This is a genomic window from Jezberella sp. (assembly GCF_964834465.1).
On sequence record NZ_CBAZRM010000009.1, the window covers coordinates 57,096 to 114,062 of the forward strand.

Genomic DNA, 56,967 nt, shown 5'->3' on the forward strand with positions numbered 1-56,967 from the left:
CTTGCCCATGATCTGCCAGACTGCACTTCGTCATAAAACGGAGGCAGTATGAAGCGATATGATGAAGTTGCGGGTGCTGGTTGGTCGGTGCTTACTGCCCGTGAGCGTGATGTGATCGCGCCTGTTGCCGAAGGCAAGTCAAACAAAGTGATTGCCATCGATCTCGGCATTTCTATGCGGACGGTCGAGGCACATCGAGCCCGTATTTTTTATAAGATGGGTGTTCGAAATGCCGTGCAGCTCGCTCGAGAGCTGTGCACAAACCCACCTGAGGGGTCCAGCCTCGGGCAGGCTGAACATCCCGAAACGCAAGTCAATGAACAATCGGGCAGGCAACCTTACTGACAAGTTGGTGCAGGCGTTTTGTCGAGTTCTTTAATCGGGTCAAGGTCGGGTTGGCGAGAAAGCGAGTAATTGAGGTTGGGTACTTGACCGTTAACCGAAACAACACGCAATAGATTTTCAGTCGGTAGCGAGAACTGCGCGCGCTCTGCACCCGATGCGCTCAGGACAGAGATCTTCGTCGTTGAGCCCAAAACGGTGCGCCAGCAACCTTGCTCAGACAACGGTTTGCCGTTTTGCTTCGTTTGCTCTAAGAATGTCGTGCGTGAGCGCCACCGTCCGTTCGGTGCCAGGCTTAACACCACCTTCTGCGCATCGCACCCCATATTGGGGTTAAAGCAAGGGATCGTGCCTGAAAAGGACTGAGGCTCAGGGACAACTTCTGATTGTGGCGATGCTGGTGAGACGACGGGTGAGTGATCGGTGCTCTGCGTCGTTGCCGTTTGTGTTGGCGGGGCATCGGTTACGGGTGTGCCTGTCGCAGCCAAAGTGGTTGCGCCGTCTCGATCCTGCTGAGGGGCTTTGTATACCTGCGGGGTAACCGTTTGCGCGCTTTGATCGGCCGTGTTCACTGAGGCTTTTTTGTCGACAGGCGCGCCACGAAAATCGATCTGTATTTGTGAAGGGGCCTGCAACGTTTGTGCGGCGTACGCATTGGTTGCGATCGCAGTGGCATCCGTGGCCGAGTTTGCTTTTGGAGGCTCATATGAACTGGCCGTCGTGATGTTAGAGCAGCCATTGAGCGCCAAGACCATCAAAGACGCCATGCCTAAACCTAGCATAGGGTTTGATTTGGCCTTAACTATTACCAAAATCGATTCTGACATGACAAAAAATCCCTGATTGAAAAAAATGATAACGGATGCAACCCCTCTATTCTACGACGCGGATGTCGATTCGATGATGCGTTTCGCCGGTATTGCGATCACGGTGAGCGCGACCAGTTGGATCGGTTGTTCGCTGAGTCAGCATCTGGTCGGGCGTTTACAACAGCGCTGGTTACAAGAAGACCGACAAGCTTGTTTGCCATCGACGACTGCGCCTCGGCCCTGGCACGCCGTTTTGCACGTGATGATTGCTTTTTTCTTGCCGGGGTTCGCCTGCTATTTGGGCATACCGTTCTTGAGTGTGCTGGTACTAGCGGTCGTCGGTGAGGTGCTTATTGTCCTGGCGCGCATCGATGCTTACACTGGCTTATTACCCGATGTGTTGACCCAGCCATTGTTGTGGGCTGGTTTGTTGTTTCATCTGACCGGTCGCGTGATCCCGCTCGAACAGGCAGTACTCGGTGCAATATCTGGATATCTGCCCTTGCGACTGCTAGCAGGGTTCTGCCAGTACCTCACAGGAAGGCCCTCGATGGGGCATGGTGACTTTAAGTTGGCTGCGGCGTTGGGGGCGTGGGTAGGGGCGTCAATGATCCCTGTGGTGTTACTGGTTGCGTCTTGCATCGCCTGCATTGCAGTCGGGCTTCGTTGGCTAAAAACCAGACAGGGGTACGCCGTTGCCATCCCCTTCGGACCTTTTCTGTCGATGGCGGGAATCCTCGGTTTATTTGCTTGCTTTTGGCCACAGAATTAGGTCAAACTCACCGAAGCGTCATTTAGCATTGAGAATTGCATGTTCAAGCTAGGGTTAACCGGTGGAATTGGGTCTGGTAAGTCAACGGTATCGAAGTTGCTCGCGCAATGGGGGGCGACGGTTATTGATACTGATCAACTCGCAAGAGCGCTAACCGCAGCGGGCGGCCAGGGCATCAAGCCCATTGAGACTGCATTTGGTCCGCACCTGATCGATACATCTGGGGCGATGGATCGTGCACGGATGCGAGAGCTGGTGTTCGCAGATAGCACAGCACGCCATAAACTCGAGCAAATCCTTCACCCACTCATTGGGGCCGCCGCAGCATTGGCCGCACGAGCGGCAACTGGCAAATATATTGTGTTTGAAATACCGTTGCTTGTCGAATCTGGCAACTGGCTCAACCGCATCGATCGAATCTGTGTGGTTGATTGTGACGTCGACTGTCAGATCAGCCGAGTACAAACCCGAAGTGGCCTAAGCCTGCCCGCTATTCAAAAAATATTGGCTGCACAGGCGAGCAGAGAGCAACGGCTTTCAGTCGCAGATGATGTGATTTTGAATGACAATTCGGTGTCAATCGACTATCTTACGAGGCAAGCAGCTGCCCTGCATGAAAGGTGGTGTCGTTTTGCTGTTACAAACTAATATTTCGGGTTTGTTAAGCAGCGCTTGGTGTACCATCGGGCGGCAAAATCCAGGTGTATCCTCTTTGAAGAGTGCAAGCGTCAGTGATTCTTTTTGAATATCCTTTTAATGAACGAGTTCGATCCTTATTGCGGCTCGAGTATCTGTTTGACCGTTTGACATTCTTTGCTCAACCAGGGGATGCGAGATTGCATCAAGTTGCCTTGTCAGCACTCTTTGATTTGCTTGATGCCACCGAACGTGCCGACATGAAAAGTAGCGTGCTACAAGATCTCGATCGCCAGCGATCAGCATTGATGGCCCTGCAAGATCATCCTGGCGTGGATACCAATGCGCTGCGACAGACATTAGCTCAGATGGAACATGTGGCGAGTAACCTTGTCATGACGGGCAAAACAGGTCAGTCGCTGAGAGAGAACGACTGGCTGGTGAGTTTACGAGGTAGATTGGCCGTGCCAGGCGGTGGAACGCAGGTGGATATGCCGTCCTTTCATGCCTGGCAATGCCGGGCAGTCAGTGAACGTGGTGTCGATCTGCAAAAGTGGATTGAACCACTGATCCCCTTAAAAGAAGGGATTTCTATGGTTCTGGGGATGTTACGAGAATCGGCACAACCCGAGCCAGTGATTGGTCCGAGTGGTGCGTTTCAGCAAATGCTTGGCGGCAAGGTCTACCAATTGCTGCGCGTCTGGGTAAACGGGGATGATCGGATCTTTCCTGAAATAAGTGCGAACAAATATATGATTTGGATCCGTTTTGCCACGCAAGATGGTGAACTTCGTCCTCAGGCGGTGACGAAAGATGTCGCATTCAAGATGGCTCTCTGCTCGCTTTAGCTGCCAAGCTTGCTTTAAAGCCACCATCAGTTGTTACAAGAAGTTACGCAGTGGAACTTCGTTTGGTGCAATGTCCTCCAAGCCACTTCACACCGACAATTTACCGAAATACACATTGAGAATCGCATGTCAGAAGGTCGCTTTTTTAAAACCAACCCGATAAGCGCTAAACGAATGATCTTGGTAGGTCTTGTGGCGGGGGTGTTGTTGTTGGCTTGGATCGTTTCGGTTCGTATCAAAGAAAATGCAGTGCCCAAAGGGCCACCACCTACCTCCCAAATCCCAGTAGCGGTCAAAGTTGAACCGGTATCAGCCAAAGACTTTGATATCTATCTGCGCGGCTTGGGGACTGTCACTGCTTACGCCACAGTGACCGTACGTAGCCGTGTTCAAGGCGAGGTCGTTCAAATACCTTTCAAAGAAGGCGATAAAGTCAAAGTGGGTGATCTGATCGCTCGGATTGATCCTCGCCCTTATCAAGTTGCTTTGGATCAAGCCAAAGGCACACTGGCTCAAGATCGATCCCAGTACGAAAACGCCAAGCTCGATTTAAAACGATACGAGACCTTGCGTGATCAAAAATCGATTGCAGGTCAGACGGTTGACACACAAATCGCTTTAGTCAAAAAATACCAGGCGTTGATGCTGACAGATCAAGCAGCTGTCGATAACGCACAACTGCAATTGGATTTCACGCGGATCGTGGCGCCTATCCCTGGTCGTCTCGGTTTACGTCAGTTTGACGTCGGCAATATTCTTGCAAGCAATGACCCACAAGGGATTGTTGTATTGACCCAAACGCAGCCGATCTATGTTGTTTTCACCTTGCCCGAAAGTTATCTTGAAGACGTGCGTGGTCCCTTGCTAGCTGGCAAGAAGTTGTTGGTCGATGCCTACAATCGTGCGGATACGAAGCGTTTGGCGCAGGGCTACCTGACGACCGTGGATAATCAAATTGATGTCACCACCGGGACTTTCAAGCTCAAAGCGCAATTTACCAACGAAGATGACAGTTTGTTCCCCAATCAGTTTGTCAATGCTCGAATTTTGGTGAAGACGTTGAAAGATGCCGCAACGGTTGCGTCAGCGTCTGTTCAGCAAAGTAGTCAAGGCCCCTTTTTGTATGTGTTGCAAGACGATGGCACGGTCGCGATTAAAAAAATCAAAATTGGCGAGGCGACCGGTGATCGCGTGGTCGTGCTGGATGGTGTGTCGGTCGGAGAAAAAGTCGTGCTCGAAGGTACTGACCGCTTGCGGGCTGGCGCCAAGGTACGTGTCATCGATGAAAACGCACCGGCGGCTAAGGGTGCTGCAAAGCCGTGAACCTCTCGCGTCCGTTCATTACTCGGCCAGTTGCCACCACGCTTGCCATGGTGGCTTTGTTGCTCTGCGGCCTGATTGCGTATCGCTGGTTGCCAGTCTCTTCTTTGCCCGAAGTTGATTATCCGACGATTCAAGTCACCACCAACTACCCTGGTGCTAGCCCGGATGTCATGGCTTCGCTGGTGACCTCACCTCTTGAGACGCAGTTTGGGCAGATGCCAGGCTTAAATCAAATGGCGTCAAGCAGTGCTGCGGGGGTGTCGGTGATTACGCTGCAGTTTGTGCTTGAGCTGCCGCTGGACGTGGCGGAGCAACAGGTTCAAGCAGCCATCAATGCCTCTTTTAGTTTGTTACCCAAAGATCTGCCTGCACCACCCATCTATAACAAAGTGAACCCCGCGGATGCGCCAGTGGTCACGCTGGCCATCACCTCACCGACAGTGCCATTGCCACAAATACGCGACCTGGTCGACACACGCATTGCGCAAAAACTATCGCAGGTGCCAGGTGTTGGTTTGGTCACGGTACTAGGAGGCCAACGTCCCGCCGTCCGAATTCAAGCAAATCCCAAATCACTGTCCGCGATGGGGTTGACCATGGCCGACTTGCGCACCGCGATTGTGGCTGCGAACGTGAATCAACCCAAAGGCACGCTGGATGGCCCGTTACGCTCAACGACCATTAATACGAATGATCAGGTGAAATCGCCAAGCGATTATCTTGATCTCATTCTCTCGTACAAAAACAATGCACCACTCAAGCTTTCGGATGTGGCGACAGTCGTCATTGGCCCCGAAGATCTGCGTCTCGCCGCCTGGAGTGGTAATCAACCTGCCGTGCTGCTGAATGTGCAACGGCAGCCAGGCGCGAATGTGATTGATGTCGTGGATCGTATCCAAGCGCTACTGCCACAGGTTCGGCTGGCGTTGCCCGCTAATTTTGATGTGACGCTTATGTCAGACCGCACTCAGACTATTCGGGAGTCGGTTCGGGACGTGAAACAAGAGATGTTGATCTCGATCGGTTTGGTCGTGCTCGTCACGTTCGTCTTTTTGCGTACATTGACGGCGACGTTCATCCCCAGTGTGGTGGTGCCACTCTCGCTGGTTGGCACCTTCGGGGTCATGTATTTGGTGGGGTTTAGCGTCAATAACTTGACGTTGATGGCGATGACGATTGCCACCGGTTTCGTCGTGGATGACGCCATTGTCATGATTGAAAACATCGCGCGTTACCTCGAAGCAGGGGAAACCAAGTTGCAAGCTGCCTTAAAAGGTGCGGCTCAAATTGGTTTCACGTTGGTGTCACTCACGGTGTCTTTGATCGCCGTGCTGATCCCGTTGCTGTTTATGTCTGAGGTCGTTGGGCGCTTGTTTCGTGAATTTGCCATCACGCTGGCGGTCGCTATCCTTCTGTCGTTAGTGATTTCGCTGACGCTTACTCCCATGCTTTGCTCTCGTCTTTTGCGGGCAGGCCACGAAGAAAAACATGGTTGGTTCGTGACGAAGGCAGGTCTGTTCATTGATCGCTTGATTGCCAATTATGATCACGCTTTGCAATTCGTCTTAAACCGACAGAGGCTGACACTCGCGGTGGCCGTGGCGACCTTTGCGGTGACCTGGGGGCTTTACCTAGTGGTGCCCAAAGGGTTCTTCCCGCAACAAGATACGGGCTTGATACAGGTCATCACGCAGGCACCTGCAAATATTTCGTTTGCCGAGATGTCCCGACGGCAACAAGTGGCGGTGAAGTTGCTCTTGCAAAATCCTGAGATCGACACGATCTCATCGTTCATTGGCGTTGACGCGAGCAATTCGACCCTCAGTGCGGGTCGGATGCAGGTGGCACTCAAACCGCATGCCCAGCGCGAGCATGATGTGATGACAATCATTCGTCAATTGCAACAGACAGTCTCAAACATTGAAGAATTGAAGTTTTATTTTCAGCCGATACAAGATTTGGCGATCGAAGACCGGGTCAGTCGAACACAATATCAGCTCACGCTTGAAAATCCCGATGCGCAATTGCTCGGTCAATGGGTGCCCATTTTGATCGATAAATTGCGTAGCATCCCGCAACTGGCAGACGTGGTGGATGACTTGCAAGATCAAGGGCTCTCGACCTACGTCGAGATTGATCGTGAGGCGGCGGCACGTCTTGGCGTGACGACGCAGCTAATTGATGATGCGCTTAACGATGCCTTTTCTCAGCGACAGGTGTCTACGGTATTTACGCAATCAAACCAATATCGCGTGGTGGTCGAAGTTGCGCCAGAGTTCAGGCGTGACGCAAACGCGCTTGACGCTATTTTTGTGCAGACGACAGCGGGTAAGCCAGTGCCGTTATCAAGTCTGGCAAAAGTGTCTGAAAGACGGACGCTGCAAGTCATCAACCGGATCGGACAATTCCCTGCAGTGACAATTTCGTTCAATCTTGCGCCGGGGGCGTCCTTATCTAGCGCCGTCGAGTTAATTAAGCGCGCTGAGAGCGAGGTGCAAATCCCTATTGGCATCCGAACCCGGTTTCAAGGTGCTGCCCAAGCATTTGAATCGTCGCTGTCCAGCACGCTGCTATTGATTCTCGCCGCCATTGTGACCATGTATATCGTGTTGGGGATCTTGTATGAAAGCTTTATCCATCCCATCACGATTCTGTCTACCTTGCCTTCAGCAGCCATCGGGGCTTTGTTGGCATTGCTATTGACGGGGCGAGATCTCGATATGATCGGGATCATTGGGATCATTTTGCTCATCGGTATTGTCAAGAAAAACGCCATCATGATGATTGATTTTGCGCTGGATGCTGAGCGTAAACAGGGTCTGTCGCCGCGCGAGGCCATTCATCAGGCAGCGCTGTTGCGGTTCAGACCCATCTTGATGACGACCTTGGCCGCCCTATTTGGCGCAGTACCCTTGATGCTCGCAACAGGTACGGGCGCTGAATTGCGTCAACCGCTCGGTCTCGTGATGGTCGGTGGGTTGATGGTAAGTCAGGTGCTGACCTTGTTTACGACACCCGTCATTTATCTTTTCTTCGACCGGTTGCGCACTCGTGCAGTTTCTCGGCCAGCTAAAGGTTAGCTGAGATGAATATTTCTGGGCTTTTCATCATGCGGCCGGTTGCAACGACGCTTGTATGGGTTGCTGTGGTGTTGTCGGGGGTTCTTGCGTATTCGTTTCTCCCCATTGCGCCTTTGCCTCAAATCGAGTTTCCCGGGGTTTCAGTGACCGCGAATTTGCCTGGGGCGAATCCCGAGGTCATGGCGTCGACGGTTGCGACACCGTTAGAGTCATCGCTGGGCACCATTGCAGGGGTGACGGAAATGACCTCACGCAATACCGTTGGCTCAACACGGATCACGATGCAATTTGATCTGGATCGCAACGTCGACGATGCCGCCAAAGATGTACAAGCTGGCATTAATGCTGCCCGTGCACTCATGCCCAGTGGTTTGCGACAAAACCCCACCTACAAAAAGGTCAACCCTGCGGCTGCGCCCATCATGATTTTGGCGTTACGTTCTAACACGCTATCGGTCGGTCAGATTTATGACTTAGCGACCACGATTGTGATGCAGAAGCTTTCACAGGTCTCTGGTGTCGGTGAGGTACAGGTGGGAGGCAGTTCAAATCCAGCAGTACGAATTAATCTCGATTCCGATGCCTTGTCACAATACGGGATTGCGCTCGATGCCGTTCGCACCGCGATCACCGGGTCAAACGTACTGGCACCTAAAGGTTTGCTAGAAAGCGACGTGTACCGCTGGCAAGTGACCGCAAACGATCAGCTGTCTAACGCTGAAAAATACCGACCATTGGTGGTGGCTTGGCGCAATGGCGCACCGGTCAGATTGGGCGACATTGCGACCGTTGAAGACTCAGTAGAAGATATCCGCAATGTCGGTTATTTCAACGAAAATCCAGCAATCTTAGTGATTGTTCGCGCGCAAGCGAAAGCCAACATTATCAAGACAGTGGATGCGATCCGCGCTGAATTGCCTGTGCTAAAGGCCATTTTGCCAGCCGACGTGACCGTCGATGTCGGCATGGATCGAACGCCCAGTATTCGTGTCTCTGTGTTTGAGTCTGAGAAAACGCTCATCATCGCCATTGTTCTGGTGATGCTGGTGGTGCTGGTATTTCTGGGTAACTGGCGTGCTGCGCTTATCCCGACATTGGCGGTGCCTGTCTCTCTATTCGGGACTTTTGGTGCCATGTATTTGATGCATTTCTCGATCAACTTGATGTCGTTGATGGGCTTGATCATCGCAACGGGTTTTGTCGTCGACGATGCCATTGTGGTCCTTGAAAACATCATTCGACATATTGAAAAGGGGGCGACACCTTTCAGAGCAGCGCTTCGGGGCACTAAGGAAGTCGGGTTCACCGTTGTCTCAATGAGCATTTCCCTGATCGCTGTTTTTATTCCCATTTTATTAATGAGTGGCTTGCCGGGCCGCCTGTTTCGTGAATTTGCGTTCACCTTGGCGATTGCGATATTGATTTCTATGTTTGTCTCACTGACGTTGACGCCCATGATGGCAGCGCTTTTGCTCAGACCGTCAAGTCACCGCCAATCAGCGACTGGTGGCACGTGGTTGACTCGCTGGAACATGCGCTTTGATCGAGGGTTGGCTCACGTGGTTGCTTTTTATAGCCGCTCGTTGAACTGGGCATTGCGTCATGGCCGACTCACCATGTTGATCTTGGTGGGTACTGTTTTGTTGAATGGCTATCTTTACAAAATCGTGCCTAAAGGTCTGTTTCCGCTGCAGGATACGGGTCTGATGATTGGGTTCTTTTCTACCGATGCAGGGACATCATTTCAAGCGATGACCCCCAAACTTGATAAGTTTCGCAAAACGGTCTTGGCTGACCCCGCCGTTGAGACGGTTACCGCCTTTGCGGGCGGTTCTGGTGGCGGTAATACCAGCTTTCTTGCCGTGCAATTAAAGCCTTTTGCCGAGCGCAAAATTGGTGTGCAGGAAGTGGTCAACAGGCTACGGCCAAAGCTAAACGGTACCCCGGGCGCTCGTCTCTTTTTGGTCGCTGCTCAGGACGTGAGGGCGGGGGGGCGCACGACCAGCTCGAATTACCAATATACCTTGATGGCCTCAGAGCTGGCAGATCTCAAGGAGTGGATGCCGAAAGTGCAACAGGCCATGGCGAAACTGCCACAGCTTGTCGATGTCGATACTGACGTTGAAGACAAAGGTCGTGAAGTCAATTTAGTGGTGAATCGCGAAGCTGCAACACGTCTGGGTGTTTCGATGGCGGCGATCACGGCACAACTGAATAATGCGTTTGCCCAGCGGCAGATCTCGGTTATCTATCGACCCCTTAATCAGTATCGTGTTGTTCTGGGGGTGTCAGCCGAACACGCGGTCGGCCCTCAATCACTGGACGATGTTTACGTGATGAATCAAGGTGGTGAACGCGTGCCGTTGAAGGCATTTGCCAGTTTTGAAGATCACAACGCACCCATCTCTGTGAATCATCAAGGCTTGTTTGCGGCAGATACGATTTCGTTCGATCTTGCACCAGACGTAACGCTTGGACAGGCAAGTGAGGCGATTGCGCAGGCGATCGCGGATATCAATCTGCCTTCCGATAAGATTCAGGCTGGGTTTCAAGGCACGGCGCAGTTATTGCAAAAATCGCTGTCGAACCAACCCTACTTGATCGTGGCAGCGATTGTGACAATGTATATCGTGCTTGGGATGTTGTACGAGAGTACCATCCATCCGCTGACGATCTTGTCTACCTTGCCCTCGGCTGGTGTCGGCGCACTGCTCGCGTTGATTATCTTGAAGACAGAGTTCAGTTTGATCTCTCTGATCGGTGTGTTTTTACTGATCGGTATCGTTAAAAAGAATGCCATCATGATGGTTGACTTTGCACTCGATGCTCAACGGCGAACTGGCTTAGCACCCAGAGACGCCATTCATCTGGCCTGCATGACTCGCTTACGTCCTATTTTGATGACGACCTCTGCGGCCATTTTTGGCGCGTTTCCCCTCGTGTTTGCCACGGGTTCGGGGGTGGAAATGCGTCAGCCCTTAGGCATTACGATTTTGGGCGGCTTGGTTTTGAGTCAATTATTGACCCTTTACACCACCCCAGTCGTGTATTTGTATCTTGACCGGTTTTCTCATTGGTTGAAATCTCGTCGCTGGCTCAGACGAATGCAGGCCAATCCATCGATGACCACAAAGCCTTCACCATGAAACGTGTTTCGCCCATGACCGACTTGCATAAGCCTTTTGTCTTTGCTTCGCTGCCGCTGTTACGCCTTGGCTTATGCGCGGCGTTGCTCTTGTCTTTGCTGGGTTGCAAGGTTGGCCCAGATTACGTGCGACCGACGCTTGATGTTGGTGAGCAATTTCGTGAGACACCCGGCTGGCAGCGGGCTGACCCAGCCATGGCGACACGATTCAAAGGCGCCTGGTGGGAGATGTTTGAAGATGCCAAGCTGAGCGAGTTAATGACGCAGCTGAATCAATCGAATTTAACGGTGGCTCAGTCGGAAGCGCAATACCGTCAAGCGGTTGCTGTGTTGCGTAGCTCGCAAGCGGCATTGATGCCCACGCTTTCAGCAACCACCTCGATGAGCGGCATAGGCGGTGCGGCAGTTAGCTCGACGGGTGCAAGTGCAGCGAATGATTACGATGTCTATAAATTGTCGGCAACCGCTAGCTGGACAATCGACATTTGGGGAAGTGTGCGTCGCAATGTCGAAGGGCAGAATGCCAACAGAAAATTGGCGGCTGCCAATTTGGCAGGGGCTCGGTTGACGGCGCAAAGCACGCTTGCTTTAACCTACATGCAATTGCGCACGCTTGATGAAACGGCGCGAGTATTAAAAAGCTCTGTTGCATCCTACGAAAACTCTTTGCGACTGACAAAGAACAAGTTTGACGCCGGGGTGGCTAACCCGGGCGATGTTGCGACCGCCACCACCCAATTAGAAAGTACAAGGGCGCAGTTGATTGATACAGAGCAGCAGCGGATGCTCTATCAAAATGCAATCGCTGTTTTGCTGGGACGCGCGCCTGCTTCTTTCTCTCTTGAACCCGAACCCTTTGTCATCAAACCGCCTGCGATACCGGTCGGATTGCCGTCGACTTTACTTGAACAACGTCCCGATATTGCCAGTGCAGAAATGCAGGTGGAGGCTGCCAATGCGCAAGTGGGTGTTGCGATTGCGGCATGGTTCCCGGCATTGACGCTTTCAGCAACAGGTGGCTACCAAACGACTAACTTTTTTCAATGGGTGACTGCGCCTGCGCAGTATTGGTCCTTGGGCCCAAGTATCGCGCAAGCCATTTTTGATGGCGGCACGCGCAACGCACTGATTGATCAAAACCAAGCCATTTATGAAGCACAAACAGCAGTCTATCGACAGACGGTTTTACAGGCCTTGCAACAGGTCGATAACGCGATGGTTCAGTTACGCGTCTATGACCGAGAATTGCAAGCCTCGGGCAGAGCTGTCGCGTCGTCGAAAGAGGCTGTCAGGCTAGCGACCAATCAATATAACCAAGGCTTGATTGATTACCTGAGCGTGGCGGTGTTGCAGACCAGTGCGTTGAATGCAGAAAGTGCCTACACGACGCTACTGGGTAATCGTCTTGCGGCAAGCGTTAACCTTGTCGTTGCCTTGGGCGGGGGTTGGTCGATGGATCATATTGAAAAATTGAACAAGCAAGGCAAGCAAGTGAGCGACGAAGTACTGGCCGCCAATCAAGCCTCAATCCAATCCGCCCCGGATGGCAGCAATGCCGTGGGCCCCTGATCGTTTTGCCTGTTGTAGCGTTTGGCGGGATTGCCCACCAAGCGCATAAACCGGCAGACCCGCTTGTTCATTGAGCGAAGTAAAGGTCTCCCAACCGATACCCGGGTGATCTGGATGAGATTTCGTGGGTAATACAGGCCCCAACAACACGAAATCTGCCCCTAACAACCGCGCGTGAGCGATCTCTTGTGCATCATGGGTAGACACCGCCAGCAGTTGAAGGTTTGTCAGTTGTGCGGGGCGTGCGGATATTAATTGAGCATCAGCCTGTCGCAGATGAACACCGTCAGCGAGTGGCCACCAAGCTTCAGGATGAATGCTGTTGACTAAGACCTTTGCCTTCGCTGCGTGACAGCGCGAAATAACGGTCTGCAGAACATCAAGTAAGTCGTCAGCGCCAGACCCACTGGGCCAGGCGGGTTCACGCCATTGCAGCATTTTCAGGCCATTCGCCAAGGCGTTGTCCAAGTGCTTTAGAAAGCGCTCAACCCCTGCCGGGGATTCGACCGACGAAATCGCGTAGATCTCGGGCAATAAGAGCCACCTCAATGGCGGGTAGGTCGCAGGTAGCAGCTGAGGCACTTCTTCGGCATGGGCAATATCGACCCACTGCAATGACTGCCCTTCTAGCCCTTGCGGTTCTCCCTCCCATCCGGTGACACGGCAAAATGAGAGTTTGACGGTTGCCGTCGGGTACACATGCTCGTACGTGACCCATGGGGTCGCGTCGGTCACGTTGATCCCCAATTCTTCCTGAAGCTCGCGTGTTAGGGCCTGCATCACGGATTCGCCAGGCTCGATTTTTCCGCCAGGAAGCTCCCACATGCCTGCCCAAGGTTTGCCCTCAGGCCGGCTACCCAGTAAGACGGTACCGTCGGATCGCAGAATGACGCCGACGGCTGCTTCGATCACTTTTTCAGGCATGTCTCGCAGCCCAATCCCGTGCGAACTGCCAGGCGACACGTCCTGACCGCGAGCCACGTTCAAGCGCCCATTGCAGTGCTTCGGTACGAGAAGATTGAACAACGGCTTCGGTACAGTTCAGTGTGCGAAGCCAGTGTTGCACAATGTCGATATAGTCATCTTGGCGGAAGGGGTAGAAAGAAATCCACAGACCAAACCTTTCGGATAAGGAAATCTTTTCTTCGACCGTTTCACCAGGATGAATTTCACCATCGCTTTGATGCTGGTAAGACAAGTTTTCGCTCATGTATTCGGGCATCAGATGTCGCCGGTTTGAAGTGGCATAGATCAAGACGTTGTTACCCGTTGAAGCTGCAGAGCCATCGAGCACAGACTTTAACGCTTTGTAACCCGCTTCGCCTTCTTCAAACGACAAATCGTCGCAAAATACGATAAACCGCTCTGGTCGATTGCCAACCATTTCAACAATATCTGGTAAATCCGCCATGTCGGCTTTGTCGACTTCGATCAATCTCAAGCCTTCTTGACCATATTTAGCCAGCATTGCTTTCACCAGTGAGCTTTTGCCGGTCCCGCGTGCCCCTGTCATCAACACATTATTGGATGGCTTGTGTTCGATGAAGTGCCTGGTGTTGCGATCGATGATTTCTTTTTGACGATCAATGTGCTGCAAATCAACGGTGTTGATCAGACTGACATGGGTAATCGCATCCAGCCAACCGTGAGAAGCCCCGCGCTTGCGCCAACGGAAGGCCGGCGCATCCCAGTTGGTCGGTGGAGGGGCCGGGGGCAAGTAGGCCTCTAGTTGTCCAAGCACACGGTTCATGCGCGCGAGTAGTTCGGATAGCTCGGGGGTAGGAGATAGATTGATTGGATTCATCAGAAAATTTGGTTAAGCATCAAGAACGGTAATCGGCGTTGATCGAGACATACTCGTGAGAGAAGTCGCAGGTGTAAACGGTGTCAGACGCGTCACCACGGCCTAGGCCAATGCGCATGACGATTTCGGCTTCTTTCATGATGCGCTGGCCGTCGGCTTCTTGGTAGCTAGGATTGCGCCCACCATTGAGCACGACGTGGACATCGCCTAGCCACAGATTGACGCCGGACACATCCAGGTCAGGGATACCGGCATAGCCAATCGCACAGACGATTCGGCCCAGGTTTGGGTCAGACGCAAAGAAAGCGGTTTTGACCAATGGTGACTGAGCCACTGCATACGCTACCAAGAGCGCCTCGTCGACATTTTTAGCTTGCTCAACCCTGACGGTCATGAATTTAGTGGCGCCCTCTGCGTCGCGCACGATCTTTTGAGCCAGATCGGCGGCAGCATTAGACAAGGCTGTTTTTAAGGCCTGATAGCCGGGATCAGTGTCGCTCGTAATCATCAGGCCACTTTTGCCCGTGGCCATGATGATGAAAGAATCGTTCGTCGACGTGTCACCATCGACGGTAATGCGATTGAATGAGACGTCAGCGACCTGCTGAGCCAGCGTCTTGAGCAAAGCGGGTGCCACGCCCGCATCCGTCCCCAGAAAACCAAGCATCGTGGCCATATTGGGACGGATCATGCCAGCCCCTTTACTGATGCCCGTGAACGTGACCGCTTTACCGTCAATGTCGACTCGCCGAGAATAAATCTTGGGCAACGTGTCGGTCGTCATGATGCTGTGTGCTGCGTTGACCCAATGAGAGGCCGATAAGTTCTCGACCGCAGCTGGCAGACCTGCGATTAAACGATCGACCGGTAATTGCTCAAGAATGACGCCTGTCGAAAAAGGCAAGATTTGATTGGTTTGAGTACCAAGAAGACCTGCTAGCGCCTCGCAAGTCTGGTCGGCCGCTTGCATGCCTTGTGCGCCGGTGCCTGCATTCGCGTTGCCCGTATTGATGACCAGCGCCCGGATGCCGTCCGTTGCGGCCAAATGACGCTCGCACACCGTGACGGGTGCGGCACGAAACCGGTTTTGTGTAAAGACACCGGCCACACTTGCGCCTTCTGACAACCGAAAAACGGTGAGATCCCGCCGATCGGCTTTTCGAATACCGGCTTCGGTAATCCCGATTTCGATACCGGCAACGGGGTAAACCTCGTGATCTGCGGGGATATGCAAGTTAACGGCCATGACTCTCACTCATCAGGTTAAGGGGGGGTAGCTTTGGATTATCGCTTTTTTAGGTGACGCTGAGCTTGCACTAATCGTCATCCGCGGTTTTTGGCTAAGCTGGCAAAAACACGATCTGCTGCCCCAACCGTGGCCTCAATCACACGGTCGTCATGCATGGCAGACACAAACCCAGCCTCATAGGCGGACGGGGCGAAGTAAACGCCCTCATCCAGCATGGCATGAAAGAACACTTTAAACATGTCTATATTGCTGGATGACACGTCGGCCAGAGTCGTGGGTATTTTGTCTGCAAAGTAAATGCCGAACATGCCACCCACGCTATCCGCACTGAAAGGAATGCCGTGCGCGTGGGCTCGCGCCGTTAATCCTTCCGTGAGCTTCTGTGTCTGACGTCCTAAGTTTTCGTAAAACCCGGGGGCCGACAGCAGCTTGAGGGTCATGACGCCAGCCGCGACTGCCACTGGATTACCCGACAGGGTACCAGCTTGATAGACAGCACCGAGCGGGGCAATATGCTTCATGATGTCTGCGCGACCGCCAAATGCCCCGATAGGCATGCCCCCGCCAATGACTTTGGCGAGTGTCGTCAAATCCGGCGTCACACCAGACAAGCCTTGAACCCCTTGAGCCCCGATACGAAAACCCGTCATCACTTCATCAAAAATCAAGACCGAACCGTGATTCGTGCATTCATCACGTAGCGTCTCGAGAAACCCGGCGATCGGCCTGATCATGTTCATGTTGCCTGCGATAGGCTCAACGATGACACAGGCGATGTCTTTTCCGTGGTGGGCAAAAGCAGCTTTGACACCATCGATATCGTTGTAATCCAACACGATCGTATGCGCGACAAATTCAGGGGGGACGCCGGCAGACGTCGGGTTGCCGAAGGTCAGGAGGCCCGACCCCGCTTTGACCAGCAGGCTATCGGCATGACCGTGGTAACACCCTTCAAACTTGATGATTTTATTTCGACCAGTGGCCCCGCGGGCCAAGCGGATGGCTGTCATGGTGGCTTCTGTGCCTGAACTGACCAAGCGCACCATCTCCATTGACGGTAAACGTTCAATCAGCATTTCGGCAATGATAATTTCACCCTCAGTGGGTGCGCCGTAAGACAAACCGCCGACTGCAGCTTCTTGCACGGCACGCACGACCTCAGGATGTGCGTGACCAAGAATGGCGGGGCCCCATGAGCCGATATAGTCGATATATTGTTTTTCCTCCACATCCCAGAAATAAGGGCCTTGAGCCCGCGCCACAAATCGTGGCGTGCCGCCGACCGAGCGAAAGGCGCGAACCGGCGAGTTGACGCCACCTGGGATGCTGCGGCTCGCGCGCTGGAAGAGTTCTGCGTTCGTTGACATGGAGATACCTGGAGGGTGTGGTTTAGTAAAAAAGATTAGTAAAAAAGTTCAGCAAAAGTTCGGGCAGTGCGGGTAATGTCGTTTGCTTGGAACAGGCCGCCCACGACAGCGAGTGAGCTTGCACCAGCGTCGATGACGTGCTTTGCGTTCTCAATAGTAATGCCACCGATGGCCGCAATACCCGGGCGTGGCGCAGAGAGATTTTTGAGCAACGCTTGCCCCTCGCCAATGACGCTAAGCGGCGCGGGAGGTGCGAGCGGCTTTGTCGTTGATACAAACATGGCACCAAACGCGATGTAGGCGGGATCGTGTTGCAGGTGCGCCTGAGCCCGTGCCAGGCTGGCATAGCAAGAGACACCAATTAACATCTCGCTACCTACCTCGGCTCGAACGACGGCCAAAGCCTCATCGTGCTCGCCAAGATGAATCCCGTCCGCAGCAATGTCTGCGGCTAGTCTCCAATCGTCGTTGATCATGAGCGGTATGCCTGCGTCGCGACAAATCGGTAGTAAGCGCAGGGCGAGTTCGCGGCGAAACGCTGGGGGCGCTGTTTTGTGTCGTAATTGCAGGGCTTTCATGCCCCCTGTAATGGCAAGTCGAACCGCCTGCTCAAGTTTGTCGGCGTCGCGCCAGTCTGGGGTAACACCATAAAGCCCTCGAGGAAATTTTAGCGACGTCGTCATCTGTTCACATCGACTGTGGGTTTCGGCGGGCAATGCGTTGCCCCATCCCGGGCTGGAATGACTGTTTGAGGGATGACTCGGCGTAAGTGCAGGCCTGACGTGCCGCCTCTTCAACGCTGTGGCCTGTTGCCAGCAGTGCGGCCAGGGCCGCCGCCACCAAGCCGCCAGAATCTCGAATCCGATCCGGCGGCGCGACCCAAGGCCAGGTGAGTGTGAGGTTGTCCGGGCCGACCAAGGTATTGACCAAATGGCCGGGGCGTTGTTGGCTGCCTGTGATCAACACCCAGTCCGCACCGATAGCCTGCAACGCCGCGGGGGCAAGATCTTGGCCAGCAGCCTCTAAGACTTCTTCAGTGATCCATTGATTAAGACGACGACCCTCAATGACCACGACGTGCGCCTGTGGAACGAGTAGCTCGATGGTGGCGCCAATGACATCTTCGACTTCTTCTTGATCTTCAATTTCTTCAGAGCTGATTTCTTGCGCCCCAAGGTGCAGAATCAGTGGCACCTGGCTGTAATCCGCTGCGATTTGCGCGACGGCGCTAACCGCTTCTATGGACGAAAGCGCACCGACCTTAATCGCTTGCACCGCCATATCCTCAAGGACACAACGGGCTTGATCGTCAATTTGATCGGGCGCGCAAGGCATCACCGACTCGCTCTCCGCAGTATCCTGGATGGTGATTGAGGTGAGCGCGGCTACCGCATGACTGCCCAACACGGCGCAGGTAATCGCGTCGGCGGGCAAGCCGTCCGAGCCAGTCGGGTCGAAAGGCCCAAAAACGAGGGTTAGGGGAAAAGAGTCAGGAGTCACGGTATAGTCTGATTTATGTAAGATTGTCCTCATTGTATGAGAACGCTTACCTAAATACGGGTCATCTGGTTTCTGGCCTTTGAAATGAAAATGAGAGAACTATGCGAACTTGGATGTGTTTGATTTGTGGTTGGATTTATGACGAGGAAGCGGGTTGCCCCGACGACGGGATTGCGCCCGGCACAAAATGGGAAGACGTTCCTCCGAATTGGGTATGTCCTGAGTGCGGCGCGCGCAAAGAGGACTTCGAATTGATGGAAATCTAACGACGAGGTTCGACAAAGATGAGTGAAGTCCTATCCCCAGAGGCGAATGCCTCCATCGACTTATCCAACCAGTTCCTGATGGCGATGCCAGGGATGGTCGGCGGGGAGCTTGCGGGCACGGTTATCTACATTTGTGAACATTCAGACAAAGGCGCGTTGGGATTGGTGATTAATCGTCCCACTGACCTTTCGTTAGCTGGGTTGTTAGAAAAAATCGATCTCGTGTTGCAAGTAGAACAAAAAGGCGTGACGCCGATTTTTTTTGGCGGTCCGGTGCACACGGATCGCGGATTTGTCCTGCACTCTCCGGTCCGAGATTACAGCTCAAGCATCAAACTTGGGTCGCTGGCGCTCACGACCTCCAGAGATGTCTTGCAGGAAGTCGCAGCGGGCACTGGCCCTGAAAAAATGCTTATCACGCTGGGCTATGCAGGGTGGGGCGCTGGACAGCTTGAAAACGAACTTGCCCAGAACGCTTGGTTGACCGTCGAAGCCGATATGGATGTGATTTTCGCAGTGGCTCCTGAAGAGCGTTACCCTGCTGCCATGAAATTGCTGGGGATCGATCCGTCGATGTTGACCGGTGTCGCTGGGCATGCCTGAAGAAACTTTGTTGGCTTTCGATTACGGGACAAAAAGACTTGGCGTGGCAATGGGCAACACGTTGTTGCGCCAAGCCCGCCCGCTTGAAATTATCAGTGCAGTGACGCGTGACGCAAGATTTGGCCGAATTGCGCAACTGCTTAAAGAATGGGAGCCAGATCGTTTGGTCGTTGGCTTAGCGCTCAACGTTGCCGGCGAAGATCAATACGCGACGCTGCAGTGTCGGCGATTTGCCAATCAACTGCATGGCCGTTTCAACCTGCCAGTCGTGCTGGTTGATGAACGAGGCAGCAGTGTGCAAGCTCAAGCGATCGTTGGAAACGCGCCGGATGATGCAGTGGCGGCCACCATTATTTTGCAACGGTATTTTGATGCGCAACCCGCAACTGAATAAGCAGGGTGGTCTTGCTCATCTGCTTTGCACAGAGGGTTTGTCGAAAGCCTTGCTCACTCAACTATTGGATCAAACGCAATCCAACCTCAACTGTGTAAAGGCAGATAGTCCTCCGTCGGCGCAGTATCACGGTGTCCGGTTGTTATCGGCTTTTTCAGATGCCGAGCTCAACGTCTGCTCAGCCATCTCAATGGCGGCGAAAAAGCTCGGGATTGAGGTGGTAGAGCCGTCAGTCAAGCTGCCAGAGGATGGTGCTGGCTGGTTGTCTTCACTGGCTGAATTGTCGGATAGTCGTTGCGACCTGTTGGCTGTTCTGCACCACGCAAGTGGGACACCCTATTTTCTGGCGGCGCAGCTTCCCTCTTCTATCCACGTGATGAATTGCGGCGATGGTTCGCATGCGGCACCCATTGAGGCACTGGTCGAACTTTTTCTGATCCGGGCACGTTGGCCCGATTTAACCGCCATCGTGGTTGAGTTTTCGGGCGATATTGGTTGCTCGGGTTTTGCCAGATCGACAATACACGCTCTGACGACCCTTGGGGTGCCGGAAGTCAGATGGTTGGGGGACGCGGCCGATTTAACGCAAGCGGTTGAGCAAATGGGTATCCGTTCAGTGAGCAAGTCGCATTTGGCTCAGTTGGCAGCCGATGTGGTGATTGATCTTGAACGTTTGCAGTCGACCCAAGAAAGTCAAATCAGCGCTGATGGCACCGACAGACAATCTGTCAGGGTCGCCGTCTGTATGGCGGTCATTAACCTTATTCTGGGTGCTGTATGAGTCTGGTTCTTCGACAAGGGCACCTCATTGACCCAGCCGTTGCCCAAGACAGCATTGTCGATATTTATATTGCCGCCGGTAGGGTGGTTGGTCTGGATCAGCCACCCAGTGGGTTTGTTGCGAACCGTGACATCGATGCAACGGGGCATTTGATAGTGCCCGCGCTTGTCGATCTCGCACCCCCCCATCTTGAAGAGCGAGCTGCGTGGGCTGGCGGGATCGCGCATGTGGACACCCCCGCTAATTTTGTAGCGTCGTCTGCACTCGGCTATCCCGCTGCGGTGGGGCCTTATGCTTTTCGTCTTGGATTGTCAGGCGCGCCACTAGCCGTAGAGACTCAGATCGTCGCTCGCACGATTGAGCAAAGTGCGGCCACCGGGCGAGCTGCCCACCTTGGTCGAGTCTCGAGTGCGGCAAGCTTATCCCTGATTCGAGCCGCGAAACAAGCCGGTTTGCTGATCACTTGTGATGTGTCAATCAATCACCTTCATCTGACAGAGATTGATATCGGTTTTTACGACACTCGATTTCGACTAGATCCGCCACTGAGAACGCAACGTGATCGCGATGCGATCAGAGAGGGGTTGCAAAATGGCACCGTTGACGCCATCTGCTCGGACCATGGTTATGTGACTGCTGAAGATAAGACCAAGCCGTTTGCGTTGGCTCGGGCTGGCGCGACTGGGGCCGAATTGCTGTTTTCAGCCGTGTTGAAATGGGCAGAGCAGGATAACGTGGATCTGTTGACTGCCGTATCCCTGATCACGACACGACCCTCTCAGATCGCTTTGGGCTATTCTGCTAGTTTAACGATAGGGTCGGTTGCTGACCTTTGTATGTTGGATCACGGCACAATGTGGATAGTGAACGAAGATAAGCTGGTCAGTGCAAGCAAGTATTCACCCTTCTCGCGGATGATGATGCCTGGCCGTGTGGCGCTGACGGTGCGGGCAGGCCACGTTGTCTGGGAGCGGCCACGGACATGATTCACACGCTTCGTTTCGCTGTCAGGGCGGTGGCCTGTTTCATCTGGGTGTTTTTAGGATTGTTGACGATTGCCTTAGTCTATTGGATCTTTGGTCTACGCTTTCGGCTCTGGTCAAAAAAATACTGGTCTCGTATTTTGTTATGGCTTTGTGGCATTAAGGTCGAGATCAGTGGGCAAGCCGTCGCCACAGGGCCTTTGCTAATTGTTGCTAATCACGTGTCCTGGTTAGATATTTTTGTCTTGAATTATGTTCGTTCGACGGCTTTCATTGCTAAAAGCGAGATTAGACGGTGGGCAATCGTTGGTTGGCTGGCGGCAGGCGCCGATACCATTTTCATTGAGCGAGGTTCACGTCATGCGCTTGCTGCCGTCGCAAAATCGGTGGCTGAACATCTAGATCGGGATCAAGCCGTCGGTCTGTTTCCTGAGGGCACCACTTCTGAGGGTTTCGGCGTTTTGCCCTTTTATGCCAATTTGTTCGAGCCTGCACGTAAAGCCCAAGTGGCTGTGCAGCCGGTGGCCGTCAAGTACTTCCATCGGCAGCAGCGAAGCGCGTATCCTGCCTATATCGGTGAAGAAAGTCTGGTGATGAATATGTGGCGAGTATTTGGCACCACAGGGATTAAGGTCGAGGTCGCGTTTTTACCAGCAATTCAGACTAATCGAGAGAACCCCGTCTCGCGTGCAGAATTATCCAAACAAGCTCGAACCGCCATCCAGCTGGCCTTAGGTGTGACAGACTGACTTGATTTTTTTTACAGCGTGCTGAGTGCCGGCTCAATCGAGGCGAGCCACAAGCATGCGTGTGTGGGTCTCTGTCAAGTTGATCAATCTGTTTTTCATCTGTAGCATTTACCACCTATGATTTAGTTAGGACTAACGCTTTCAGGCTGGGCGAGCCACCTGAAAGGCAATCACCCTCCAGGAGTAAGTATGTCGATAGAAACGGTTGTTGGCAAAGAAGCAACGATTCACTTTGATGCAAGTAAATGCATCCATTCGCGTGGCTGTGTGTTGTCGCACCCCGATGTCTTTGTGCCGAATGTGAAAGGTGAGTGGATATATCCCGATGCGCAGCCAACCGAAACGTTGATGCACATTGCCAAAGCCTGTCCTTCTGGGGCGATTCGTGTGGTTCGTAACGCAACCGTTGACCCTACGATTCAACACTCAGACGCTGCCCCCTTGGTCAATACCGTGCGCGTCAGAGAAAACGGCCCATTGGCGGTTGAGGCGCAGTTGCAGATCAATGGTCAACAGCAAGCGTCGCCCCGCGCGACGCTTTGTCGTTGTGGTGCGTCGAAAAACAAGCCTTTTTGTGACAGCAGCCACGTTGCCGCCGGGTTTATGGCTAGCGGCGAACCCGCAACACTGCCGTTTGAAGCTTTAGAGATTCGCCACGGGCAACTTGACGTGCAGCCTATCCCGAACGGGCCGTTAAAAGTCGTCGGTTCGCTAGAAGTAGTCAGTGGTACGGGTCGCACCACTAACAAAGTCAGCCAGGCGTTTTTGTGTCGTTGTGGCCAATCCAAAAACAAGCCTTACTGTGACGGTAGCCACAAGGCCGCGGGTTTTGAAGCGCCTTAAATCTTAGTTGCCGGCGGCGCCGACTTCACCTTTGCAGCCAACTTGCAATAGTTTGCGATCTTGCAGTCGGACGGCGCTTAACTGGCCACCCCAGATGCACCCGCTGTCCAGGCAAATTGCATCCGAACGTAGCATCAAGCCAAGGGTTGACCAGTGACCGAATACCACCGTGACCTCACGGGCCGCCCGGTTGGGGACATCGAACCAGGGCAATAGCCCCGCGTTGCGCGGGTGTAGAGGGGCGGATTTGTTAGGCAGCATCATCCGGCCCTTCGCTGTGCACATTCTCAAGCGCGTCAACGCGTTGACGATGACTCTAAACCGCTTGCCTCCACGATGTCCGTCGCTCCAGTGGGCGGGCTCATCACCGTACATTTTGCCGAGCATTTTTTGCCAGTTGTTGCCACGCAGTACCGTTTCAACCTCGCGAGCAAGAGACAGTGTTTTATTGACATCCCATTTGGCAAGGATGCCTGCATGGACCATTAAATGACCCAGTTCATAGTGGGCTAAAGGACGCCATCTGAGCCATTCGATGATCTCTTTGGCATCAGCTGCGTCAAGTACTTCTTGCAAGGTGTCGCCTTTGCTCAAGCGGCCAACACCTGCGGCAATCGATAACAAGTGAAGATCGTGATTGCCCAAAATGGCCACGCTGCGATCTTCCATAGACATGAGCCGTCGCAGCGTCGTCAACGACTGAGGGCCGCGGTTGACCAAATCGCCAGCAAACCAGAATCGCGCGTCTGATTCATTCGCGATTTCTGGTTGGCTCAATAGGTCATCGAGCTCAGTACAGCAACCCTGCACATCACCGATCATCCAAATGCTGGGGATGCTCATATCGCGGATTTCTTCCAGAACGCAAACGGCGTTTTCATGGCGGCAAGTGCTTGGCGGTACTCCATCGATAGAATCGTCGCCAGCGCCAGCACCATGGCCCCCGAGTTGGGCAACAATGCAGTCACAATCGGTGGCCACTTGTAAAGTAATCCAACATTCAGAGCCAGCTGATTGATCATAAAAAAGCCGGTACCACAGAGAATACCGAGAAATACTTTTGCACCAATTCCGCCTCGGCGAGTTTGCATAAAGCTAATGGGGGCTGCGATCGTCATCATGACAAGCAAGGTGAACGGATAAGACAGTTTGCGCCAGATCGCCACGACCTGACGATCAGACTGCAGTTGATTTTTATTCAAATACACGATGTAGTCGCTGAGTGCCAGCACGGACATCCTCTCGGGCGTGAGGATACGGGCGACCAGACGCTCAGCGGTCAAGCTGGTTTCAATACTACGCGTGTTGCTGTGTTCTAGATTCATCAGAGGCGTTGCGTGCACGATGGCATCTGCCAGGAAGTCGTGGGCATTAGGTGCGACTTTGTGCTCGGTCACATCGCCCATGATCAACTTACCGTTGCCGAATTGGCCTGTTTTTGCCTGAGACATGACGGTTAGCTTCTGCTCGGCGTCGAATTCATACATTTTGAGATCGACCACGTTGCCTGACGCGAGCATGCGTCCCACGTTAATCACTCGGGTACCCCCGTCTTTGGCCGGCTCTCTGAACCAATAACCGCTATTCAACATGCCACCCTCGACTCGACCACGCAATAGCATGTTGGCTTCACTGCTTTTGATTTCAGCGACTGGGGTGATGAATTCTGACAGAATCAAGGCACCGACCATGATAGGGATCGATACGAGCCAAAGCATGCCAACAAAGGACAGTGCACTGATCCCAGAGACACGCAAGATGACCAGCTCATTGCGCTGTGCCAAACCCGCGAGCGCCAGAATGGTGCCTATCAAAAGCCCGATCGGCAGCAAGTCATACAGTCGCGTCGGCATAGCTAATGCCTGCAAATAAAACAGGGACGTCACAGGCAGATTGACCCCCACTGTATCGAGCTCGTCGACGAGAGTAAAAAAAGTAAACAAACCAAGCAAAGCCAGCACGACCACAAAGGCTGATCGATAAATTTCGCGGGCAAGATATTGACGAACGGTGCGCATGGTTTAAATGAAATGGATCAAGGGGTGAGCTCAGCTCTAACCTGATTAATAACGACTGACACGTCAGGCTTTACACCATGCCAGATGCTGAAACTTTCGGCGGCTTGCCCAACCAGCATGCCTAGCCCGTCGGAGGTGAACTTGGCACCGTCGGAGGCGGCCTGATCCATAAAAGGGGTAGGTTTGCAATCATACATCATGTCGTATGCCAGACTTTCCGATGCATATAAGTGTTTTGGCAAGTCGGGTACCTGGTCGCTGAGGCTACTGGCGCTTGCATTGATCACGATGTCCCAGCCTCCCGGTCTTGCTGCCTGTGGCAATCCCCCAGCAGAGAGCATTTTGGCGTGAGCAGGCCAAGCATGAATTAACTCGGTCGCCCGTGACGCCGTCCGATTGACGACACGCAAATGTGCACAACCGGCGTCAAGTAGAGGGCCAATGATCCCTCGGGCAGCCCCACCGGCACCAACAATCAGCACCTGAGCATCTCTGAGGGTCGCGGATTGTCTGCGTAAATCGTCCACAAGGCCGACCCCATCGGTGTTGCAACCTTGTAATACACCATTTACGCGCCAAAGCGTGTTGACTGCCATGGCTTGCCGGGCACGCTGGCTGAGGTTTGCGCAGGCAAGATCCCAAGCTTCGAGCTTGAAGGGGACCGTCACGTTGAGGCCCAGTCCTCCTTGGGCGAAAAATGTCTCTACCGTTTGCGCAAACTGGTCAATCGGTGATTCGATGCGTTGGTACTGCAGGTCGATGCCAAGTTGTTCACCGAAAAGGCTGTGGATACGAGGCGATCTGCTGTGTTTGACCGGATTCCCGATCACTGCAAAGGTGGGGGTGGGCATTGATGACATTAGATTACTGCTCAGTTTTAAGACTGCCGGTGTTGAGAAAATGCCACGTTCTGGTAATGACAATTTGATCGATATCTTTACGCATTTCTGGGGTAAAGGCAGCGAAAGGGCCTGCGAGTGACACGATTCTTTTCACGGATTGGTTCAGCACCGCCTGATTCGAAGGCTTGTCGATCGTAATATCGATGACTTGGCCATTGGCGTTAATGGTGATGCTTGCTTGAAGAGATCCATAAACGCGTTGATTCGCGTTGCCAGGGTAAAACTGCGTGCCTGTTTTTTCGATACTACTGCGCCATTGGTCAACATAGGTTGCAAACTTGTGTGCCCGCGTGGATGGGGCATCAAAATGCTTGCGTGGTCGCGCGTTATATTCTTTCACCTGTTCGGACAGCACAGCAAGCTTTGCGTTAAGGAGCAGCTGTGCTTGATCAGTCTGATCTTCTCCGCTGTTGTTGAAGTTTTTGACAAAACTTTCTGCCGACTTCGATTGCGCTGCGCGAGTGGTTGACTCAAGCAATGTCAAGAGCTCTTTTTGTTCAGCTTCTAATTGAAGGCGACGCTTTGTCATGGCATCAATCACGATGTTTTGTGCTTCTGTACCCAGCTTATCTTGCGTGCTGGATGCATAACCGCCTGCTGCGATACCGCCGCCATCCAAATCTACTTGAGCGAACGCCGTGGGGGCGACAGGATTGCTTTCAGTCGTCGCATTGACCAGCACCATTTCAAGTAAGGGGGGGCTCGCCTCGGGTCGCTTCAGGAAATCGCGTTGCCAAGCCAGCACCGACACGTGCAGCGCGATGGACAGCAAAATACCCCAGCGCAAGAATCGCTGTTGCGGGCGGCCTAACCATAAACGCTTAGTTCTGATCTGAAGGTTCGCTAGCATGGCTGACGTATTTACAATCCAGTTCAAGACTCAGTTCATCCGTGCCTAACACGTCGATCTGCACGAGCGTGCCTCGCTCTAAGGCGGGCATTCCCGAGATACGGGTCACCAACGGGGTTGAAGCGATTCGAATCAAATCATCTCGCAATACAGTGGCTTCAGTGTGCTTGATGCCATGTTGTTTGATCCATCGCAAACACCAATAACGCTCCATATTAGTCTGGTGTTCGTTCCAGATGGCATACTGTGCATCGAATGCGCCAATAATCGCGAACAAGTCGGCGTCACGGGGTTTGAAGGGGGCGACCAAAGGCGCGGAAACCCCATGCTCAATCGCGCTAATCAATTGCCATTGATTGACCAAATCGACGTAACGCCTGAGCGGTGAGGTGCACCAAGCGTATTGGGCGACACCGATGGCTTCATGCGGCAGCGCTTGGGTGCTCATTCTCACGCGGCCTGTTTGCTGTGAACGATAGATACCGGGTACGCCACACCTGTCCAGCAAACCACCCCAGGTGCTGTTGGCCAAAATCATGTATTCAGCAACGAGGCGATCGAGAGGCGCATTGCGCGCGCGCGGTTCGAGTCTGATGACCGTGTCAGGATTGTCTGCAGGGCCATCCAGATAAAAATTATATTCAATGCGGTTATTGTTTTCGGGTTTGCCCCGCACTTGATCGCGCTTGGCCGACAGCGCCACTGCCACCGTCCAGAGTGGTCTGATCCAATTGTCGTAGGGCAACTCGATACTGACATCCGCGAGCGAAGCTTCAGTTATCTGGGTATCCAGTTCATTGTGGCGTAAGTTTTTGCTGACAGTCACGTACTCGATTCTGCTTTCATGCTCAAGAATGTCGCCGTTTTGCGGGTCAACGGTCACGTAAAGTGAAAGTGCGGGTATCGGTATGCCCTCGTTTAAAGAAAACATCTCGATCACCGCCTCAGGTTGCATGGGGATTTTGGCCCCTGGCATATAGACAGTTGACATGCGCTGACGGGCGAGCTGATCCAGCTTGCTGCCTTTCTCGACAGACAGGCCCGGCGCGGCAATGTGAATCCCTACTTGAATATGGCCACTCTCAAGCTGTTTGACAGACAACGCATCGTCAATCTCGGTTGTCGTGATGTCGTCGACTGAGTAGGCAACCGCATCCGAATGAGGCAAGGTCTTGCCAAGTGATGGCACCTCAACGGGCGAGAATTGCAACCCTTGTGCGAAGTTTAAGGCTTCGAATTTCGCTTGGTGCAATGCCAAGGCATGTGGCCACGCCCCGAGGTTTAACAGTAGCCTTTCTGGTGTTTGCTGTAATTGTTTGCAAGCAGCATCGAATGCTTTCCAGACCAGTGAGTTTTTATCCGGCTTAGTCACTAGCGTGAGGGCTGCTTCACCAATCGGGGCGGGGAGTTCACCCGAAACCAGTTGCTCAACCCATGCTTGCAATTGCTCTGCTTGCCTTTGCTTCTTCTCTTGGGCGGCAAGCGCAGCGGTCAAAATATCTGGTGGAGCAGGCCGGTAACGGCCTTTGCCTTTTCGATGAAAATAGATCGGTGCTTCGTGCAGGCGCAGCAGCAGCCCGGTTTTTTCGACAGTGCTCGGTGCGTGCCCGAAATAATCGACCCCGAGCGCCTCGACGTCGAACTCTTCTTGGGGTGCACAGTCCCACAAGAACTGAATATCGATATCTTGAGCTAATTCGCTGGCGAGTGGCATCAGCGCATCAGGCGCAGGCGCAGTGAAATTAAAGATACAACTATTGCGTTTGATCTTGCTGCGCTTGCCGGTACTGGATTCGACTTGCAGGGTCGCGTCTGATTCGGACATGATGTGTCCCGTTTTGAACGCGCCGTCTTCTTCAAATAATACGTACATGCAAATCCCGTCTTAGTCTTGCTTTGTCGCTAAAGTTTCTAGTAGTCGGCGATGGACATCGGCGAAACCGCCATTGCTCATGATCAAGATCTGATCACCTTGCCCAGCAATCTCAGCAATCGCGTGGATCAGTGTCTCGATGTCGCTGTGAACGTGCAAGCGGTCACCTAACGACTCAAGGATGACATGCGGATCCCAGCCAAGCGCGTGTTTGCCGGTTTGCTGAGCAAAGCAAAAGACCACATCCGCCTCAGCGAGGGCAGCCGGCAGTCGCGCTGCGGTCGTGCCAAGCTTCATCGTGTTAGAGCGTGGCTCAAGCACGGCAATGATCCGAGCACAGCCAACCTGTTCACGCAGACCGTTGATGGTGGTTTGTATGGCCGTGGGATGGTGTGCAAAATCGTCGTACACAATAATCCCTTGGACTTCACCGCGAATCTCCATTCGGCGTTTGACGCCTTGAAATTTTGACAAAGCCGCGATACCCGTCTCAAGGTCGATGCCGATGTGACGAGCTGCTGCCAAGGCGGCAAGCGCGTTGGCACGATTGTGATCACCGGTCAGATCCCATTTGATCGAACCGATCAAGCGGTCACCAAAGAAAACGCTCAATTCATTCGCCCCAACTGCTTGTCCGCGTAGCCCGTCGGCAGCCCCAGTGCGCACAACTTTTGACCAGCAGCCACGGGCCAGTACCCTTTCTAAGGCCTCATCCCCCGAGGGGACGATGATGCGCCCCTGCTCAGGAATGATTCTGACCAAGTGACGAAATTGCGCTTCGATTGCAGCCAGATCGTCGAAAATGTCAGCATGGTCGAATTCGAGGTTGTTCAGAATCGCAGTACGAGGCCGGTAGTGGACGAACTTAGACCGTTTGTCAAAAAACGCCGTGTCATATTCGTCAGCTTCGATCACAAAATAGGGGGACGATGGATCGTAATGCGCAGATACCCCTAAATCATGGGCGACCCCACCAATTAAAAAGTTGGGTGATTTATCCGCATATCGCAGAATCCAGGCCAGCATCGCGCTGGTCGTTGTTTTGCCATGAGTCCCGGCAACGGCAAGCACATGCTGCGACCTTAATATATTTTCGCCCAACCATTGCGGGCCAGAGGTGTAGGGCAATCCTTCGTTCAGAATGGCTTCCATCAGCGGATTTCCCCGGCTGACCACGTTGCCAACGACATATAAATCCGGTTTGAGTGCGAGTTGATCGGCACTGTAGCCCTCTATCAACTCAATCCCCTGCTGGGATAGCTGCGTGCTCATGGGCGGATACACGCCTGTGTCGCAACCGGTCACCCGATGACCGGCGGCTCGTGCAATGACGGCCAACCCACCCATGAATGTGCCGCAAATTCCTAAAATGTGCAGATGCATAACGACTCCTCTGCCGGCATTGTAGAGTGAGTTGTTGTCACCAACATCCTAGTATGATGTGCGCCATGAAGAAGCAGACAATCATTTTGGCTTTCGCCGGTTTGGCCGTGGCATTTGCGGTGGGCGGGTACGCTTGGCGGGCGTCTTCACGCGCCGCACCGCAAGCGAATCAGGCGTTGTCCAAGCCTGTTGGATCAGCTGCCGTGAGGACAGAGGCTGTTAAGATGTTTTTTGCCAGTACTTGGCCAGACTTGCAGGGTCATGACATGAAAATGCAGGGGTATGTGGGCAAACCCCTTGTGGTCAATTTCTGGGCAACCTGGTGCGTGCCCTGCGTCGAAGAGATGCCTGCACTCGACATGATGGCCCGGCGCATGCCTGACGTGCAATTTGTGGGTGTTGGGGTTGATACCTACAAGAACATCACCGATTTTGTGACTAAAATACCCGTAAGTTATCCACTTTTAGTGGCTGGGCACCGTGCGATTGCGACGATTCAACAACTGGGCAACGCGGCCGGTGGTCTACCGTTTACTGTCTTGTTTGATGCCAAGGGTAACTTGGTAGAAACGATCCTCGGGCAAGTAAAAATCGATGATCTCAATAATAGAATCAGTGCGTTATCCAAGAATTAAAAGACGTAATTAGACAAATCGCCGGATTTAGCGTAAAAAGGCGACTATTTTGTTCAATGTGCAGGTGGTTATAAGATGGCTCAGCGGATTCTCGTTTTACACGGCCCTAATCTGAATCTGCTTGGCTCTCGCGAGCCAGATATCTACGGTCACATGACGCTCTCGGATCTTAACGATCGCCTGTTTGCCCTGGCAGCCGAAGCGGGTGCCGAAGTCGAGGCGTTTCAAAGCAATCACGAGGGCTCGCTCGTTGATCGAATTCAGGCCGCACGCTTAGATGGGACAACATTCATCATTATTAACGCAGGTGCTTATACGCATACGAGTATCGCGATTCGTGATGCGCTGGCCGGTGTGTCCATCCCGTTCATCGAAGTACATTTGTCTAACGTTTATAAGCGTGAGTCGTTTCGGCATCACTCTTACTTATCCGAGCTAGCAATGGGGGTCGTTGCCGGTTTGGGGCCTCAGGGCTACGAAGCGGCGCTGAAGGTCGCGATCAGTCATTAACTTACTCTTATTCCTCAAATATATTTACGGAATCAATTATGGATCTTAGAAAATTAAAAACCCTCATCGATCTGGTTGCCGAATCAGGGATCGCTGAACTTGAAATCACCGAGGGTGAGGGGAAAGTCAGAATTGTGAAGTTTTCGCAGGCAAATCAGCCTGTTGCCTATCATCCAGCACCGGTCGCTGCGGCACCTGTTGCGCCCGCCCCTGCTGCACAAGCGAATGCCTCAGCAGTCGTTGAGGCAGCAGGTCATCAGGTGAAGGCGCCGATGGTCGGTACGTTCTATCGGGCGTCCAGCCCGGCGGCCGCCCCTTTTGTTGAGGTCGGTCAGACGGTCAAAGAAGGTGAGCCCCTATGCATTATCGAAGCCATGAAACTGCTTAACGAAATTGAAGCGGACAAATCGGGCGTCATCAAAGAGATCTTGGTGCAAAACGGTGAACCTGTCGAATACGGCCAGCCTTTGTTTGTGATTGCATAATATGTTTGAAAAGATTCTGATCGCCAATCGCGGCGAGATTGCCTTACGCATCCAGCGTGCGTGTCGCGAGATGGGCATTAAAACGGTGGTGGTGCACTCAGAGGCCGATCGTGAAGCGAAGTACGTTCGCTTGGCGGATGAGTCCGTTTGTATTGGCCCAGCCGCGTCGAAAGACAGTTATCTGAGTATGCCAGCCATTATTTCAGCCGCTGAAGTGACGGACGCTGAGGCCATTCATCCTGGCTATGGCTTTTTGTCAGAGAATGCCGATTTTGCAGAACGTGTCGAGAAAAGTGGCTTTGTTTTCATTGGCCCTCGCCCAGAATCGATTCGTTTGATGGGTGACAAGGTCAGCGCAAAGCAAGCCATGATCGCTTCAGGGGTGCCAGTGGTTCCTGGGTCGCCCGGGGCGTTGCCTGATGATCCCCAAGAGATCTTGCAACTGGCTAATTCAGTGGGCTATCCTGTCATTGTCAAAGCCGCAGGCGGTGGCGGTGGTCGAGGCATGCGTGTGGTGCATACCGAAGCTGCCTTGCTCAACGCGGTGAGCACCACCAAAGCCGAAGCCGCCGCCGCCTTTAATAACCCTGAGGTTTATCTCGAGAAGTTTCTCGAGAACCCACGTCATATTGAAATCCAGGTGTTAGCCGATGGCGAAAAGAGTGCTGTCTGGCTAGGTGAGCGCGATTGCTCAATGCAGCGACGTCATCAGAAAGTGATTGAAGAGGCGCCAGCGCCAGGCATTGATCGAAAATTGATTGAAAAAATTGGTGAGCGATGTGCCGAAGCCTGCCGCAAGATTCGTTATCGGGGTGCAGGCACGTTCGAGTTTCTGTATGAGAACGGCGAGTTCTACTTTATTGAAATGAACACGCGCATTCAGGTTGAGCATCCAGTGACCGAGTTGATTACTGGCATTGATTTGGTTCAGCAACAAATATTGGTGGCTGCAGGTGAGAAATTTACCTTGCGTCAAAAGGATATAACGTTCAAAGGGCATGCCGTCGAATGCCGCATTAATGCCGAAGACCCGTTCACTTTTGTGCCAAGTCCTGGCCGAATCACCAATTGGCACACGCCTGGTGGTCCAGGGGTCAGGATAGATTCACACGTTTTCAATGGTTATTTTGTTCCGCCCAATTACGATTCGATGATTGCGAAAGTGATTACTTATGGTGCGACGCGCGCGCAGGCCGTCGCGCGGATGGAGATCGCTCTGTCAGAGATGGTAGTTGAGGGCATTAAAACCAATATTCCCTTGCACCGAGAGCTGATGGTTGATGGCAAGTTTGTCGAAGGTGGTACCAGTATCCATTATCTCGAGCATAAGCTCTCACAGCGTCCGTAAAGGTTGATATGCGCGAGTTGGTATTCAGTTGCGCCGGTGGCGACGCAGACATGGTGTCCGATGCGTTGCTTCTTCGCGGTGCGCTGTCGATCAGCGTTCAAGATGCAGATCTGGACACCGCTGTCGAGAAGCCCATGTTCGGTGAGCCGGGCAGTGAGCCTCAGTTAGACGGCTGGGACCGCATTCAAGTCGTTGCGTTATTGGCTGATGGATTAGATCCGCAGCAGTTACTTGAACAGGTGCAGGCGGACACAGGATATTCATTTGCAGAAACCGCAACCACGCTGCGCGAGGTGCCCGATGCCGATTGGGTTAGGCTCACGCAGTCGCAGTTTGGCCCGATTACGATTGGCGAACGCGTGTTGATTGTGCCTAGTTGGCATGCGGATCAAATGCCTGCCTCACCGATCGATGGCCAAATCGCAATACAACTTGACCCAGGCTTGGCGTTTGGAACGGGTAGTCATCCCACAACACATCTTTGCCTTGAATGGTTGGCCGATACGCTGCCGCGCAACGCGAGCGTGCTGGATTATGGATGCGGCTCGGGTATTCTGGCGATTGCTGCGTCTTTACTTGGCGCAAGTTCTACGGTTGGTGTTGATATTGACGAGCAAGCTGTCGAAGCGACGGTCGATAACGCGCGTGTTAACGGGGTGACCGTCAAGGCGATGTTGCCTGATGCGTTAGCAGAGGGTATGTTTGACGTTGTGGTTGCCAATATTCTGTCGAATCCACTCAAAGTATTAGCCCCAATGCTCGCGGGCAGAGTCAAGCCTGGTGGTCATTTGATTTTATCGGGCGTGCTCGAGAGGCAGGCTGACGAGGTCAGTCAGGCTTATGCGCCTTGGCTAGCGATGCAAATATGGCAGTCCCGTGATGGATGGGTTTGCTTAACAGGCATGAAACCTTAAAAGGGCATCGTCATGAGTCTTGTTACGCGCTGTCCCAAATGCCAACGTGGTTTTCTGGTGGTTTTAGATCAGTTGCGATTACATGACGGCTTGGTTCGTTGTGGTGGCTGTGGCTACGTGTTTGACGGTTTTGCGACGCTAGAGGCTGACTTGCCGACGCTGACACGGCCCGCGCCCGTCAGCGAGGTGGTGGCTGAAACGGCTGCGATTGAATCAACAGCGATTGAACCAGCCTTGCCCACACAAAGACCCCATGCTGAAGAATTCGACGCCGCGCCCGCTGTGATTCGTTACCGCCCGGATAGCCACAGTACGTCATCCTCGCCGAGTGAAGTACCGCAAACCGAACATGGTCTGACTCATGAACCGGTCATCGCTGACGAGCCAACGCTGCGCGCTGACCCTGCAGGCAGTGAACATTTTATCGACGATCACGATCACGAATTGCATGAAAGCCATAGTCCGTTTGGTACAGAGGGTCGAGTGCATGATGAGCCCGTTCTCAGTGCCTCGCCTGATGAGGCTTTGTTGGCAACATCACCTCAGTCTGCCCGCCGGACAACGAGCGAGTTCGCCTTTGACGATGAAAATAGCCCGCCAGCGGTGGTTGCTCGAATCTTATGGGCACTGGCTATTTTTGCATCACTTGTGCTTCTACTTGGTCAATTGGTTTTTGTCTTTCGTAACGATATCGCTCGCGCAGTGCCACCCTTACGGCCTGCGCTCAGTGAGCTTTGCAGCAAACTCAAATGCGAGGTCGGCTACAGCCATCGACTAGAGAGAATCAGTATTGAAGCCACGGCGCTGCAACCTGTCGCAAGCTCTTTTGCGGATGGACAAACCAGCGGATTCAACTTTCTTTTTACGCTTCGAAATCGCTACGACCAACAACAGTCATGGCCCAACCTCGTTCTGGCGCTGAAAGATGCTTCAGGCACCGTTGTGGTTCGTAAGATTGTGTCTCCTTACCAATACTTGCCGCGCAGTTTGCTCGATCAACCGTTCGACAAGGGCCAAGAGGTCAATTTAGTCCTGCCGCTAACGGTCGCCGGTCTGCAGATTAGCGGATTTTTGCTTGATAAATATTTTCCTTGAGATAAGCATGACAACACCCGTTTTGATTTGTGGTTCGATCGCCTATGACACGATCGCCGTTTTTGAAGGTCGCTTCAAAGATCATATTCTTGCCGACCGAATTCACGCCTTGAACGTTTCCTTTTTTGTTCCTACCATGCGTCGGGACTTTGGTGGATGTGCCGGTAATATTGCTTACAACCTTAAGTTGTTGGGCGGCAATCCCATCCCCGTGTGCACGGTAGGAACCGATGCTGAAGATTACGTGAAACGTTTTGATAGTCTGGGAATTGATACCCGTTTGATTCAACGGTTGCCCGGCACTTTGACGGCACAATGCTTTATCACGACGGATCAGGATAATAATCAGATCACGTCCTTTCATCCGGGGGCGATGAGTCGTTCTGCAGAGAATGACTTGACCGGTTATGAGGCGCCCTGGGCCATCGTTGCACCTGACTCGAAAGAGGGGATGATTAGCCACGCCAAACGTCTGCATGCGCAGGGCACCCCTTTTATTTTCGATCTTGGTCAAGCAATGCCTTTGTTCGACGGGGAAGAAATTTCTGCCATGTTGGAACTTGCCTCGGCGATGACGGTCAATGATTATGAGGCAAGTGTTGTTGAGCAGCGAACGGGCAAATCGATTCAACAGTTGGCTGAGGGATTGCAGGCGGCAATAGTGACTCGTGGTGGCGAAGGGGCAACGCTTTACACAGGTGGCCAGCAAGAGCACATCGCACCTGTGACACCAACGGCAGTCGTTGATCCAACTGGCTGTGGTGATGCCCATCGGGCGGGTTTGTTGTACGGGTTAACCGCCGGCTGGTCGTGGTCAGACGCATGCAAATTAGGCAGTCTGATGGGGTCAATCAAAATTGCTTCGTCGGGGCCTCAAAATCATGCCCCAACGCGTGCTCAAGTGAATGATCAATTGCAAGGTCAGTACGGTTTAAGTTTAAATTGAATAATCGCTAATTGGCGTATTATTGTCAGCCAGATCAATCAGGAGGTTTATCCGACATGGCAAATCTATTTCCTCTCTCTTCCCGTCACGTGCGGGTGACCGCTGCTGTCCTTTGTACGGTCGCGGCAACATCGCTGTCGGGTTGTGCGCAACCCAGCGCCTCTGCCAACGTCTACACGTACGGCCAAGCGCAGAGAGAGCAAATCGTGCGTTTAGGCACGGTGACGGCGGTTCGCTCAATTGTGATTCAGCAAGAGCGTAATAGCGGCGCTGGCTTGATCGGTGGTGCTGCTGTTGGTGGCATTGCCGGCAATTCAGTTGGGCGCGGTAATGGCAATGCGCTGGCGACTGTCGGTGGTGCCATTTTGGGTGCGATTGCGGGCAATGCGATTGAAGACAGCGTTGGCAAAAAAGATGGCTATGAAATCACTGTGCGGCTCGATAATGGTGAACTTCGCGTGATCGCACAAGAGTCGGACGTCGCTTTAGTGGTGAATCAGCGTGTGCAAGTGATCAGCGGTGCTGGTCCGACTCGCGTCACGCCGATCTAAGCTAGTCGTTTTTTTCTAGCTGCACGACATAATGAGGGAAGGGTAGTTTGATTCCCGCTTGAGTGAAAGACTCGAGGATGGCCAGCCTGACACTGCCCAGCGTGGCCATCAAACTCGTGCTGGGGGTGAGCCTGATCCATAGTTGCACGCTAAACACCAAGCCCCTATCCCCAAAGTCAAGCAAGGTCGCCACGGGTGCTGGGTTTTCAAGCACGCCTTCGTGCTCTGCACACACTTTGATCAGTAGATCAATGACGTCTTTGGCGTTTGTGCCATAAGCGACTGTTACTTGAATCTCACGCCTGACGTCGGGTGTTGAATACGTCCAGTTAACGAGTTTTTGCTCAACCAAGACGCTGTTGGGGATTAAATTGTCGGTCCCGTGAGCGCTTTGAATCGTAGAGAACCTGATCCCGATCGACGTGACGGTGCCGGTAATGTTGTCTATTTCAACGACGTCACCGATTCGAATAGACTTCTCGATCAGCAGCATGACACCGCTGAATAAGTTTTTAAGCAAATTCTGCGTGCCAAAACCAACACCGATGGCAAGCGCTCCACCAAAAAACGCAAACGCACTCAGCGGGATTTCGACCAAGTTGAAGGCACAGATCACCAGCGTGATGCCAGCACCGAGAGTCAACCATCGGCCAACCACCACAGAGCGACTAGCGGTAAGGCCAGCCTTGCTAACCGCGAGCGCAAGGCTTCTTCTAATGATTTTGCTGATGAGCGAGAATCCGATGAAGAGGATGGCAAGCGCACCGACACTTTTGCCGACCGTCACGCTACGTTTGGTTTTTATTTCACGACCATCGACGATCGCGGTGTCGTCGACGGCAATTAACTCGTAACGCCAAACTGTTTGAAAGGCGTCGCTCACGGTGGTGCCGACGTTTCGGGCGTTTTCCCAAAAGCTCAGACTTCTGGCAGCACGATCGACCTCGATGGTGGCAATACCCAGCAATTGTTTGACACGATCGGTTTGCGCATCTACTGAACGAAGGTCTTCTATCCGAGTCGAACTCTGTTGAATTAACCCATCGTAAAAAGCCCGATCACTGAAATTTTCGGCGTTTAGCCTTTGTTCTTTAAGCCCCACCAAGGTTTGGTTGGTTTCTTCGATAATTTCCCGCAGATACTGTATGCCCTGGTCGAGCTTGCGGCTATATTCAACCAAACGCGCTTGCAAGGTCTTCACGTTGGCTGACAGGTTGTCCTTAACGTGTACTTGCTGTCTGAGCGTCCAGATCTGCTTTGACAGTAGCTCAAGTTCAATCAATGCTCGGTATTTCGCTCGCTCGGTTCTAACGCCGCTTGCCGCAGAATCTGCATTGAGCCAAGCCTTTTTCGCCTGAGCGATATCGCTTGCAACCGCGTTTGTGCGGCCTTCCATTGCAGTGAGACGTGTTTTGGTGCTTTTTGCTAGTGCGACGACCTGATTTAATCGCGTGCTAGTTTCTTGCTCTTTCGCGCGCAAGGCTGATATTTTTTTGTCGATGTCGGCGAGGCGGTTATCCAGATCTTGTTGCGTGAACGCAAATCGATTTTGATAATAATCCCACGTTTGCTGGGCAGCACTTAACTGCACGTACAGCAAGCGACGCATTTGGAGGATGATCAATCGCTCGACATCCGTGCGGGTGAGTTCAAGGTCAAATAAATCAAGCTTCGTTTTTGCACGCTCAATATCTTGACGCACGGCCAAGTCTGCTTCTGAGAAGGATTTGCTATTACTGACCAGCCCCATTATCTGACGCAGATCGACTTCTGCCTGCGCTCGGCGCTTCTTTTGAGCAACGATATCTTCGTCGAGAATCCCTAGCTTTCTCGTTTGTTTATTGATCTGAGCGTTTAATTGTTGTGTGATGATCAGCGCCTCGTCGCCCGTGGCTAAAGGCCATGGTGGGGTACCAGCTGGTGGTTTCCAGTTATCTCGGTCACTTTCCGCCGTCATTGTATTGAGAATCTGGCGTTCTAATTCTTTGAGCAGATCATTGGTCTGCGACAAGAAATCTATCCGTGTTTGTAGTGCACTTTCTAATTGAGCAGCAGCTTGACGCTGGTAATCTGAGGCGTTGGCTGGCAGCGCAGCAGCGGCGTTTTTTGCCTTGTTAATCTCTACGGTGGCGGCGTCCAGTTGTTTTTGAGTATCTGTTTGCTGAGCAACGGTCTTGGCAAGCCGCTCTTTGCTTGAGCCACCATCAGCAGTGATTGCATCTACTTTTTTAGGCGTTGGCGTTGCCGCTTTTAAAAGCAGTGAATTAACGGAGGGTGTCTGTGCATTGGCATATCCTGCACAAAGCAAAAACAAAGAAGTTACAGCAACGATGAACGGTTTCATCGAAGTAGATATCCACATACGCGAGTCTTATTTAAATGGGAAAGAGCGCAAAGCTGATCTTGTCTAGAACGATCAAGGCAATCTGCGCGAGAACGAACAGAACAATAGTAGACAGGTCAATGCCATTTAAGTTCGGTGTGATTCGCCGTATCGGCGCGAGCAAGGGGTCACTGAGCGTTCGTAAAACGGGCATGATGGGTGCTAGCGGATTCACCCAGGACAGTACCGTTTGAATCAACGTGAGCCAAACAATGAGATTTAAAGACCAAGTTGCCACTTTCACCAGCGCGGTCATCAACAAACGAATCACGAGGGAAGAGGGTAGCCAGGCACCCCTAATTAGCACGGATAGCAGGACGAGATAGACAACCGCGACAAGGTAGGCAGCAAACACAGAGCCCCAGTCGATATATTTTGCCTGCGGCATGATGCGTCGTAAGGGCAAAACGATCCAGTCAGTTAACTGGGCGGTTGTTTTGGCAGCTGGATTAAAGGGATGAAGCCTGACGGTATACATCCATGCTCGAGCTAGCAGTGCAGCACCGAACACCGTTGACGCTGTTTGGAGGAGAAACCCTAGGATTTCAGTGATGGTTGAGGTCATATCTCACAACTCGGACAAGGTCAGCAGATATTGTCGCACGCATGAAGCGCTTGGAGAGATTCAAAAAGTAAAAAACCGCCTGGCATGGCCAGACGGTTTATCCCTACGTCCATCAATAGAACCTATGGACGACCACCCGTTGGGAAGGGCCACGATGCTGCAGGGTTCAAGGCGGTTTTCGCGCCTGGAGCTGCTGCGGTCGAGGGAGCTACTGCAGGAGTAACAGCAGGCTTACCTGCCGCTACCTTTTTAACTACTTTTTTTTTACAGGTGCTGCCGCTTTCTTGGCTGGAGCCGGTTTGGCGACAACTTTCTTCGCTGCAACTGGTTTAGCTGGAGCTTTCTTTGCTGCAACTTTCTTCACTGCTGCTTTTTTAGCAGGAGCTTTCTTTACAACTGCCTTGACGGCTGCTTTTACTGCAGCTTTCTTGGCAGGGGCTTTCTTTGCTGCTTTTTTGGCTGTTGCCATGGTAATACTCCTTAAGTTCAGGGTCCCAAACTAAAACCCGTGCTTGACTAGATCCCACCATGGGATTTCATGTCGCCCGAGTTATTCATCGGCGCAAACTACTGCCATCCTGCATCAGTAAAAACGTTTGCGCTAATGAATGCGGCACAGCCATTTGAACTGAGTCCCGCCTGAGGGCGAGAATCAATTCAAATGGCACCGAAAGCTAACGTCAGCCTTCGGCATGTAATAAGCGTGAATCAGTAAGGACAAGGGGGTGATTACTCCCAATTGAGAGCCCCCCCGGTTTGATACTCAATCACGCGAGTTTCAAAAAAGTTACGTTCTTTCTTTAGATCAATCATTTCTGCCATCCATGGAAAAGGATTCTCTTCCTGGGCAAATAGCGGTTCAATACCAATCTGCTGGCAGCGACGATTGGCAATAAAACGCAAATACGATTTAAACATCGGCGCGTTTAAACCCAACACACCACGCGGCATCGTGTCTTCGGCATAGGCATATTCAAGCTCAACCGCTTTGCCAAACAGCGCACGAATTTCTTCGCGGAATGCAGGTGTCCAGAGGTGAGGGTTTTCGAGTTTGATGCTGTTAATGAGGTCGATGCCAAAATTGCAATGCATGGATTCATCACGCAGGATGTACATGTACTGTTCGGCAGCACCTGTCATCTTGTTCTGACGGCCAAGCGCAAGAATCTGGGTAAAGCCCACGTAAAAGAACAGGCCTTCCATCAAGCAGGCAAACACGATCAAGGATTTAAGCAGCGTCTGATCGTTTTCTGGCGTGCCCGTTTTAAAATTGGGGTCAGCAATTGCGTCGATAAAAGGAATCAGAAACTCATCTTTTGCACGAATCGATGGGACTTCGTTATAGGCGTTGAAGATTTCAGACTCGTCCAGATCCAAACTTTCAACGATGTATTGATAAGCGTGGGTATGGATAGCCTCTTCAAAGGCTTGGCGAAGCAAGAACTGTCGACACTCGGGTGCTGTGATGTGGCGATAGGTGCCGAGCACAATGTTATTGGCAGCCAAAGAATCGGCGGTGACAAAAAAACCCAGATTGCGCTTGATGATTCTACGCTCGTCATCGCTTAAGCCTGTTGGGTTTTTCCAGAGAGCGATGTCGCGCGACATGTTGATCTCTTGGGGCATCCAGTGATTGGCGCAAGTAGCGATGTATTTTTCCCAGGCCCATTTGTACTTAAAAGGCACCAGTTGATTGACATCTGTTTGGCCGTTGATGATGCGCTTGTCAGCGACGTTAACGCGCCGTTGTGCCGTTGACGCAGTTGGCAACACGCTTTCTTGTGCCAGAGGCGTTGGCAGCGCTGTATCGCCGAAAACCCCCGTTGCTTGGCGCAACGCAGCCGCCGCGGCGCTCGCCAGCCCAAGGCCACCAACAACGGGCGGGATTGGGGGCGCAGTATTTGTGACAGGTAAGTCGTCGTTCCAGGTCAGCATTTTTATAATCCAGTGTCAGTTATTGGCAAGCTTCGCACTCTTCAAAACCAGGGTCACCTGGTCTCATCGTGCAAGCGGCACCGAGTATTTCAGGCTCGGGCAGATTGGGTGCCAATGGGGCACTAGCAAAGGTACCGGAGGTTGATCCAGCGCCTGAGGAATTCACCGCGTTCAGTTCACCACCACGACCAGTCGATTTTTCAGCACTGGTTGCACCTAAGGTGCGCAGGTAATAAGTTGTTTTCAACCCTCTTAACCATGCCAGCTTGTAGGTGTCGTCCAGCTTTTTACCCGAAGCACCAGCCATGTAAATGTTTAATGATTGTGCTTGATCAATCCATTTCTGGCGACGTGATGCACACTCAACAAGCCATGAGGGTTCTATTTCAAACGCGGTCGCATATAACGCACGCAGTTCGGCAGGAACGCGATCAATACGGGACAAACTACCGTCGAAGTACTTTAGGTCTGCGACCATGACTTCGTCCCATAAACCGAGTTTCTTGAGATCGCGAACAAGGTGTTCGTTGACCACAGTGAACTCGCCGGAGAGGTTCGATTTAACGTACAAGTTTTGATATGTTGGTTCAATGCACGCGGACACACCAATAATATTCGATATTGTTGCCGTAGGTGCAATTGCGACACAATTTGAGTTGCGCATGCCTTGCTTTTTGATGCGTTCACGCAACGCGTCCCAATCCATCGTGCTCGAGTCGTCAACTTCAACATAGCCACCGCGCTGCTCGCGCAACAACGTCAGCGAGTCTTTTGGAAGAATGCCTTGTGACCAGAGTGAGCCATCGTAGCTCGCGTAACGACCGCGTTCTGCAGCAAGATCGCTTGACGCACTGTAGGCGTAGTAGCACACCGCTTCCATTGATTGATCAGCAAACTCGACAGCTTGCTGCGATGCGTAAGGGGTGCGCATGACATGCAGGCAATCCTGAAAGCCCATGATGCCCATGCCGACTGGGCGATGACGGACGTTGGAATTACGAGCTTTCGCAACCGCGTAGTAATTGATATCGATCACGTTATCGAGCATGCGCATGGCCACATTAATGGTTTTTTGCAATTTCGTGTGATCGAGCGACAAGGTGCCATCACTATTTGTCTTGAGGTGGCGCAATAAGTTTACTGATCCTAAATTGCAGACGGCAATCTCTGAGTCGTTGGTGTTTAAGGTAATTTCTGTACACAGGTTCGAGCTGTGAACAACACCAACGTGTTGCTGCGGCGAACGAATGTTGCAGGGATCTTTGAAGGTGATCCAAGGGTGGCCGGTCTCGAACAACATCGATAACATTTTGCGCCACAAGTCGAGCGCAGGCATTTTCTTAAAGAGTGTCAGCTCACCACGCGCTGCCTTCTCTTCATAGCCGGTGTAAGCCTTTTCAAAGGCGACCCCTACCTTGTCATGCAAGTCTGGGCAATCCGACGGTGAGAATAACGTCCAGTAACCGCCTTCGATGACTCGCTTCATGAAAAGGTCAGGGATCCAGTTCGCGGTGTTCATGTCATGGGTGCGCCGACGCTCGTCACCGGTGTTCTTACGAAGATCTAAAAACTCTTCAATGTCGAGGTGCCATGTTTCGAGGTAGCAGCAAACTGCGCCTTTGCGCTTGCCACCTTGATTGACAGCAACGGCCGTGTCGTTGACAACTTTAAGGAAGGGCACAACACCTTGGCTTTCGCCGTTTGTACCCTTGATGTGGCTGCGCATGGCTCGTACGGGTGTCCAGTCGTTGCCAAGACCCCCCGCGTATTTTGCAAGCAATGCATTTTCTTTGATGGCTTCGTAAATGCCGTCAAGGTTATCGGAGACGGTGCTCAGATAGCAAGAAGACAATTGTGAGTGCAAGGTCCCTGCGTTGAACAGGGTAGGCGTTGAGCTCATGAAATCAAATGACGACAGCGTCTGATAGAACTCAATGGCTCGTGTTTCACGGTCGATTTCGCCGATGGCAAGGCCCATGGCCACGCGCATGAAAAAAACTTGAGGCAGTTCGATACGTTGACCGCGGATATGCAAGAAGTATCTGTCGTAAAGCGTCTGCAGGCCCAAATAATCGAATTGCAAATCGCGACTTGAATCGAGCATGGCGGCAAGACGCGCTAAATCAAAGCGTGCTAGTTCGCTATTGAGCAAGCCCGCTTCAACGCCCTTTTTAATGAATTTCGGGAAGTAAGTTGCGTACTCAGTGGCCATGTCCTCTTGCGAAACTTCAGCCTGTAGCACCTCTTTGCGAATAGTATGAAGCAACAGACGGGCAGTCACTTGACTGTAGGCTGGGTCGTTTTCAACAGAGGAACGAGCAGCCAGAATGGCTGATTTGTAAACCTCTTCAACGGGCACACCGTCGTACAGATTTTTAAGTGTTTCACGCAAAATTGCTTCGCTGTCTACAAAGTCGCCCAAACCGAAGCCAGCCGATTCGATGGTCGCCTTCAGCTTAGCCATATCCAGCGGTTTGGTGATGCCGTTGTCGGTCACATTGAATGACGTTGTTTGGACAGGTGCCTGATCCGCTTGCGTGCGTGCACGTTCTTGCGAGCGACGTTCACGGTAAAGCACATAGGCGCGCGCAACATCGTGCTCGCCTGAGCGCATCAGCGCCAGTTCAACGGCGTCTTGTATATCTTCGATATGAAAAGTGCCGCCGTTTGGTCGGCCGCGCATTAGAACTGACACCACTTGGCGGGTCAGATTGTCGACAAGCTCGCGCACACGCGCTGAAGCAGCCCCTTGGCCACCGTTGACAGCGAGAAACGCTTTGGTCAGTGCGATGCCAATCTTGCTGGGTTCAAAGTTCACCACCGCGCCATTACGGCGGATGATGTGATAGTGAGCGTATGCTGTCTCGATGGGGGCCGTGGCCTGAATGGGAAACGCTGCAGGGTTTTCTGTGCGCGCTGAAATGCTGGTGGAAGTCTGCATATGGGCTCCTGCTGTTAGCGACGACTATCGCTACTACATGTTGTGGTTTTGCGTGGATACAATACTAATTCTAGTGGTTTGGTGGCCGCTGATCAACAAGAAAATTTAATTTTTATGCATTCAGTTCTCAAGGTTCAATGAATGTCCGCATCAGCTTGGGATGTGGGGTTGCATCTGCACCAATTGCGCGGGTTTTAGACGAGAAAGCTACGCTGGCTCTTTGTTTTGCGAATTTTTTTTCAACCGAACATAAAAGCTAAAATAGACGTGTTTGACAAAAATGCCGAGCTTGTTGCGTGAGCACCAGACTTTTTCTTACAGCCACACTTGTCAAAAACTGACAAACTTCGGGCTTGCTCGTTTGACTGGTTAACAATGAGCGGGGATTTTTGTGATGATGGTGTTGTTTCAGGTTCAGAAATTTAGCGGCGAGTTGGCAATGTATAAAATTTTCGCGTTAGTTTTCGTGTTGCTCATGACGGGCTGCGCCATGGAGGATCCTTTACCTCCGAAGCCCGAACCACCAAAGGCGCCACCCGAGCCAGTCTGCATCGCGCCGACGAAAAACAATGAGCTCATTGGACAGTGGTATTACATCAAGCAACAAAAGGGAGTTGCGGGTGAAGTACAGACGCTCATGACCTTTGCGGCGGACGGAAAACTGAAACAACAAACACGGGTTAAGCAGGGGCGCAACATACGCTCAGAATTACGTGAAACCGGTTGTTGGTCGCTTGAGACGTCGGTGCTTACAACGCAAGTCGTGCGCTCTAACGGTGAGCTGGTTGACTTTGACGATCCGATTTATACGGTTCGTTATCAAGTCGATAGTGTCAAAGGCGATCGTCTGATGTTTCGCGAGTCACGCACTGGCAGTAAAGCGGTGACGGCAAAAAAAATGCCCCCTAGTTTTCTACTTAATTAACGCCATGGCAGTTCGTCGCGGTGGACATCTGCGCCTGCATTCCGTTGCTTGCCTTGCTTGAGGGCGACTTGATGATGGATCCTTTTTGTTATCCAAAGCTTATCGCTGACTTTAAAAGCTTTGGAATAACAACGCTTCAAGATTCGTTCAATCGGTTCAGAACCACCTCTCGACCCAACAGTGCCAGCACGGCATCGATCGCTGGTGTTTGGGTAGTACCTGCCACGGCGACGCGTAACGGAATCGCCAGCTGAGGCATTTTGAGCCCGTGCGACGCGAGTACCGATTTAATCAAAGCTGCAATCGCGTCTTTCGTCCAATCGATGGTAGCTGCCTGCTGGGCGAAATCGGCTAGCACAACACGTGCCGATGCAGTCAAATGTTGCGCGATCAGATCTTGTCCGGCTGGTTGGAATGGGCCGCAAAACAGCATAGCTGCATCGGCTAATTGTTCGAGCGTTTCTGCCCGGTCTTTGAGCAGTTCTACCACGTCGACCAAATTGATCGCTGCAGGATTGCCGCCGCGCGCGCTGATCCGGTCGCTAACTGCTCTTGCCAACGATGCATTATCGCTTTGCTTCAGGTAGTGTGCATTGACCCAATTGAGCTTTTTTGGATCCCACTGAGCGGCTGACTTCGACAGGTGTTGTGGATCAAACCATTCAACCAATTGGTCGCGCGAAAAGATTTCGTCATTACCGTGGCTCCAACCGAGTCGAGCCAGGTAATTGATCATGCCCTCTGCAAGGTAGCCTTCGTGATGGTATTCCATCACGCTGACCGCACCATGGCGTTTTGACAGCTTTTCGCCATCTGGGCCCAAGATCATGGGCACATGCCCGTATTGAGGGATTGGGGCGCCCAGCGCGCGCAGAATATTGATCTGACGAGGCGTGTTGTTGACGTGATCATCGCCCCGAAGCACATGCGATATCCGCATATCCCAATCGTCAACGACCACACAGAAATTGTAAGTAGGCGTGCCATCTGGCCTTGCGATGATTAAGTCATCGAGTTCGCCGTTGTCGATGCTGATAGGACCTTTCACCATATCAACCCAAGCCGTTGCACCCCCTAGCGGGTTTTTAAAACGCACCACCGGTTTTCGATCAGCGGGAATCGACGGTAACGTCTTGCCTGGTTCTGGGCGCCACGTGCCGTCATAACGGGGTTTATCGCCACGTGCTTTTGCTGCTTCGCGCATCGCGTCAACTTCTTCGGGAGAGCTATAGCAGTGATAAGCGGTGCCGGCTGCCAACATACCCGCAAGTACCTCGCGGTAACGATCCATGTGTTGCATCTGATAGAAAGGACCTTCATCGGGAGTGAGGCCCAACCAATTCATCCCGTCCAGAATCGCCTGTACCGCCTCGGGTGTTGAGCGCTCAAGATCTGTGTCTTCTATTCGTAGAATAAATGTGCCACCATAGTGGCGTGCGAATGCCCAAGAAAATAAGGCCGTGCGAGCACCACCCAGGTGTAAGAAGCCTGTTGGTGAGGGGGCAAAGCGCGTGCGAATATGCGAGAAATCGGTCATGAGCCTTAAATCCGTTGTTTAGTGACCTTTAGTCGTGTCAAGAAACGTGTATGGTTGAAACATTAGCATTTTAGTTTAGAGAGCTCATTTTCATGCAACGCCATATCTTTGGACCTTTGTTTGAGCCCCAGAGTCTTTTGATCGTCAGCGATCAGCCACTGTCACTGGCTCACACGTTGCCCTCAGCCGAACAGGCTCGGCTGACCACGGTTGATCTGAAAGCAGGTGCTCCGATAGAGATGCCGCTGGCACTTGCAGGGGTTGACGAAGGGCAAGCCCTTGATCTTGCGGTGCTGTGCGTCAACCCGGCCCGAATAGCTGAGGTGCTAGAGGCACTAGAACAATTTCGTCCTCGGGCCGCCATTTTGCTGCAAAGTAACACTGTCGATAGTCGGCCGGAGCAAACGGTCAACCTTTGCAGGCGGTGGGCTTCGCTGCATCGTTGCTTGATGCTTGGACCTGGTTCTTTCGGTCTTCAGCGACCTCACCTTGGTTTGAATTTGAGTCAGCATCCCACGCTGGCAAGGACGGGGCGTGTTGCGTTTGTTGCACAATCTCGTGCCATCGTGTCGAGCGTGCTTGATTGGGCAGACGAGACGCATATTGGTTTTTCTTCTGTAGTCGCCTTAGGCAGCGAGACGGTTGCGAGAATCGCCGGCATTATCGAGTACCTCGCGACCGATTCGCACACCGATAGTATTGCTATTTATGTCGATGAAATCGGGTTTGGTCGTGAATTCATGAGCGCACTGCGTGCAGCTGCCAGTGTGAAACCTGTTGTTGTGCTCAAGGCGGGTAGAAGCTTCGGTTCAAACCAAGAAGATGCGGCGTTCGATGCGGCGCTGCGTCGAGCTGGGGCGGTTCGTGTTCGATATTTTGTGAATCTGTTTTCAGCGCTCAAAGTATTGGTCCATTTGCGTCGACCAACTGGCCGCCGGCTTGCGGTCTTGGCCAATGGCGACGGCCCCCCACAGTTGGCGATGGATCTGGCCACGGACGGCGTACCATTCATTAGCGCCGACTTTGGTGTCCACACGCGGATGGCGCTGGCCAAGCTACTTGAGCCTGGGATGTCCGTGTTTAATCCGGTGGTCACGAATCGGCCACTGACACGACAACTGATTCGCGAGGTATTGCATACCTTATTGAATGATGCGAACGTCGATGGTGTTTTGGTGTTGCTCAGCCCCGATGCGAGAGCCGACCTCGGTGCAGTCGTTGATGAGCTGGCGCTCATTGCCCCTGGCGCGCGTAAGCCCATCATCACCTGTCTCATGGGGGACGCACAGATGCGTCCATTAAGACGTCTGTTGGATGATGCGGGGACACCCGCATTTAGAACCCCTGAGTCTGCCGCTGATGCCTTTGGCGTTCTCGCCAGCTATCACTACAACCAGCAGCTTTTGCTGCAGATGCAGTCCCCCCATCCCGATGGACGTCCGCCCGACGTGCATCAGGCAAAAACCTTGTTGGCTCGGGTGCGTGAGCAAGGCCGTACCCACCTGAGCAGTGAAGAAATAGCGGCACTGCTCGAGGCTTTTCATGTACCGATGCAGGTGCAAACCATGGTGCTTGAGGTGGTGCTGCGACAGCAAATCCCTTTGCGTATTCAGGTGCATCTCGATTTACATTTTGGCCCGATCGTGAGTGTTGGTGCGGGGGGTGCAGTGGCCCGAATTGTCGCCGCTGACGCAGGTACTGATCTTGCACCTTTAACGCCTTACCTTGCTCGACTGTTGCTTGATCGCAGCAAAATTTGGCGGCAATCGCTGGCGAGTCATATCGCGCAGACTGCTCATGACGCCTTGCTAGCCACCATTGAACAAGTGTCCGTCATGGTGGCAGAGCTGCCTGATATCGAACGGATCGTGTTCGATCCGGTTTATGTCGATGATCAGTCCCCTTATGCGCTTGAGACGCACATCACGTTGCGCGCCCTCGCTCAACGGTCCGATCCGCAGATGCTCGGTTATCCGCACATGGCGATCCATCCTTATCCATATCGATGGGTTGAGGCGCTTGAGTTTGGTGATGAGCGTGAGGGCACATTGCGCCCCATTCGGCCTGAAGATGCACTAGCGTTGCAGAACTTTATCCGTGGCCTTTCGGATCGATCACGATATATGCGATTTGTCTCGATGATGCGTGAACTGACCCCCCGTATGATTGCCCGTTATACCCAAATCGATTACCACCGTGAATTGGCGTTGGTGGTGACGACCAACGAGCCTGATCCGGCAGATCGCGGACGTAAAAAAGACGTGGTAATCGGCCTCGCCCATTATTTACGCAATCCTGACGGTCATGGTGCAGAGTACGCGTTGGTGGTGGGCGATGATTGGCAACGGCAGGGCTTGGGCGGACGACTGATGCGAAAATTAATCAGTGCGGCCAAAGAACAAGGCCTTAGTTACATTGAAGGCGCTGTGTTATCGGATAATCGACCGATGATCAGTCTGATGACCAAGCTTGGCTTTACCGTGGATCCTTATCCGGACGATCCGGGATTGAGACGGATCTGGTTAGATCTGTCGGACTAGTCCAGGGGTCACGCCAACACTTTTTGTAAAAACACAGAAATGTCGTTGATTTCTTGCGGGCAGACGGAATGAGGCATAGGATAAGTCTGCCATTGCACCTTGTAGCCCATCGACGACAATTTTTGCTGGGCGGCCATTGCCCGGTCGATAGTGACGACTGGATCGAATAAGCCATGTGCGATAAAAAATGGGGTGTCATTATTCGCTGCGCTGCGTTCACGATCGGACGCACCGAGCAGCGGCAGATACCCTGATAATCCCATCATGCCAGCCAGCTTGTGCGAGGTACGAATGCCCGTAAACAGGGTGATTGCGCAGCCCTGAGAAAAGCCCGCCAAGACGATTTTGGACGACGGGATGCCGCGCGCAATTTCTCGATCGATCAGGCGATTGACGGCCGCTTCGGAGTGGCGAATGCCCTGGTCGTCCTCGTGCTGTACCAGATTGGGCAAGTAAATGTCGTACCACGCCCGCATTTTCATGCCCCCATTGATGGTGACGGGTTGCACCGGCGCGTTCGGAAAAACGAAACGGGTCGGCATGCTGGCGGGCAACCTCAACTCGGGCACGATCGGGTAAAAATCACCGCCATCTGCGCCCAGACCATGCAGCCAGATCACACAGGCGGTTGGGTTTGCGCCAGTCTCGGTTTCAAGGCATTCAAGCAGATCATCTTGATTCATGGCGTCTCATCCGATTCGTGAAGTACTTTTAAGGCTTGGAATAAAGCACGATAGTGTTTGCGAAGTGGATCTTGTCCAGGTCGCAACTGCGTATTCGCCGCCTGTTCTTTGCGTCCCTCTCGAATGAGGGTGCGTAAACGCTGCACATCTGCGCCGGGAAACTTGGTTAGCAAATCCGTCAGCGCTTGATCCTCTTTCAACAAACGATCGCGCAGGGATTCAAGCCGGTGCATGGCTTGGGTTTGTTCTTTCGAGCCGTTCTTCCAGGTGTCGAGCTGAGTCTGAATCAATACCGCGTCGGCATCACGCATCAGCTTGCCGACAAAGTGTATTTGTCGGCGCAAGCCCTCTCGGCTTGTGGTGCGCTGCGCAAGACGGATGGCATCGTACAAGCGCTCTGACAGGGGTAACTGCTTTAAGCGTTCAGGGGATAAGTCGACCAGTGCTTTGCCCAAATCAACTAACGCAAGCATTTCGCGTTTCACTTGGGATTTGCTGGGGCCGTTGTACTGGTCGTCGCCAGCGTCGTCTTGTGGGTGGGGTATGTCGTTTTGCATAGTTGCTATGATAAGGCCTCATTTGAATGGATCGCCATGGCTAACAAGATTTCTGCACTTCCGATTACTGAAAATCGTCCTATTTTTGAGGATTTGGTCACTCAGGCGCTGAAACATGCGAAGTCTTTAGGGGCATCGGATGCGGCTGCCGAGGTCTCTGAGGCGCAAGGGTTGGCCATCACCGTCAGAAAAGGCGATGTTGAAACGGTCGAGCAAACACGTGACCGCTCGCTCGATATCACGGTATTTGCGGGTCAGCGTCGCGGCTCAGCCTCCACGTCCGACTTTTCAACGCAAGCACTCAGAGAAACAGTAGAGGCCGCTTGGCACATTGCCCGTTATACCGCCGAAGACCCTGCGGCCGGTTTGCCCGACGAAGACCTGCTGGCTAAGGATGCAAAGCACAACTTGTCTTTACATCACCGTTGGCGCATCAGTGTCAGCGAGGCGACTCAGCTGGCCATCGAGGCCGAGCAAGCGGCGCTGGATTGCGATAAACGGATCCGCAACACTGAAGGCGCGAGCGTGGATACCCATGAAGGGCATTTCGTGCTGGGTAACACGCGCGGTTTTCTCGATGGTTACGCTTATTCGCGGCACGGTTTGTCAGTGTCTCCGATTGCCATACGCGGGCAGCGCATGCAGCGTGATTACTGGTATACCAGCGATCGCAATCCCAAACGTTTGGCAGACCCGGCGGCCGTTGGTCGCTATGCCGCTGAGCGTTCCTTGTCTAGGCTTTCTGCCCGTCGCATTAAAACGGGTCACTTTCCGATTTTGTTTGAGGCGCCTCTGGCGCTCGGGTTGATCGGGGCCCTGACTCAAGCCACTAACGGCGGTGCACTTTACCGGCAATCGAGTTTTTTGATTGATGCGTTGGGCAAGCAGTTATTTCCGGGGCACATCAATATTGTTGAGAACCCGCACATCAAGGGTGCGATGGGCAGCTCGCCGTTTGATGAAGAGGGTGTCCGCACGCAGGCGCGCGATGTGATTAAAGGGGGCGTGTTGCAGGGTTACTTTTTGTCGTCGTACACCGCACGCAAACTGGGGATGGTGTCAACGGGTAATGCTGGCGGATCGCATAATCTCGTTCTTTCATCGACGCTCACCAAGAAAAAAGACAACTTGGATGCCATGCTGCGCAAAATGGGTACGGGGTTTTTGGTGACTGAACTGATTGGCCAAGGCGTTAACTATGTGACCGGCGATTACTCTCGAGGTGCTTTTGGCTACTGGGTTGAAGGCGGTGTCATTCGTCACGCCGTTGAAGAAGTCACGATCGCTGGTAACTTGAAAGACATGTTTTCCCAAATTGTGGCTGTCGGTGCCGATACGATCAACCGTGGCAGTAAGACCACTGGATCCATTTTGATTGAGAAAATGGCGATTGCTGGAATTTAGTGATTTGAAGGTGTATTTGTCTATGGCAGGGGTGTAATATTCGCTCGGCAAGGGCGGCATCGACCGTCCTTTACATAAATTCAAGGAGATCTAGGATGCAGCGTCGTTCGTTTCTGAAAAAAGCCAGTTTGGGTGCAGTTGCCGGCACAGCGACCGTGGCCGCGCCCGTGTTTGCTCAAGATGCGCCTACGTTTAATTGGCGTCTGGCGTCGAGCTTTCCCAAAACGTTGGACACCTTGTACGGGGCGTCTGAGCAATTTGCCAAGTACATCAATGAAGGCAGCGGAGGCAAATTTACTGTTCGTACCTTCCCCGCTGGTGAAATCGTCCCACCTCTGGCCATCTTGGACGCTGTTCAAAAAAACACGATCGAGATGGGCCACACCCCTAGTTACTATTACTTCGGTAAAGATCCCATTTTGTGTTTCGACACCGCGGTGCCTTTTGGCTTAAACGCGCGCCAGACAATGGCTTGGATGTATGACGGCGATGGCATGAAATTGATGCGCGACGTTTTTAAATCCTACGATATTGTTAACTTTCCCATGGGCAATACTGGCGTGCAAATGGGCGGCTGGTTTCGTAAAGAAATCAAAGCCGTTGCTGACTTAAAAGGCTTGAAAATGCGAACAGCGGGGTTCGCGGGCGAAGTCTTATCTCGCCTAGGCGTGATTCCCCAGCAGTTGGCTGCTGGCGATATATATCCTGCGCTAGAAAAAGGCACACTCGATGCCGTTGAGTTCGTTGGGCCCTATGACGATCAGAAATTCGGGTTTGCCAAGGTCGCCAAGCATTATTACTACCCAGGCTGGTGGGAGGCCGGTGCTCAAGTGTCACTGTATATCAATGCGGGCGAATATCAGAAGCTTCCAGAGAGCTATAAGACGCTCATTGATGCAGCGGCGCGCGCCACGAACGTGACGTTACTTGCTCGATATGACAATCGCAACGCGTTGGCATTGAAAACCTTAATTTCTCAAGGTGCGGTGTTACATCAGTTCCCACGGCCAGTGCTTGAGGCATCGTGGGATGCTGCCAATTTGGTGTATGCCGAATTATGCGCGAAAGATCCAAAGTTCAAGGCTGTTTTTGATAGCTACATGGGTTATCGCGATGCTCAGGTGCCTTGGTTCCGTGTCGCCGAAGGTTCTTACGACAGTTTCATCAGTTCGATGCTGGCCAAGAAGAAGTAAAAATTACTTGGTTTGTCGCCCATTAAAGACAAATAAATCAGGTTTTTTTGACACTTTTGGCAGTATTTTTCACCAGACGGGCTTTTGGATTTCACAAAAGCCCGTTTTTTATTGTAGAATCAAAGGCTTTCCTCGATTCGAGGCAGTTTTGTCCTGGATTTACTGTCACCATTCATGCACGGGCGGCTTATAACGCTTTGGCACGGTTTCATTGAAGGACATTTTCGTTCGAGGGCTTGTCGGGATGGTCCCGTCAGGTTTTTACTTAGGATCCAATCATGAAGACATTTGTGGCCAAGCCGCATGAAGTCACGCGTGACTGGTATGTGATCGACGCCAAGGGCAAAGTCCTAGGTCGTGTGGCCAGCGAAGTCGCACGCCGTTTGCGCGGTAAACACAAACCAGAATTCACGCCTCACGTTGATACGGGCGATTACATCGTCATCATCAATGCCGCAGATATTGTTGTCACCGGTAACAAGTCGCTCGATAAGAAATATTATCGTCACACGACTTATCCAGGTGGTATTCGCGAAACCAATTTCGCCAAGCTGCAAGAGCGTTTTCCAGGCCGTGCAATCCAGAAAGCTGTCAAAGGCATGTTGCCTAAAGGCCCCCTGGGTTATGCGATGATTAAAAAGCTGAAGGTCTATGCGGGTGCTGAGCATCCTCATTCTGCCCAACAGCCACAGCACTTAGAATTTTAAGGATAGGCCATGATCGGTAATTGGAATTACGGAACAGGCCGCCGCAAAACTTCGGTGGCTCGTGTGTTCATGAAAAAAGGCGAAGGCAAGATCGTCGTCAATGGTAAGGCCGTTGATGAATACTTTGCTCGCGAAACCGGCCGCATGGTCGTTCGTCAGCCACTTGAGCTGACTGGGCACTTGGCATCGTTTGATTTTCATATCAACGTGCATGGCGGTGGTGAAAGCGGTCAGGCTGGCGCGGTGCGTCACGGTATTACCCGTGCGCTGATTGATTACGATGCAACGTTGAAGCCCTCGCTGTCCAAAGCTGGGTTGGTCACACGTGATGCGCGTGAAGTCGAACGTAAAAAAGTCGGTTTCCGCAAGGCACGTCGTCGCAAACAGTTCAGCAAGCGTTAAACTATCGGTGGCCTTCAAGACCACTGGTTGTTTTCCAGTTGTACAAAAAAGCCGCGCAAGCGGCTTTTTTTATCAGGCGTCCACTTTACAGGCCTTTTTCACCAGGAGCCTCAACGATGTCGCAGTCTTCAGCTAGTCAGATCAAAGTAGGTATTGTGGGCGGTACTGGGTATACGGGTGTAGAACTTTTACGCATGTTGTCTCAACATCCACAAGTCAAGCTCACTGCCATTACTTCGCGTAAAGAGGATGGGATGGCGGTTGCCGAGATGTTCCCCAACTTGCGTGGGCATGTCGACCTTGCTTTTTCAACCCCTGAGACTGCCGAACTGAATCGTTGTGATGTGGTGTTCTTTGCGACGCCTCACGGTGTCGCCATGGCACAAGCAAAAGAATTGCTGGCCGCGGGCGTCAAAGTGATCGACTTGGCCGCCGACTTTCGCTTGAAAGATACCAAGGTCTTTGAGCATTGGTACAAAATGCCTCATGCGTGTCCAGACGTTCTAGCTGAGTCGGTCTACGGCTTGGTTGAAATCAATCGCTCGTCGATTGCGAACGCCCGGGTGGTTGGGAATCCGGGGTGTTACCCAACGACGGTCTTGTTGGGGCTTTCCCCTCTCTTGGGTGGGGCACCACTGATTGATCTGAACGACATTGTTGTCGACGCCAAATCAGGGGTGAGTGGCGCTGGGCGTAAGGCTGAGGTCGGCACATTGCTCGCTGAAATAGCTGATAACTTTAAAGCTTATGGGGTTGCAGGGCATCGGCATCAAGCGGAGATTCAGGCAGAGCTGAATCAACTGGCAGGTACCTCTGTTGGGGTGACGTTCATCCCTCACCTAGTGCCTATGATTCGTGGCATGTTCAGCACGATATACGCCAATATCTTGCCAGAAGCGCTTCATGTCGATTTTCAACAGTTGTTCGAGGATCGCTATCGCGGTGAAGCGTTCATTGATGTCATGCCTGCTGGTAGCATGCCTGAGACCCGTTGGGTGAAAGCATCCAATACCTTGCGTATGGCGATTCATCGGCCGGGTAATGGCAGCAAGTTGGTCATTTTGGTGGTTCAAGATAATCTGGTCAAAGGTGCCGCTGGGCAGGCGATTCAAAACATGAATCTGATGTTCGGGTTGCCAGAGGCCACCGGCTTGAGCCACGTCGCTATTTTGCCGTAATATCGCAATTTGCAGTATAGTTGAGTATAATAGTCGGATATATCCTATTGAGATCTATCCGGCTCTCAATGTAGTGCCGTCAGTCGCCTCTTTGAGGCTGGAGTCAACCATGAACACCATCACTGAAACCGTTAATTTGCAAGCCCCGCCTGCCGCCATCATCTTTACTGATTCGGCAGCAGAAAAGGTGAAAGATCTACTGATCGAAGAGGGTAACTCAAACCTCAAACTACGGGTGTTCGTTCAAGGCGGTGGGTGTTCGGGCTTTCAATACGGTTTCACGTTCGATGAGGACGTCGCTGACGACGACACCACCCTTGAAAAAAATGGGGTGGCCTTGCTGGTTGATCCGATGAGTTTTCAATACCTTGTCGGTGCAGAGATTGATTACAAAGAAGATATTGAAGGCGCCCAGTTTGTGATTCGCAACCCTAATGCGACGACAACGTGTGGCTGCGGCTCGTCTTTTTCAGTCTAAGTTGGGCTGATCTTCTGGGGCGTCGCCGTTCTTTCGACGCCACTTAATCCGGTACTTGATTAGGTGTTTAATCCGGTCAGTAATCCGGTAATGAATCCTGTGTTTCAGCCAGCCTTCCACGTGGCGCCCAGTATTCTTGGCCCGAGGGCCCCTGTCACGGCAGGGCTACTTGCTTTGAGATTGTGTTGGTTAGCCCAGGCCAACCACGCAAAGGCCAGCGCCTCTACATCTTGCGAAGAAATCCCAACCTCATCGGTGACAACCACAGGCCGGCGAAGCAGCTTGCGTAAGTCTTGTAGCAGGGCGAGATTCTTTGCACCGCCACCGCATACCAGGACGTCTTTTGCAGGCGCACTATACCGGTTGATGGCTTGCACCACCGTATGTGCTGTCAACGCCCGTAAAGTGGCCTGTATGTTTTGCGGCGTATCGGTCAGCGACAACAGGCGATGGTTCAACCAGTCAGCGTGAAACAAGTCACGCCCGGTGGATTTGGGGGCAGGCAACTGAAACCAAGGTTCAGACTGCAGCAGAAGATGCAGTAAGGGTTGATTCACTTGACCGCCAGCACCCCATTGGCCTGATTCGTCGTACGGTTTTCCAGTGTGTCGGTGGCACCAGAGATCCATCAATACGTTGGCGGGCCCCGTATCAAAACCAAGTAGTTCACGCTGAGGGTCAAGCACCGTAATATTGGCGATACCCCCAAGATTTAACACGACCCTCGGTTCGGGCGAGGCGAAGACATGTTGATGAAACATGGGCACGAGGGGGGCGCCTTGGCCGCCAGCGGCTATGTCGCGGCTACGAAAATCAGCGATTACGTCGATGTTGGTTAATTCGGCCAGTAGCGCAGGTGCGTTGAGTTGGATGGTATAGCCTGCGTGCGGTTGATGCCTGACGGTTTGTCCGTGCGCACCGATTGCACTGACTTCTCGAGGGGTTACATTGCCTGCGATGAGGGCT

Annotated in this window: 52 protein-coding genes and 1 pseudogene (1 of these 53 cut by a window edge); 31 read left to right on the plus strand and 22 right to left on the minus strand. The window is 52.6% G+C overall.

Annotation, left to right across the window (positions count from 1 at the left end):
* The first annotated feature begins 48 nt into the window (after nt 1-48).
* Complete coding sequence (locus AC1W8Y_RS08500; protein ID WP_482014049.1) at nt 49-345, plus strand: response regulator transcription factor; 297 nt, start codon at nt 49-51, stop codon at nt 343-345.
* Here the strand turns inward: AC1W8Y_RS08500 and AC1W8Y_RS08505 are convergent.
* On the minus strand, nt 339-1,169 hold the full coding sequence (locus AC1W8Y_RS08505; protein WP_482014050.1) for a hypothetical protein: 831 nt from the start codon (nt 1,167-1,169) through the stop codon (nt 339-341). The two genes, AC1W8Y_RS08500 and AC1W8Y_RS08505, sit on opposite strands and share 7 nt — an antisense overlap.
* Nucleotides 1,170-1,194: 25 nt before the next feature.
* On the opposite strand from AC1W8Y_RS08505, the gene AC1W8Y_RS08510 reads away from it, so the two are divergent.
* From AC1W8Y_RS08510 to AC1W8Y_RS08540, 7 genes are all read left to right on the plus strand, one after another.
* Entirely contained in the window at nt 1,195-1,923 is a 729-nt protein-coding gene (locus AC1W8Y_RS08510; RefSeq protein ID WP_482014051.1) for a prepilin peptidase, read from the plus strand.
* Between the two features lie 39 nt (nt 1,924-1,962).
* On the plus strand, nt 1,963-2,571 hold the full coding sequence (gene coaE / locus AC1W8Y_RS08515; RefSeq protein ID WP_482014052.1) for a dephospho-CoA kinase: 609 nt from the start codon (nt 1,963-1,965) through the stop codon (nt 2,569-2,571).
* A gap of 83 nt (nt 2,572-2,654) precedes the next feature.
* A complete protein-coding gene (gene zapD / locus AC1W8Y_RS08520; protein ID WP_482014053.1) occupies nt 2,655-3,407 on the plus strand; it encodes a cell division protein ZapD in 753 nt (250 codons plus the stop codon).
* Between the two features lie 126 nt (nt 3,408-3,533).
* Nucleotides 3,534-4,730: an MdtA/MuxA family multidrug efflux RND transporter periplasmic adaptor subunit gene (locus AC1W8Y_RS08525; protein ID WP_482014054.1), complete on the plus strand. Its 1,197-nt coding sequence runs from the start codon at nt 3,534-3,536 to the stop codon at nt 4,728-4,730.
* Entirely contained in the window at nt 4,727-7,810 is a 3,084-nt protein-coding gene (locus AC1W8Y_RS08530) for a multidrug efflux RND transporter permease subunit (RefSeq protein ID WP_482014055.1), read from the plus strand. Before AC1W8Y_RS08525 ends, AC1W8Y_RS08530 begins: the two co-directional genes overlap by 4 nt.
* 5 nt (nt 7,811-7,815) lie before the next feature.
* Nucleotides 7,816-10,956: an efflux RND transporter permease subunit gene (locus AC1W8Y_RS08535; RefSeq protein ID WP_482014056.1), complete on the plus strand. Its 3,141-nt coding sequence runs from the start codon at nt 7,816-7,818 to the stop codon at nt 10,954-10,956.
* Nucleotides 10,953-12,524, plus strand: coding sequence for an efflux transporter outer membrane subunit (locus tag AC1W8Y_RS08540; protein WP_482014057.1), 1,572 nt, complete (start codon nt 10,953-10,955; stop codon nt 12,522-12,524). The genes AC1W8Y_RS08535 and AC1W8Y_RS08540 overlap by 4 nt, the downstream gene beginning before the upstream one ends.
* On the opposite strand, the gene AC1W8Y_RS08545 is transcribed toward AC1W8Y_RS08540, so the two are convergent.
* The 6 genes from AC1W8Y_RS08545 to thiD all read right to left on the minus strand — a co-directional run bounded on the left by AC1W8Y_RS08545 (nt 12,480) and on the right by thiD (nt 18,444).
* On the minus strand, nt 12,480-13,448 hold the full coding sequence (locus AC1W8Y_RS08545) for a Nudix family hydrolase (RefSeq protein WP_482014152.1): 969 nt from the start codon (nt 13,446-13,448) through the stop codon (nt 12,480-12,482). The genes AC1W8Y_RS08540 and AC1W8Y_RS08545 overlap by 45 nt on opposite strands.
* Nucleotides 13,441-14,328: an ATP-binding protein gene (locus AC1W8Y_RS08550; protein ID WP_482014058.1), complete on the minus strand. Its 888-nt coding sequence runs from the start codon at nt 14,326-14,328 to the stop codon at nt 13,441-13,443. The genes AC1W8Y_RS08545 and AC1W8Y_RS08550 overlap by 8 nt, the downstream gene beginning before the upstream one ends.
* A gap of 19 nt (nt 14,329-14,347) precedes the next feature.
* Complete coding sequence (argJ, locus tag AC1W8Y_RS08555; RefSeq protein ID WP_482014059.1) at nt 14,348-15,574, minus strand: bifunctional glutamate N-acetyltransferase/amino-acid acetyltransferase ArgJ; 1,227 nt, start codon at nt 15,572-15,574, stop codon at nt 14,348-14,350.
* A 77-nt stretch (nt 15,575-15,651) separates the two neighbouring features.
* Nucleotides 15,652-16,944 carry a glutamate-1-semialdehyde 2,1-aminomutase gene (gene hemL / locus AC1W8Y_RS08560; RefSeq protein ID WP_482014060.1) on the minus strand — a complete coding sequence of 431 codons (1,293 nt, stop codon included), beginning with the start codon at nt 16,942-16,944 and terminating at the stop codon, nt 15,652-15,654.
* A gap of 35 nt (nt 16,945-16,979) precedes the next feature.
* Nucleotides 16,980-17,627: a thiamine phosphate synthase gene (gene thiE / locus AC1W8Y_RS08565; protein ID WP_482014061.1), complete on the minus strand. Its 648-nt coding sequence runs from the start codon at nt 17,625-17,627 to the stop codon at nt 16,980-16,982.
* A 4-nt stretch (nt 17,628-17,631) separates the two neighbouring features.
* Complete coding sequence (gene thiD / locus AC1W8Y_RS08570; RefSeq protein ID WP_482014062.1) at nt 17,632-18,444, minus strand: bifunctional hydroxymethylpyrimidine kinase/phosphomethylpyrimidine kinase; 813 nt, start codon at nt 18,442-18,444, stop codon at nt 17,632-17,634.
* A gap of 101 nt (nt 18,445-18,545) precedes the next feature.
* On the opposite strand from thiD, the gene AC1W8Y_RS08575 reads away from it, so the two are divergent.
* From AC1W8Y_RS08575 to AC1W8Y_RS08605, 7 genes are all read left to right on the plus strand, one after another.
* Nucleotides 18,546-18,710 (plus strand): rubredoxin, encoded by a 165-nt coding sequence (locus AC1W8Y_RS08575; protein ID WP_106228371.1) that lies wholly within the window; start codon nt 18,546-18,548, stop codon nt 18,708-18,710.
* An 18-nt stretch (nt 18,711-18,728) separates the two neighbouring features.
* Nucleotides 18,729-19,313, plus strand: coding sequence for a YqgE/AlgH family protein (locus tag AC1W8Y_RS08580; RefSeq protein ID WP_482014063.1), 585 nt, complete (start codon nt 18,729-18,731; stop codon nt 19,311-19,313).
* Nucleotides 19,306-19,707 carry a Holliday junction resolvase RuvX gene (ruvX, locus tag AC1W8Y_RS08585; RefSeq protein ID WP_482014064.1) on the plus strand — a complete coding sequence of 134 codons (402 nt, stop codon included), beginning with the start codon at nt 19,306-19,308 and terminating at the stop codon, nt 19,705-19,707. Before AC1W8Y_RS08580 ends, ruvX begins: the two co-directional genes overlap by 8 nt.
* The gene (locus AC1W8Y_RS08590; RefSeq protein ID WP_482014065.1) at nt 19,685-20,488 is read left to right on the plus strand and encodes a hypothetical protein; all 804 of its coding nucleotides are present in this window, start codon (nt 19,685-19,687) and stop codon (nt 20,486-20,488) included. The genes ruvX and AC1W8Y_RS08590 overlap by 23 nt, the downstream gene beginning before the upstream one ends.
* A complete protein-coding gene (locus AC1W8Y_RS08595; RefSeq protein WP_482014066.1) occupies nt 20,485-21,474 on the plus strand; it encodes an amidohydrolase family protein in 990 nt (329 codons plus the stop codon). Before AC1W8Y_RS08590 ends, AC1W8Y_RS08595 begins: the two co-directional genes overlap by 4 nt.
* Nucleotides 21,471-22,220 (plus strand): lysophospholipid acyltransferase family protein, encoded by a 750-nt coding sequence (locus AC1W8Y_RS08600; protein WP_482014067.1) that lies wholly within the window; start codon nt 21,471-21,473, stop codon nt 22,218-22,220. The genes AC1W8Y_RS08595 and AC1W8Y_RS08600 overlap by 4 nt, the downstream gene beginning before the upstream one ends.
* 189 nt (nt 22,221-22,409) lie before the next feature.
* Nucleotides 22,410-23,063: a CDGSH iron-sulfur domain-containing protein gene (locus tag AC1W8Y_RS08605; protein ID WP_482014068.1), complete on the plus strand. Its 654-nt coding sequence runs from the start codon at nt 22,410-22,412 to the stop codon at nt 23,061-23,063.
* Between the two features lie 3 nt (nt 23,064-23,066).
* Here the strand turns inward: AC1W8Y_RS08605 and AC1W8Y_RS08610 are convergent, their stop codons facing one another.
* From AC1W8Y_RS08610 to mpl, 6 genes are read right to left on the minus strand one after another with little or no spacing between them, the layout of a single operon-like run.
* Nucleotides 23,067-23,906 (minus strand): symmetrical bis(5'-nucleosyl)-tetraphosphatase, encoded by an 840-nt coding sequence (locus AC1W8Y_RS08610; protein WP_482014069.1) that lies wholly within the window; start codon nt 23,904-23,906, stop codon nt 23,067-23,069.
* Nucleotides 23,903-25,081, minus strand: coding sequence for an LPS export ABC transporter permease LptG (gene lptG / locus AC1W8Y_RS08615; protein ID WP_482014070.1), 1,179 nt, complete (start codon nt 25,079-25,081; stop codon nt 23,903-23,905). Before lptG ends, AC1W8Y_RS08610 begins: the two co-directional genes overlap by 4 nt.
* A 17-nt stretch (nt 25,082-25,098) precedes the next feature.
* Nucleotides 25,099-25,941, minus strand: coding sequence for a shikimate dehydrogenase (gene aroE, locus AC1W8Y_RS08620; RefSeq protein ID WP_482014071.1), 843 nt, complete (start codon nt 25,939-25,941; stop codon nt 25,099-25,101).
* Between the two features lie 4 nt (nt 25,942-25,945).
* Nucleotides 25,946-26,833 (minus strand): energy transducer TonB family protein, encoded by an 888-nt coding sequence (locus tag AC1W8Y_RS08625; RefSeq protein WP_482014072.1) that lies wholly within the window; start codon nt 26,831-26,833, stop codon nt 25,946-25,948.
* Nucleotides 26,805-28,706, minus strand: coding sequence for a ribonuclease catalytic domain-containing protein (locus AC1W8Y_RS08630; protein WP_482014073.1), 1,902 nt, complete (start codon nt 28,704-28,706; stop codon nt 26,805-26,807). Before AC1W8Y_RS08630 ends, AC1W8Y_RS08625 begins: the two co-directional genes overlap by 29 nt.
* A gap of 12 nt (nt 28,707-28,718) precedes the next feature.
* On the minus strand, nt 28,719-30,089 hold the full coding sequence (gene mpl, locus AC1W8Y_RS08635) for a UDP-N-acetylmuramate:L-alanyl-gamma-D-glutamyl-meso-diaminopimelate ligase (protein ID WP_482014074.1): 1,371 nt from the start codon (nt 30,087-30,089) through the stop codon (nt 28,719-28,721).
* 65 nt (nt 30,090-30,154) lie between these two features.
* Here mpl and AC1W8Y_RS08640 point away from each other — a divergent pair, with 65 nt between their 5' ends.
* From AC1W8Y_RS08640 to AC1W8Y_RS08675, 8 genes are all read left to right on the plus strand, one after another.
* Nucleotides 30,155-30,724: a TlpA family protein disulfide reductase gene (locus AC1W8Y_RS08640; RefSeq protein WP_482014075.1), complete on the plus strand. Its 570-nt coding sequence runs from the start codon at nt 30,155-30,157 to the stop codon at nt 30,722-30,724.
* 75 nt (nt 30,725-30,799) lie between these two features.
* The gene (gene aroQ / locus AC1W8Y_RS08645) at nt 30,800-31,234 is read left to right on the plus strand and encodes a type II 3-dehydroquinate dehydratase (RefSeq protein WP_482014076.1); all 435 of its coding nucleotides are present in this window, start codon (nt 30,800-30,802) and stop codon (nt 31,232-31,234) included.
* Nucleotides 31,235-31,272: 38 nt separating this feature from the next.
* The gene (gene accB / locus AC1W8Y_RS08650) at nt 31,273-31,719 is read left to right on the plus strand and encodes an acetyl-CoA carboxylase biotin carboxyl carrier protein (RefSeq protein WP_482014077.1); all 447 of its coding nucleotides are present in this window, start codon (nt 31,273-31,275) and stop codon (nt 31,717-31,719) included.
* 1 nt (nt 31,720) lies between these two features.
* Nucleotides 31,721-33,067, plus strand: a complete 1,347-nt coding sequence (gene accC / locus AC1W8Y_RS08655; RefSeq protein ID WP_482014078.1) for an acetyl-CoA carboxylase biotin carboxylase subunit — start codon at nt 31,721-31,723, stop codon at nt 33,065-33,067.
* A gap of 8 nt (nt 33,068-33,075) precedes the next feature.
* The gene (gene prmA / locus AC1W8Y_RS08660) at nt 33,076-33,981 is read left to right on the plus strand and encodes a 50S ribosomal protein L11 methyltransferase (RefSeq protein WP_482014079.1); all 906 of its coding nucleotides are present in this window, start codon (nt 33,076-33,078) and stop codon (nt 33,979-33,981) included.
* Nucleotides 33,982-33,993: 12 nt separating this feature from the next.
* Nucleotides 33,994-35,076, plus strand: coding sequence for a zinc-ribbon and DUF3426 domain-containing protein (locus tag AC1W8Y_RS08665; RefSeq protein WP_482014080.1), 1,083 nt, complete (start codon nt 33,994-33,996; stop codon nt 35,074-35,076).
* A 7-nt stretch (nt 35,077-35,083) separates the two neighbouring features.
* Entirely contained in the window at nt 35,084-36,022 is a 939-nt protein-coding gene (locus tag AC1W8Y_RS08670; protein ID WP_482014081.1) for a carbohydrate kinase family protein, read from the plus strand.
* Between the two features lie 56 nt (nt 36,023-36,078).
* Nucleotides 36,079-36,573 (plus strand): outer membrane lipoprotein, encoded by a 495-nt coding sequence (locus AC1W8Y_RS08675; protein WP_482014082.1) that lies wholly within the window; start codon nt 36,079-36,081, stop codon nt 36,571-36,573.
* Between the two features lies 1 nt (nt 36,574).
* Here the strand turns inward: AC1W8Y_RS08675 and AC1W8Y_RS08680 are convergent, their stop codons facing one another.
* The 5 genes and pseudogenes from AC1W8Y_RS08680 to AC1W8Y_RS08700 form a co-directional block, all read right to left on the minus strand.
* Entirely contained in the window at nt 36,575-38,917 is a 2,343-nt protein-coding gene (locus AC1W8Y_RS08680) for a mechanosensitive ion channel family protein (protein ID WP_482014083.1), read from the minus strand.
* 31 nt (nt 38,918-38,948) lie between these two features.
* Nucleotides 38,949-39,521 carry a YggT family protein gene (locus tag AC1W8Y_RS08685; protein WP_482014084.1) on the minus strand — a complete coding sequence of 191 codons (573 nt, stop codon included), beginning with the start codon at nt 39,519-39,521 and terminating at the stop codon, nt 38,949-38,951.
* Between the two features lie 122 nt (nt 39,522-39,643).
* Nucleotides 39,644-39,987: pseudogene (locus tag AC1W8Y_RS08690) on the minus strand (histone H1-like repetitive region-containing protein); the annotation flags it as partial.
* Between the two features lie 263 nt (nt 39,988-40,250).
* Nucleotides 40,251-41,456 carry a ribonucleotide-diphosphate reductase subunit beta gene (locus tag AC1W8Y_RS08695; protein ID WP_482014085.1) on the minus strand — a complete coding sequence of 402 codons (1,206 nt, stop codon included), beginning with the start codon at nt 41,454-41,456 and terminating at the stop codon, nt 40,251-40,253.
* Nucleotides 41,457-41,475: 19 nt separating this feature from the next.
* On the minus strand, nt 41,476-44,397 hold the full coding sequence (locus tag AC1W8Y_RS08700) for a ribonucleoside-diphosphate reductase subunit alpha (RefSeq protein ID WP_482014086.1): 2,922 nt from the start codon (nt 44,395-44,397) through the stop codon (nt 41,476-41,478).
* A gap of 394 nt (nt 44,398-44,791) precedes the next feature.
* Here AC1W8Y_RS08700 and AC1W8Y_RS08705 point away from each other — a divergent pair, with 394 nt between their 5' ends.
* On the plus strand, nt 44,792-45,322 hold the full coding sequence (locus tag AC1W8Y_RS08705; protein ID WP_482014087.1) for a hypothetical protein: 531 nt from the start codon (nt 44,792-44,794) through the stop codon (nt 45,320-45,322).
* Nucleotides 45,323-45,458: 136 nt separating this feature from the next.
* Here AC1W8Y_RS08705 and gltX read toward each other — a convergent pair whose 3' ends face one another.
* Complete coding sequence (gltX, locus tag AC1W8Y_RS08710) at nt 45,459-46,859, minus strand: glutamate--tRNA ligase (protein WP_482014088.1); 1,401 nt, start codon at nt 46,857-46,859, stop codon at nt 45,459-45,461.
* Nucleotides 46,860-46,951: 92 nt separating this feature from the next.
* Between gltX and AC1W8Y_RS08715 the strand changes: the two genes are divergently transcribed.
* Nucleotides 46,952-49,399, plus strand: a complete 2,448-nt coding sequence (locus AC1W8Y_RS08715) for a bifunctional acetate--CoA ligase family protein/GNAT family N-acetyltransferase (protein WP_482014089.1) — start codon at nt 46,952-46,954, stop codon at nt 49,397-49,399.
* Nucleotides 49,400-49,407: 8 nt separating this feature from the next.
* Here AC1W8Y_RS08715 and AC1W8Y_RS08720 read toward each other — a convergent pair whose 3' ends face one another.
* Together AC1W8Y_RS08720 and yjgA are read right to left on the minus strand one after the other, a co-directional pair.
* Nucleotides 49,408-50,082 (minus strand): alpha/beta hydrolase, encoded by a 675-nt coding sequence (locus AC1W8Y_RS08720; RefSeq protein WP_482014090.1) that lies wholly within the window; start codon nt 50,080-50,082, stop codon nt 49,408-49,410.
* Complete coding sequence (gene yjgA / locus AC1W8Y_RS08725) at nt 50,079-50,639, minus strand: ribosome biogenesis factor YjgA (RefSeq protein WP_482014091.1); 561 nt, start codon at nt 50,637-50,639, stop codon at nt 50,079-50,081. Before yjgA ends, AC1W8Y_RS08720 begins: the two co-directional genes overlap by 4 nt.
* A 36-nt stretch (nt 50,640-50,675) precedes the next feature.
* On the opposite strand from yjgA, the gene pmbA reads away from it, so the two are divergent.
* The 6 genes from pmbA (at nt 50,676) to erpA (ending at nt 56,001) form a co-directional block, all read left to right on the plus strand.
* Nucleotides 50,676-52,043, plus strand: a complete 1,368-nt coding sequence (gene pmbA / locus AC1W8Y_RS08730) for a metalloprotease PmbA (protein WP_482014092.1) — start codon at nt 50,676-50,678, stop codon at nt 52,041-52,043.
* A gap of 95 nt (nt 52,044-52,138) precedes the next feature.
* On the plus strand, nt 52,139-53,236 hold the full coding sequence (locus tag AC1W8Y_RS08735; RefSeq protein ID WP_482014093.1) for a TRAP transporter substrate-binding protein: 1,098 nt from the start codon (nt 52,139-52,141) through the stop codon (nt 53,234-53,236).
* A 278-nt stretch (nt 53,237-53,514) separates the two neighbouring features.
* Complete coding sequence (rplM, locus tag AC1W8Y_RS08740; RefSeq protein ID WP_482014094.1) at nt 53,515-53,943, plus strand: 50S ribosomal protein L13; 429 nt, start codon at nt 53,515-53,517, stop codon at nt 53,941-53,943.
* 9 nt (nt 53,944-53,952) lie between these two features.
* A complete protein-coding gene (rpsI, locus tag AC1W8Y_RS08745) occupies nt 53,953-54,345 on the plus strand; it encodes a 30S ribosomal protein S9 (protein WP_482014095.1) in 393 nt (130 codons plus the stop codon).
* A gap of 116 nt (nt 54,346-54,461) precedes the next feature.
* Nucleotides 54,462-55,523 carry an N-acetyl-gamma-glutamyl-phosphate reductase gene (gene argC / locus AC1W8Y_RS08750; RefSeq protein WP_482014096.1) on the plus strand — a complete coding sequence of 354 codons (1,062 nt, stop codon included), beginning with the start codon at nt 54,462-54,464 and terminating at the stop codon, nt 55,521-55,523.
* Between the two features lie 109 nt (nt 55,524-55,632).
* On the plus strand, nt 55,633-56,001 hold the full coding sequence (gene erpA, locus AC1W8Y_RS08755; RefSeq protein WP_482014097.1) for an iron-sulfur cluster insertion protein ErpA: 369 nt from the start codon (nt 55,633-55,635) through the stop codon (nt 55,999-56,001).
* A gap of 104 nt (nt 56,002-56,105) precedes the next feature.
* Here erpA and AC1W8Y_RS08760 read toward each other — a convergent pair whose 3' ends face one another.
* On the minus strand, nt 56,106-56,967 hold the 3' portion of the coding sequence (locus tag AC1W8Y_RS08760; RefSeq protein ID WP_482014098.1) for an anhydro-N-acetylmuramic acid kinase. The gene runs 239 nt beyond the window's last position; 862 of the gene's 1,101 nt are visible here — the last part of the coding sequence; the start codon falls outside the window, past its right edge; its stop codon occupies nt 56,106-56,108.

What these genes read in the sequence shown, in the direction of transcription:
- AC1W8Y_RS08630 (WP_482014073.1), bottom strand. Translation starts at nt 28,706, where the DNA reads ATGTACGTATTATTTGAAGAAGACGGCGCGTTCAAAACGGGACACATC.
- AC1W8Y_RS08735 (WP_482014093.1), top strand. Translation starts at nt 52,139, where the DNA reads ATGCAGCGTCGTTCGTTTCTGAAAAAAGCCAGTTTGGGTGCAGTTGCC.
- hemL (WP_482014060.1), bottom strand. Translation starts at nt 16,944, where the DNA reads ATGTCAACGAACGCAGAACTCTTCCAGCGCGCGAGCCGCAGCATCCCA.
- AC1W8Y_RS08700 (WP_482014086.1), bottom strand. Translation starts at nt 44,397, where the DNA reads ATGCAGACTTCCACCAGCATTTCAGCGCGCACAGAAAACCCTGCAGCG.
- pmbA (WP_482014092.1), top strand. Translation starts at nt 50,676, where the DNA reads ATGGCTAACAAGATTTCTGCACTTCCGATTACTGAAAATCGTCCTATT.
- AC1W8Y_RS08545 (WP_482014152.1), bottom strand. Translation starts at nt 13,448, where the DNA reads ATGCCTGAAAAAGTGATCGAAGCAGCCGTCGGCGTCATTCTGCGATCC.
- rpsI (WP_482014095.1), top strand. Translation starts at nt 53,953, where the DNA reads ATGATCGGTAATTGGAATTACGGAACAGGCCGCCGCAAAACTTCGGTG.
- AC1W8Y_RS08695 (WP_482014085.1), bottom strand. Translation starts at nt 41,456, where the DNA reads ATGCTGACCTGGAACGACGACTTACCTGTCACAAATACTGCGCCCCCA.
- AC1W8Y_RS08580 (WP_482014063.1), top strand. Translation starts at nt 18,729, where the DNA reads ATGAGTGAAGTCCTATCCCCAGAGGCGAATGCCTCCATCGACTTATCC.
- erpA (WP_482014097.1), top strand. Translation starts at nt 55,633, where the DNA reads ATGAACACCATCACTGAAACCGTTAATTTGCAAGCCCCGCCTGCCGCC.
- AC1W8Y_RS08550 (WP_482014058.1), bottom strand. Translation starts at nt 14,328, where the DNA reads ATGAATCCAATCAATCTATCTCCTACCCCCGAGCTATCCGAACTACTC.
- yjgA (WP_482014091.1), bottom strand. Translation starts at nt 50,639, where the DNA reads ATGCAAAACGACATACCCCACCCACAAGACGACGCTGGCGACGACCAG.
- accC (WP_482014078.1), top strand. Translation starts at nt 31,721, where the DNA reads ATGTTTGAAAAGATTCTGATCGCCAATCGCGGCGAGATTGCCTTACGC.
- AC1W8Y_RS08595 (WP_482014066.1), top strand. Translation starts at nt 20,485, where the DNA reads ATGAGTCTGGTTCTTCGACAAGGGCACCTCATTGACCCAGCCGTTGCC.
- prmA (WP_482014079.1), top strand. Translation starts at nt 33,076, where the DNA reads ATGCGCGAGTTGGTATTCAGTTGCGCCGGTGGCGACGCAGACATGGTG.
- AC1W8Y_RS08510 (WP_482014051.1), top strand. Translation starts at nt 1,195, where the DNA reads ATGATAACGGATGCAACCCCTCTATTCTACGACGCGGATGTCGATTCG.
- AC1W8Y_RS08505 (WP_482014050.1), bottom strand. Translation starts at nt 1,169, where the DNA reads ATGTCAGAATCGATTTTGGTAATAGTTAAGGCCAAATCAAACCCTATG.
- ruvX (WP_482014064.1), top strand. Translation starts at nt 19,306, where the DNA reads ATGCCTGAAGAAACTTTGTTGGCTTTCGATTACGGGACAAAAAGACTT.
- aroE (WP_482014071.1), bottom strand. Translation starts at nt 25,941, where the DNA reads ATGTCATCAATGCCCACCCCCACCTTTGCAGTGATCGGGAATCCGGTC.
- AC1W8Y_RS08590 (WP_482014065.1), top strand. Translation starts at nt 19,685, where the DNA reads ATGCGCAACCCGCAACTGAATAAGCAGGGTGGTCTTGCTCATCTGCTT.
- AC1W8Y_RS08665 (WP_482014080.1), top strand. Translation starts at nt 33,994, where the DNA reads ATGAGTCTTGTTACGCGCTGTCCCAAATGCCAACGTGGTTTTCTGGTG.
- AC1W8Y_RS08720 (WP_482014090.1), bottom strand. Translation starts at nt 50,082, where the DNA reads ATGAATCAAGATGATCTGCTTGAATGCCTTGAAACCGAGACTGGCGCA.
- AC1W8Y_RS08535 (WP_482014056.1), top strand. Translation starts at nt 7,816, where the DNA reads ATGAATATTTCTGGGCTTTTCATCATGCGGCCGGTTGCAACGACGCTT.
- AC1W8Y_RS08680 (WP_482014083.1), bottom strand. Translation starts at nt 38,917, where the DNA reads ATGAAACCGTTCATCGTTGCTGTAACTTCTTTGTTTTTGCTTTGTGCA.
- AC1W8Y_RS08670 (WP_482014081.1), top strand. Translation starts at nt 35,084, where the DNA reads ATGACAACACCCGTTTTGATTTGTGGTTCGATCGCCTATGACACGATC.
- AC1W8Y_RS08610 (WP_482014069.1), bottom strand. Translation starts at nt 23,906, where the DNA reads ATGAGCATCCCCAGCATTTGGATGATCGGTGATGTGCAGGGTTGCTGT.
- AC1W8Y_RS08600 (WP_482014067.1), top strand. Translation starts at nt 21,471, where the DNA reads ATGATTCACACGCTTCGTTTCGCTGTCAGGGCGGTGGCCTGTTTCATC.
- AC1W8Y_RS08685 (WP_482014084.1), bottom strand. Translation starts at nt 39,521, where the DNA reads ATGACCTCAACCATCACTGAAATCCTAGGGTTTCTCCTCCAAACAGCG.
- accB (WP_482014077.1), top strand. Translation starts at nt 31,273, where the DNA reads ATGGATCTTAGAAAATTAAAAACCCTCATCGATCTGGTTGCCGAATCA.
- thiE (WP_482014061.1), bottom strand. Translation starts at nt 17,627, where the DNA reads ATGACGACGTCGCTAAAATTTCCTCGAGGGCTTTATGGTGTTACCCCA.
- gltX (WP_482014088.1), bottom strand. Translation starts at nt 46,859, where the DNA reads ATGACCGATTTCTCGCATATTCGCACGCGCTTTGCCCCCTCACCAACA.
- AC1W8Y_RS08675 (WP_482014082.1), top strand. Translation starts at nt 36,079, where the DNA reads ATGGCAAATCTATTTCCTCTCTCTTCCCGTCACGTGCGGGTGACCGCT.
- mpl (WP_482014074.1), bottom strand. Translation starts at nt 30,089, where the DNA reads ATGCATCTGCACATTTTAGGAATTTGCGGCACATTCATGGGTGGGTTG.
- coaE (WP_482014052.1), top strand. Translation starts at nt 1,963, where the DNA reads ATGTTCAAGCTAGGGTTAACCGGTGGAATTGGGTCTGGTAAGTCAACG.
- AC1W8Y_RS08625 (WP_482014072.1), bottom strand. Translation starts at nt 26,833, where the DNA reads ATGCTAGCGAACCTTCAGATCAGAACTAAGCGTTTATGGTTAGGCCGC.
- AC1W8Y_RS08715 (WP_482014089.1), top strand. Translation starts at nt 46,952, where the DNA reads ATGCAACGCCATATCTTTGGACCTTTGTTTGAGCCCCAGAGTCTTTTG.
- aroQ (WP_482014076.1), top strand. Translation starts at nt 30,800, where the DNA reads ATGGCTCAGCGGATTCTCGTTTTACACGGCCCTAATCTGAATCTGCTT.
- AC1W8Y_RS08705 (WP_482014087.1), top strand. Translation starts at nt 44,792, where the DNA reads ATGATGGTGTTGTTTCAGGTTCAGAAATTTAGCGGCGAGTTGGCAATG.
- AC1W8Y_RS08500 (WP_482014049.1), top strand. Translation starts at nt 49, where the DNA reads ATGAAGCGATATGATGAAGTTGCGGGTGCTGGTTGGTCGGTGCTTACT.
- lptG (WP_482014070.1), bottom strand. Translation starts at nt 25,081, where the DNA reads ATGCGCACCGTTCGTCAATATCTTGCCCGCGAAATTTATCGATCAGCC.
- AC1W8Y_RS08540 (WP_482014057.1), top strand. Translation starts at nt 10,953, where the DNA reads ATGAAACGTGTTTCGCCCATGACCGACTTGCATAAGCCTTTTGTCTTT.
- argJ (WP_482014059.1), bottom strand. Translation starts at nt 15,574, where the DNA reads ATGGCCGTTAACTTGCATATCCCCGCAGATCACGAGGTTTACCCCGTT.
- AC1W8Y_RS08640 (WP_482014075.1), top strand. Translation starts at nt 30,155, where the DNA reads ATGAAGAAGCAGACAATCATTTTGGCTTTCGCCGGTTTGGCCGTGGCA.
- AC1W8Y_RS08575 (WP_106228371.1), top strand. Translation starts at nt 18,546, where the DNA reads ATGCGAACTTGGATGTGTTTGATTTGTGGTTGGATTTATGACGAGGAA.
- AC1W8Y_RS08525 (WP_482014054.1), top strand. Translation starts at nt 3,534, where the DNA reads ATGTCAGAAGGTCGCTTTTTTAAAACCAACCCGATAAGCGCTAAACGA.
- AC1W8Y_RS08605 (WP_482014068.1), top strand. Translation starts at nt 22,410, where the DNA reads ATGTCGATAGAAACGGTTGTTGGCAAAGAAGCAACGATTCACTTTGAT.
- argC (WP_482014096.1), top strand. Translation starts at nt 54,462, where the DNA reads ATGTCGCAGTCTTCAGCTAGTCAGATCAAAGTAGGTATTGTGGGCGGT.
- rplM (WP_482014094.1), top strand. Translation starts at nt 53,515, where the DNA reads ATGAAGACATTTGTGGCCAAGCCGCATGAAGTCACGCGTGACTGGTAT.